Source organism: Bacillus sp. AFS088145 (assembly GCF_002564465.1).
Classification (GTDB): Bacteria; Bacillota; Bacilli; order Bacillales; family Bacillaceae_G; genus Gottfriedia.
Genome location: NZ_NUUX01000028.1, coordinates 1 through 57,671 on the forward strand (window position 1 = coordinate 1; position 57,671 = coordinate 57,671).

60 protein-coding genes and 1 pseudogene are annotated in these 57,671 nt (G+C 31.1%); 44 read left to right on the forward strand and 17 right to left on the reverse strand.

All coding sequences use genetic code 11. The features are described 5' to 3' along the window. Nucleotides 1-298 precede the first annotated feature (298 nt). The 3 genes from COI44_RS17430 (at nt 299) to COI44_RS17435 (ending at nt 1,603) form a co-directional block, all read left to right on the forward strand. A complete protein-coding gene (locus COI44_RS17430; RefSeq protein ID WP_098429061.1) occupies nt 299-748 on the forward strand; it encodes a MarR family winged helix-turn-helix transcriptional regulator in 450 nt (149 codons plus the stop codon). A 107-nt stretch (nt 749-855) separates the two neighbouring features. Continuing rightward, on the forward strand, nt 856-1,107 hold the full coding sequence (locus COI44_RS24880) for an SDR family NAD(P)-dependent oxidoreductase (protein ID WP_353616020.1): 252 nt from the start codon (nt 856-858) through the stop codon (nt 1,105-1,107). Beyond that, nucleotides 1,091-1,603 carry an SDR family NAD(P)-dependent oxidoreductase gene (locus COI44_RS17435; protein WP_353616021.1) on the forward strand — a complete coding sequence of 171 codons (513 nt, stop codon included), beginning with the start codon at nt 1,091-1,093 and terminating at the stop codon, nt 1,601-1,603. The genes COI44_RS24880 and COI44_RS17435 overlap by 17 nt, the downstream gene beginning before the upstream one ends. Nucleotides 1,604-1,637: 34 nt before the next feature. Here the strand turns inward: COI44_RS17435 and COI44_RS17440 are convergent. Then, nucleotides 1,638-2,375 (reverse strand): annotated as a pseudogene (locus COI44_RS17440) (AbrB family transcriptional regulator); the annotation flags it as partial. A gap of 131 nt (nt 2,376-2,506) precedes the next feature. Here COI44_RS17440 and COI44_RS17445 point away from each other — a divergent pair. Next, nucleotides 2,507-3,409 carry a tyrosine-type recombinase/integrase gene (locus COI44_RS17445; RefSeq protein WP_098429063.1) on the forward strand — a complete coding sequence of 301 codons (903 nt, stop codon included), beginning with the start codon at nt 2,507-2,509 and terminating at the stop codon, nt 3,407-3,409. A 182-nt stretch (nt 3,410-3,591) separates the two neighbouring features. Here COI44_RS17445 and COI44_RS17450 read toward each other — a convergent pair whose 3' ends face one another. Beyond that, nucleotides 3,592-4,974 carry an SNIPE associated domain-containing protein gene (locus COI44_RS17450; RefSeq protein ID WP_098429064.1) on the reverse strand — a complete coding sequence of 461 codons (1,383 nt, stop codon included), beginning with the start codon at nt 4,972-4,974 and terminating at the stop codon, nt 3,592-3,594. Between the two features lie 374 nt (nt 4,975-5,348). On the opposite strand from COI44_RS17450, the gene COI44_RS17455 reads away from it, so the two are divergent. The 6 genes from COI44_RS17455 (at nt 5,349) to COI44_RS17485 (ending at nt 10,135) form a co-directional block, all read left to right on the forward strand. Then, nucleotides 5,349-6,602 (forward strand): hypothetical protein, encoded by a 1,254-nt coding sequence (locus COI44_RS17455; RefSeq protein ID WP_098429065.1) that lies wholly within the window; start codon nt 5,349-5,351, stop codon nt 6,600-6,602. Between the two features lie 252 nt (nt 6,603-6,854). Next, the gene (locus tag COI44_RS17460; protein WP_098232399.1) at nt 6,855-8,096 is read left to right on the forward strand and encodes a hypothetical protein; all 1,242 of its coding nucleotides are present in this window, start codon (nt 6,855-6,857) and stop codon (nt 8,094-8,096) included. A gap of 255 nt (nt 8,097-8,351) precedes the next feature. Continuing rightward, nucleotides 8,352-8,651: a hypothetical protein gene (locus COI44_RS17465; protein WP_098429066.1), complete on the forward strand. Its 300-nt coding sequence runs from the start codon at nt 8,352-8,354 to the stop codon at nt 8,649-8,651. A 334-nt stretch (nt 8,652-8,985) separates the two neighbouring features. Further along, nucleotides 8,986-9,237: a hypothetical protein gene (locus tag COI44_RS17475; protein ID WP_142329277.1), complete on the forward strand. Its 252-nt coding sequence runs from the start codon at nt 8,986-8,988 to the stop codon at nt 9,235-9,237. A 350-nt stretch (nt 9,238-9,587) separates the two neighbouring features. After that, nucleotides 9,588-9,857, forward strand: coding sequence for a sunset domain-containing protein (locus COI44_RS24255; RefSeq protein WP_179887168.1), 270 nt, complete (start codon nt 9,588-9,590; stop codon nt 9,855-9,857). After that, a complete protein-coding gene (locus tag COI44_RS17485) occupies nt 9,854-10,135 on the forward strand; it encodes a hypothetical protein (RefSeq protein WP_098429069.1) in 282 nt (93 codons plus the stop codon). The genes COI44_RS24255 and COI44_RS17485 overlap by 4 nt, the downstream gene beginning before the upstream one ends. Nucleotides 10,136-10,487: 352 nt before the next feature. On the opposite strand, the gene COI44_RS17490 is transcribed toward COI44_RS17485, so the two are convergent. The 3 genes from COI44_RS17490 to COI44_RS17500 form a co-directional block, all read right to left on the reverse strand. Beyond that, nucleotides 10,488-10,670: a hypothetical protein gene (locus tag COI44_RS17490; protein ID WP_098429070.1), complete on the reverse strand. Its 183-nt coding sequence runs from the start codon at nt 10,668-10,670 to the stop codon at nt 10,488-10,490. Between the two features lie 80 nt (nt 10,671-10,750). Beyond that, nucleotides 10,751-10,933 carry a hypothetical protein gene (locus COI44_RS17495; protein WP_098429071.1) on the reverse strand — a complete coding sequence of 61 codons (183 nt, stop codon included), beginning with the start codon at nt 10,931-10,933 and terminating at the stop codon, nt 10,751-10,753. A 141-nt stretch (nt 10,934-11,074) separates the two neighbouring features. Continuing rightward, nucleotides 11,075-11,254, reverse strand: coding sequence for a ribbon-helix-helix domain-containing protein (locus COI44_RS17500; RefSeq protein ID WP_098429072.1), 180 nt, complete (start codon nt 11,252-11,254; stop codon nt 11,075-11,077). 199 nt (nt 11,255-11,453) lie between these two features. Here COI44_RS17500 and COI44_RS17505 point away from each other — a divergent pair, with 199 nt between their 5' ends. Beyond that, nucleotides 11,454-12,056 carry a helix-turn-helix domain-containing protein gene (locus tag COI44_RS17505; protein ID WP_098429073.1) on the forward strand — a complete coding sequence of 201 codons (603 nt, stop codon included), beginning with the start codon at nt 11,454-11,456 and terminating at the stop codon, nt 12,054-12,056. A 535-nt stretch (nt 12,057-12,591) separates the two neighbouring features. Here the strand turns inward: COI44_RS17505 and COI44_RS17510 are convergent. The 4 genes from COI44_RS17510 to COI44_RS17520 all read right to left on the reverse strand — a co-directional run bounded on the left by COI44_RS17510 (nt 12,592) and on the right by COI44_RS17520 (nt 16,189). Continuing rightward, on the reverse strand, nt 12,592-12,906 hold the full coding sequence (locus COI44_RS17510) for a hypothetical protein (protein WP_098429074.1): 315 nt from the start codon (nt 12,904-12,906) through the stop codon (nt 12,592-12,594). A 334-nt stretch (nt 12,907-13,240) separates the two neighbouring features. Then, nucleotides 13,241-15,067 carry a phage/plasmid primase, P4 family gene (locus COI44_RS17515; RefSeq protein WP_098429075.1) on the reverse strand — a complete coding sequence of 609 codons (1,827 nt, stop codon included), beginning with the start codon at nt 15,065-15,067 and terminating at the stop codon, nt 13,241-13,243. A gap of 3 nt (nt 15,068-15,070) precedes the next feature. Continuing rightward, nucleotides 15,071-15,226 (reverse strand): hypothetical protein, encoded by a 156-nt coding sequence (locus tag COI44_RS24260; RefSeq protein ID WP_179887169.1) that lies wholly within the window; start codon nt 15,224-15,226, stop codon nt 15,071-15,073. A gap of 81 nt (nt 15,227-15,307) precedes the next feature. Beyond that, complete coding sequence (locus tag COI44_RS17520; protein WP_098429076.1) at nt 15,308-16,189, reverse strand: sigma-70 RNA polymerase sigma factor region 4 domain-containing protein; 882 nt, start codon at nt 16,187-16,189, stop codon at nt 15,308-15,310. Between the two features lie 275 nt (nt 16,190-16,464). Here COI44_RS17520 and COI44_RS17525 point away from each other — a divergent pair, with 275 nt between their 5' ends. From COI44_RS17525 to COI44_RS17535, 3 genes are all read left to right on the forward strand, one after another. Beyond that, on the forward strand, nt 16,465-16,656 hold the full coding sequence (locus tag COI44_RS17525) for a hypothetical protein (protein ID WP_098429077.1): 192 nt from the start codon (nt 16,465-16,467) through the stop codon (nt 16,654-16,656). Nucleotides 16,657-17,031: 375 nt separating this feature from the next. Next, entirely contained in the window at nt 17,032-17,244 is a 213-nt protein-coding gene (locus COI44_RS17530; protein ID WP_098429078.1) for a hypothetical protein, read from the forward strand. A 107-nt stretch (nt 17,245-17,351) separates the two neighbouring features. Next, nucleotides 17,352-17,891, forward strand: a complete 540-nt coding sequence (locus COI44_RS17535) for a hypothetical protein (protein ID WP_098429079.1) — start codon at nt 17,352-17,354, stop codon at nt 17,889-17,891. A gap of 389 nt (nt 17,892-18,280) precedes the next feature. Here COI44_RS17535 and COI44_RS17545 read toward each other — a convergent pair whose 3' ends face one another. Next, the gene (locus COI44_RS17545; protein ID WP_098429081.1) at nt 18,281-18,673 is read right to left on the reverse strand and encodes an AbrB family transcriptional regulator; all 393 of its coding nucleotides are present in this window, start codon (nt 18,671-18,673) and stop codon (nt 18,281-18,283) included. 246 nt (nt 18,674-18,919) lie between these two features. Here COI44_RS17545 and gndA point away from each other — a divergent pair, with 246 nt between their 5' ends. After that, nucleotides 18,920-20,326: an NADP-dependent phosphogluconate dehydrogenase gene (gene gndA, locus COI44_RS17550; RefSeq protein WP_098429082.1), complete on the forward strand. Its 1,407-nt coding sequence runs from the start codon at nt 18,920-18,922 to the stop codon at nt 20,324-20,326. Nucleotides 20,327-20,407: 81 nt separating this feature from the next. Here the strand turns inward: gndA and zwf are convergent, their stop codons facing one another. After that, nucleotides 20,408-21,907 (reverse strand): glucose-6-phosphate dehydrogenase, encoded by a 1,500-nt coding sequence (gene zwf, locus COI44_RS17555; RefSeq protein WP_098429083.1) that lies wholly within the window; start codon nt 21,905-21,907, stop codon nt 20,408-20,410. A 644-nt stretch (nt 21,908-22,551) separates the two neighbouring features. Here zwf and COI44_RS17560 point away from each other — a divergent pair. The 16 genes from COI44_RS17560 to COI44_RS17635 all read left to right on the forward strand — a co-directional run bounded on the left by COI44_RS17560 (nt 22,552) and on the right by COI44_RS17635 (nt 40,427). Beyond that, a complete protein-coding gene (locus COI44_RS17560) occupies nt 22,552-23,808 on the forward strand; it encodes a cation:dicarboxylate symporter family transporter (protein WP_098429084.1) in 1,257 nt (418 codons plus the stop codon). Nucleotides 23,809-24,021: 213 nt separating this feature from the next. Further along, entirely contained in the window at nt 24,022-25,665 is a 1,644-nt protein-coding gene (locus tag COI44_RS17565; protein ID WP_098429085.1) for an AMP-binding protein, read from the forward strand. Between the two features lie 144 nt (nt 25,666-25,809). Continuing rightward, on the forward strand, nt 25,810-26,346 hold the full coding sequence (lepB, locus tag COI44_RS17570) for a signal peptidase I (RefSeq protein ID WP_286163970.1): 537 nt from the start codon (nt 25,810-25,812) through the stop codon (nt 26,344-26,346). Nucleotides 26,347-26,862: 516 nt separating this feature from the next. Beyond that, nucleotides 26,863-27,123 carry a metal-sensitive transcriptional regulator gene (locus tag COI44_RS17575; RefSeq protein ID WP_098234579.1) on the forward strand — a complete coding sequence of 87 codons (261 nt, stop codon included), beginning with the start codon at nt 26,863-26,865 and terminating at the stop codon, nt 27,121-27,123. 66 nt (nt 27,124-27,189) lie between these two features. Continuing rightward, entirely contained in the window at nt 27,190-27,549 is a 360-nt protein-coding gene (locus tag COI44_RS17580; RefSeq protein WP_098429087.1) for a rhodanese-like domain-containing protein, read from the forward strand. 16 nt (nt 27,550-27,565) lie between these two features. Then, nucleotides 27,566-27,862 carry a rhodanese-like domain-containing protein gene (locus tag COI44_RS17585; protein WP_098429088.1) on the forward strand — a complete coding sequence of 99 codons (297 nt, stop codon included), beginning with the start codon at nt 27,566-27,568 and terminating at the stop codon, nt 27,860-27,862. 566 nt (nt 27,863-28,428) lie between these two features. Then, nucleotides 28,429-29,379: a heme-dependent oxidative N-demethylase family protein gene (locus COI44_RS17590; RefSeq protein WP_098429089.1), complete on the forward strand. Its 951-nt coding sequence runs from the start codon at nt 28,429-28,431 to the stop codon at nt 29,377-29,379. A gap of 6 nt (nt 29,380-29,385) precedes the next feature. Beyond that, nucleotides 29,386-29,874 carry a dimethylamine monooxygenase subunit DmmA family protein gene (locus tag COI44_RS17595; RefSeq protein ID WP_098429090.1) on the forward strand — a complete coding sequence of 163 codons (489 nt, stop codon included), beginning with the start codon at nt 29,386-29,388 and terminating at the stop codon, nt 29,872-29,874. A 6-nt stretch (nt 29,875-29,880) separates the two neighbouring features. Continuing rightward, entirely contained in the window at nt 29,881-30,849 is a 969-nt protein-coding gene (locus tag COI44_RS17600; RefSeq protein WP_286163971.1) for a PDR/VanB family oxidoreductase, read from the forward strand. 302 nt (nt 30,850-31,151) lie between these two features. After that, nucleotides 31,152-33,251, forward strand: a complete 2,100-nt coding sequence (locus tag COI44_RS17605; RefSeq protein ID WP_098429092.1) for a methylmalonyl-CoA mutase family protein — start codon at nt 31,152-31,154, stop codon at nt 33,249-33,251. Then, on the forward strand, nt 33,248-35,413 hold the full coding sequence (scpA, locus tag COI44_RS17610) for a methylmalonyl-CoA mutase (protein ID WP_098429093.1): 2,166 nt from the start codon (nt 33,248-33,250) through the stop codon (nt 35,411-35,413). The genes COI44_RS17605 and scpA overlap by 4 nt, the downstream gene beginning before the upstream one ends. Beyond that, nucleotides 35,414-36,433 carry a methylmalonyl Co-A mutase-associated GTPase MeaB gene (meaB, locus tag COI44_RS17615; RefSeq protein WP_098429094.1) on the forward strand — a complete coding sequence of 340 codons (1,020 nt, stop codon included), beginning with the start codon at nt 35,414-35,416 and terminating at the stop codon, nt 36,431-36,433. It begins immediately after the preceding gene. Continuing rightward, complete coding sequence (gene mce / locus COI44_RS17620) at nt 36,433-36,870, forward strand: methylmalonyl-CoA epimerase (protein ID WP_098429095.1); 438 nt, start codon at nt 36,433-36,435, stop codon at nt 36,868-36,870. The genes meaB and mce overlap by 1 nt, the downstream gene beginning before the upstream one ends. 8 nt (nt 36,871-36,878) lie before the next feature. Further along, nucleotides 36,879-38,429 carry an acyl-CoA carboxylase subunit beta gene (locus COI44_RS17625; protein ID WP_098429096.1) on the forward strand — a complete coding sequence of 517 codons (1,551 nt, stop codon included), beginning with the start codon at nt 36,879-36,881 and terminating at the stop codon, nt 38,427-38,429. 789 nt (nt 38,430-39,218) lie between these two features. Next, nucleotides 39,219-39,965: an MBL fold metallo-hydrolase gene (locus COI44_RS17630; RefSeq protein WP_098429097.1), complete on the forward strand. Its 747-nt coding sequence runs from the start codon at nt 39,219-39,221 to the stop codon at nt 39,963-39,965. Nucleotides 39,966-39,998: 33 nt separating this feature from the next. After that, complete coding sequence (locus COI44_RS17635; protein ID WP_098429098.1) at nt 39,999-40,427, forward strand: protein-tyrosine phosphatase family protein; 429 nt, start codon at nt 39,999-40,001, stop codon at nt 40,425-40,427. 58 nt (nt 40,428-40,485) lie between these two features. Here the strand turns inward: COI44_RS17635 and COI44_RS17640 are convergent, their stop codons facing one another. Next, on the reverse strand, nt 40,486-41,382 hold the full coding sequence (locus COI44_RS17640; RefSeq protein ID WP_098429099.1) for a LysR family transcriptional regulator: 897 nt from the start codon (nt 41,380-41,382) through the stop codon (nt 40,486-40,488). A 230-nt stretch (nt 41,383-41,612) separates the two neighbouring features. On the opposite strand from COI44_RS17640, the gene COI44_RS24390 reads away from it, so the two are divergent. Next, entirely contained in the window at nt 41,613-42,290 is a 678-nt protein-coding gene (locus tag COI44_RS24390; protein WP_098429100.1) for a response regulator transcription factor, read from the forward strand. A 357-nt stretch (nt 42,291-42,647) separates the two neighbouring features. Here the strand turns inward: COI44_RS24390 and COI44_RS24685 are convergent, their stop codons facing one another. Beyond that, a complete protein-coding gene (locus COI44_RS24685; protein ID WP_286163972.1) occupies nt 42,648-42,815 on the reverse strand; it encodes a helix-turn-helix transcriptional regulator in 168 nt (55 codons plus the stop codon). A gap of 489 nt (nt 42,816-43,304) precedes the next feature. Between COI44_RS24685 and COI44_RS17655 the strand changes: the two genes are divergently transcribed. Both COI44_RS17655 and COI44_RS17660 read left to right on the forward strand, forming a co-directional pair. Beyond that, a complete protein-coding gene (locus COI44_RS17655) occupies nt 43,305-44,543 on the forward strand; it encodes an MFS transporter (RefSeq protein ID WP_218926929.1) in 1,239 nt (412 codons plus the stop codon). 18 nt (nt 44,544-44,561) lie between these two features. Then, entirely contained in the window at nt 44,562-44,951 is a 390-nt protein-coding gene (locus COI44_RS17660; protein WP_098429102.1) for an iron chaperone, read from the forward strand. 353 nt (nt 44,952-45,304) lie between these two features. Here the strand turns inward: COI44_RS17660 and COI44_RS17665 are convergent, their stop codons facing one another. Then, nucleotides 45,305-45,541 (reverse strand): hypothetical protein, encoded by a 237-nt coding sequence (locus tag COI44_RS17665; protein ID WP_069032177.1) that lies wholly within the window; start codon nt 45,539-45,541, stop codon nt 45,305-45,307. Between the two features lie 284 nt (nt 45,542-45,825). Between COI44_RS17665 and COI44_RS17670 the strand changes: the two genes are divergently transcribed. Next, nucleotides 45,826-46,524: a Dph6-related ATP pyrophosphatase gene (locus tag COI44_RS17670; RefSeq protein ID WP_098429103.1), complete on the forward strand. Its 699-nt coding sequence runs from the start codon at nt 45,826-45,828 to the stop codon at nt 46,522-46,524. A 120-nt stretch (nt 46,525-46,644) separates the two neighbouring features. Here the strand turns inward: COI44_RS17670 and COI44_RS17675 are convergent, their stop codons facing one another. Then, the gene (locus COI44_RS17675) at nt 46,645-47,214 is read right to left on the reverse strand and encodes a hypothetical protein (RefSeq protein WP_098429104.1); all 570 of its coding nucleotides are present in this window, start codon (nt 47,212-47,214) and stop codon (nt 46,645-46,647) included. A gap of 117 nt (nt 47,215-47,331) precedes the next feature. Between COI44_RS17675 and COI44_RS17680 the strand changes: the two genes are divergently transcribed. The 9 genes from COI44_RS17680 to COI44_RS17720 all read left to right on the forward strand — a co-directional run bounded on the left by COI44_RS17680 (nt 47,332) and on the right by COI44_RS17720 (nt 54,880). Further along, entirely contained in the window at nt 47,332-47,886 is a 555-nt protein-coding gene (locus tag COI44_RS17680; protein ID WP_098429105.1) for a histidine phosphatase family protein, read from the forward strand. Between the two features lie 254 nt (nt 47,887-48,140). After that, nucleotides 48,141-49,259: an RtcB family protein gene (locus COI44_RS17685; RefSeq protein ID WP_098429106.1), complete on the forward strand. Its 1,119-nt coding sequence runs from the start codon at nt 48,141-48,143 to the stop codon at nt 49,257-49,259. 430 nt (nt 49,260-49,689) lie between these two features. Further along, entirely contained in the window at nt 49,690-49,899 is a 210-nt protein-coding gene (locus tag COI44_RS17690; protein WP_098429107.1) for a hypothetical protein, read from the forward strand. Nucleotides 49,900-50,081: 182 nt separating this feature from the next. Beyond that, the gene (locus COI44_RS17695; protein ID WP_098429108.1) at nt 50,082-50,492 is read left to right on the forward strand and encodes a hypothetical protein; all 411 of its coding nucleotides are present in this window, start codon (nt 50,082-50,084) and stop codon (nt 50,490-50,492) included. Between the two features lie 188 nt (nt 50,493-50,680). Further along, a complete protein-coding gene (locus COI44_RS17700; RefSeq protein WP_098429109.1) occupies nt 50,681-51,469 on the forward strand; it encodes a DeoR/GlpR family DNA-binding transcription regulator in 789 nt (262 codons plus the stop codon). After that, nucleotides 51,456-52,496 carry an oxidoreductase gene (locus COI44_RS17705; RefSeq protein ID WP_098429110.1) on the forward strand — a complete coding sequence of 347 codons (1,041 nt, stop codon included), beginning with the start codon at nt 51,456-51,458 and terminating at the stop codon, nt 52,494-52,496. The genes COI44_RS17700 and COI44_RS17705 overlap by 14 nt, the downstream gene beginning before the upstream one ends. 11 nt (nt 52,497-52,507) lie before the next feature. Next, a complete protein-coding gene (locus tag COI44_RS17710; protein WP_098429111.1) occupies nt 52,508-52,990 on the forward strand; it encodes a heme-degrading domain-containing protein in 483 nt (160 codons plus the stop codon). Nucleotides 52,991-53,275: 285 nt separating this feature from the next. Next, on the forward strand, nt 53,276-53,776 hold the full coding sequence (locus COI44_RS17715; protein WP_098429112.1) for a GNAT family N-acetyltransferase: 501 nt from the start codon (nt 53,276-53,278) through the stop codon (nt 53,774-53,776). Between the two features lie 240 nt (nt 53,777-54,016). Then, nucleotides 54,017-54,880 (forward strand): COG4705 family protein, encoded by an 864-nt coding sequence (locus tag COI44_RS17720; RefSeq protein ID WP_098429113.1) that lies wholly within the window; start codon nt 54,017-54,019, stop codon nt 54,878-54,880. A gap of 123 nt (nt 54,881-55,003) precedes the next feature. On the opposite strand, the gene COI44_RS17725 is transcribed toward COI44_RS17720, so the two are convergent. Further along, nucleotides 55,004-55,858 (reverse strand): polysaccharide deacetylase family protein, encoded by an 855-nt coding sequence (locus COI44_RS17725; RefSeq protein WP_098429114.1) that lies wholly within the window; start codon nt 55,856-55,858, stop codon nt 55,004-55,006. Continuing rightward, nucleotides 55,851-57,221 (reverse strand): glycosyltransferase family 2 protein, encoded by a 1,371-nt coding sequence (locus COI44_RS17730; protein WP_098429115.1) that lies wholly within the window; start codon nt 57,219-57,221, stop codon nt 55,851-55,853. The genes COI44_RS17725 and COI44_RS17730 overlap by 8 nt, the downstream gene beginning before the upstream one ends. Nucleotides 57,222-57,671: the final 450 nt, after the last annotated feature.

A 57,671-nucleotide genomic window follows, 5' to 3' on the forward strand; every position in this document is an offset into this window, starting at 1 on the left:
CGAGAATCTGGAATATAGTTTCTCATAAGAGGCTCAAGAGTAAGTAAAAAAGCTAGAAAAATTTTTATTTGCTTCTTCATATCCTTTAAATACTATTTTTGAACAGTATGGTACTTAGTGCATGTTATTAAACTTGTAGCATCGTATGTCTAAAAGAGCTTCATAATATTATTATGTAAACTAAATAGATTTAAAGTACATCATATAATAAATGAATCCATACTCGGACATTGACTACTTTCAAAAAATACATTAAAATTATCTTTAATTCAAGATAGTTGAAAGGGGTTGATATGAATTGAAACAAAATGAAATTTCAACTAATTCGCTCCAATTATATTCTGAAATTTGTAAAGCAAATCGAGTTTTGACTGATGCTTCTATTAATAATATTAAATGTTTTGGTTTAAATTTGACTGAGTTTGCAGTCTTAGAATTGCTTTATCATAAAGGAGATCAGCCAATTCAACAAATTGGAAAAAGGATATTAATCTCAAGCGGAAATATGACGTATGTATTAGATAAATTAGAGGCTAGGCGATATATTAAACGCATTCATTGTCCAAAAGATCGACGAGTTATTTATGCAGTTTTGACTGAAGAGGGTAGAAGAGTAATTAGCTGCATTTTTCCAGGTCATAGCGAAATGATTCATAACTTATTTTCTGAACTAAATTCAGCTGAAAAAGATATGTTGATCTATTTATTAAAAAAGATTGGATTAAGCAAAAATGAACCTCAATGTTGAGATAACTTAATTCGAACTAAAACGAATTAAAAGCTGTCAATTGGCGGCTTTTTTTGTTAAGGCTGGAAATAATAATAATAGACTAATTGTAAGAAGAGGTTAAAAAGATGGAAGAAAAGTTTAAAGGGAAATCAATTATTATTACAGGTGGTGCGAATGGAATTGGAGAGGGTATTGCACTTGCATTTGGAAAATTAGGTTCAATTGTTTTCATAGCTGATGTCAATGAACAAAAGGGTAATAGAGTTGTCAAGAGAATTGAGGATAATGGTGGGAGAGCAATATTCTTTAAGACTGATGTTAGTAAAGAAGAAGACATCATAAATCTTATTCGCACCGTCATTGATAAAAATTGGTAAACTTGATATTTTAATTAATAATGCAGGAATTTCAGCTTTTAAGCCATTTTTAAGTTTATCAACAGATGAATGGGATCAAGTAATTAATACTAATTTGAGAAGCGTTTTTATTTCATCAAGAGAAGCTGCTAAAGTGATGAATAATGGTGGAAGAATTATAAATATGGCATCAACTAGAGCGATCATGTCGGAGCCAAATTCGGAAGCTTATGCTGCATCAAAGGGTGGAATTGTATCAATTACCCATTCATTAGCTGCTTCGCTTCAGCCAAATGGTATAACAGTAAACTGTATTAGCCCGGGATGGATTCATGTTGATCAGAATGAAGAATTAAAAGAAACTGATCATCTTCAACATTGGTCGAATCGAGTAGGTAAGCCCGAAGATATCGCTAAAGCTTGTATTTATTTAGCTGATCCAGAAAATAACTTTATAAATGGTCAAAATATCATAATTGATGGTGGCATGACTAGAAAAATGATTTATGAAGAGTAGAAAAGCAAGGAAAGTTAATTTTCCTTGCTTTTTTTTATTCGTTACTTATTCGTTTTACTTTACTTTCTTGTATCCTTGCCCTAAAAATATATCTTAGTAAATATGGTACAACAATAAATATAAATAGTGTTCTAAATAGTTGATAACACATAATGACAGTTATATCTGCGTCTACTTCTTTAGCAATTAAAGCCATTTGATCCATTCCACCAGGGGCTAAACTTAGTAAGGCACTGATATGATCAATGGTGTGAGTATGTGTTAGAAATATACTTGATAAAAGTGAAAAAGTTAATAAAACGACTCCACTTAAGACTGAAACTAAAACTATTTTTAATTTGTTATTTAAGTTTTCTGGTTTCAATAATAAGCCAATATAACTTCCCATCATTAGCTGAGAGCAATCTAAAATTACAGATGGTAATGCAGGTCCATGTAGTCCAGATAAATTAAGGATAATGGTAGCGATCATTGGACCTAAAAGTAATGCTGTTGGAAAATTTATTTTCTTCCCTAAAATTCCAAGTAGTGTACAGGAAATAGCAAAAATAATGATGTTTGGAAATAAGTCATGCCAGCTAGCTGAAGAGTGGTGTATGGCTTCTGAGATCGAACTTTTATGTACATTAAAAAATGGACTGAAAATTAATAATGGGACCATAAAAATAATCATCATAAGCCTGGAAATTTGTAAGAACGTGACAATAGTAAAGTCAATATCTTTAATCTCTTCTGCAAGAGCAATCATTTGACTTAACCCACCTGGAATACTACCTAATGACGAACCCTTTAAAAGTCAATAAATTTGACCTATGAGGGGTCTTAAGAGCAGTCTACGTAAGGATTTGCAGTAGTAGTTAAAATTATTTGAAGGATACTATCAATTTTATATGGAGGTATTCTATGTCATTTGAAATCATTGACGTTTATTTATCCGATTGTGAGGTAAAAGGATTTGCTACAACAACGATTAGAACAAAACGTATGATACTACAATCCTTTTCAGATTGGCTCAAATTGAATGGGAACAATGTAGAGAGGGTAAATGTATTGACCATGCAAAAGTATATCCTATTCAAGCGTAATGAAGGTTTAAAGAACGTCACAATTAACAATATTATAAAGGTTCTGAAAGTGTTTTTTAAGTGGTGTATTGAGATGGAAATATATAAGATAAATCCAATGGACAAAATTTCAAAACTTCATGAACCTAAGACCATGATTAAAACGTTCACAGATAAGGACATTAAACGTATGGTAGGTTTTTATAGTGGTGGTGGGTACTATCCTACTAGAAATAAAACAATGATTGTATTGTTGGTAGAAACAGGAATTAGAAGTAATGAATTGATTAATATAAAACTAGATGATATTATGTCCAATGCTATTAAAATTCATGGTAAAGGGAACAAGGATAGAGTAGTCCCAATCTCAAACCATTTGAAAAAGCAACTATTTAAATATCTTAGAGTTCGTGAAAAATATGCCCATGCACGTACAACAAAAGCAACATCCTACAAGGTACAAAATAATCCGTATTTGTTTGTTAATAAATTGGGCAATAAGTTAGGATCAAAAATACCTTTAAGAGTTTTGCAGAAATGCGGGGAGGATATTGAGGTAGATTTATTGGTTCATAGCTTGAGAAGGTATTACATACAGAAAATGAACGAACATACTGATTTATTTACAATCATGAAACTTGTTGGTCATGACTCAATAGAAACTACACAAATATACCTAAACAGTACGGTAGATGAAAAGATACTTGCAAAAGGATTAAACAGTCCATTAAATAACATTTAAGGGTGTCCTTTTGGATACTCTTTTTTATTATTCCAATAGCTTAGGGAGATGAAAGTTGTCCTGTTAGACTAAAAGTTTCTGTTAAAACAAAAAAAGACTGCCGAAACAGTCCATTGAAATTACTTGCGTGTTGGAAAACACAAATTCTTTACCATTTTAATCTAAAAAGTAGCGTACTCAGTTTAAACTTCTTGAGTAACCTTTTGATTAATTTCAAGAGTTTTCCTGTACTCAGATGCAACAGGTATTCTTGTAAACTCAACAGTATTGTTGTGATTGTTCTTTACTATTTCCTCAATTTCATCAAGTGTAACTTTAAAAAATTCTTTTCTTTCATTGATTTTATTTACTCTATTCGAATTTAGCGATTTGTGAAGTTCACTTTCAAGCGTTGGGGCATTATCACTAAATATCATAGCGTGGACATCAAACAGAAACGGAACAGATGCACTTCCAAGTTCTTTTACACGATCCATAGGTTCTAATCGTCTTGTCATACCAATTTTATAGACATTTTCTCCAAATGATCCTATGTTTGAGATAATATAAACAAAACCAGCTCTTGTATTTTGTTCACGGTTTAGAACATCTTCTTTATCTTTGTTTAGTATTTCCAATTTATCTTCATATTCACGAATCTTATCTATATAAAGCATTTTCTCAACTTCAATAGAAGTATTTTGCATATAAGTCATCAATTTTTTTATTTCATTTTTAAATTGTATTTCATCTTTTTCGATTTTACGTTTTTTAATTTCAATTTCTTTTCGAACTTTTTCTTCTTCTAACATTTGCTCTTTAATCGCTTTTTGAATCTCTTTTTCTTCTTCACGTTTTAATTCAAATGTATAAATTAAATTTAATTGCTCTAATTTTATCTCTAGGAGTTCCATTGAAAGTTGAACACCATCTGTGGAAAAAATCTTATTTATTGAATCAAAGGAACGTTGAATTTTTCCTCGAAGAGTATCAATGTTTTTAACAGTTGTTGAAAGTGTAATATTATCACACTCAGAGTTGAAACATCTAAGAGCCTGTTTAATGTTATTGTTAATTTCCTTTTGTGAAGAAGTAGAAGAAACTGAATAAGCATTATTTTCTTTTATTAAATTTTGTTCTTTTGCCTTTAAAACACTTAATTTATTCTTACATTCTTCAGAAGTAATACTATCGTAATCAGAGTAATCATATGATTTTAAAATCGCTTCTACTTTCGCACCTTCAATTTCTAAAATAAGATCTTCTTTATCTTTCTTTAGAGATGAAATAGTTTCTTCCAATTTTCTTATATTAGATTCACTTTTATCTTTTAATTCACGTAGCTGATCACGATATCTGTCTCTTTCATCAGAAATTGTATCTCTAAAGTCATCTAAATCTTGTTGAGCTTCTTTTATATGTGTTTCATAGTCCTGAATTTTCTTTAGTTTCTCTCTTAATGACTTATTATCTTGCCATTTTAGAACTAGTAAAACTATACCTGCAATTAAAGGAATAATTAAAAACCAAAGCGAAAATAAAAGACAGATAAAAATAGTGGATAAATACCATTTCTGTTTGTGCATAATGACCTCCAGTATTAGACAATTATTAAATTTCACATCTTTTTAATTATATAGGCACATTTTATTATGAACAACCATCATTACAATCTTATTTATTCAAATATTCTTTAAAAAGAACATAAACTCGAACTAAAATTCTAATATATAAGGAAACAATACTATGAACCTTACAGAAAATCGATAATGGAGAGTTTTCAAATTGAAATAAAGCATCTAGAAAAGTAGTAGACAAGGATCAGAAGGCAATACAAAAGCTAGACATCTTATTTGAAGAAGATGAGAGTTACTTTTTCTACGATCTTTTGAAATGAAGTTCTAGAATTTCAAAAAAAATACAAGATAAACTAAATAATGGTGAATATTTAATTAATGGGGTGGTAATTATTAATTTTTATATCGGAACAACAAATGAAGCTGATTCAAATGAATTTTTAAAATGCTTATGGTCAGAAATTGCTAAGGAATTTGGAAAATGTTCATGGATATATATACCGTCTAAACAGTATAAAAAAAATAGAATTTTCTTTGGTTTCATGAGTATTGGAGTTGGTGAGTTTGAAGTAAGTATCACATATAAGGTTAGAGGATCTATTGAAAATATATATTTTGAAATAAAAGAAGATACTAAAGTTACTAATCTTAAAGAAGTTAATAGGAGATTGAAAAAAACAATAAATTCTACAAGAGATAACATAGGGAAATATAAATTTTTCCAGTTTACTACTAGTATAAAATCTACACTGATGCCTTTAGCACCATATGAAGGAGAAAAATATTATAATAGAATTGATGCTACAAGTAATTATTCACATATTAGTGTAATAGTTGAAGCGTATGACGGTAATCAAGGTGAGGGAATAGCTCACAGAAAAATAAATCAGATTTTGGATTTTTTAGCAGTAGAAACTAATGCACCATTTTGGGAGTGTGATGGTTTTGAGGAAAAGTTAGAACTAGCATATTCAGAAATTTATCAAGAGGATGAAGGTTTCATAGATGGTTTCTCATCCGAAAACGGGTTTTTGGTTATTTCTAGAGAAGGAAAGAACTTTATTCAAAAAATAGTTAATTTATGTAACGAAGAAGATGAATCTATAGATTTATTTATTAAAGCGTGTAATCATTTTCACACAGCAAGAAAGTTTCAAGCACAAATTGAAAATGTATACTTTGGAAATGTACAGAATGATGAAAACGGTGCTACCGTAGAATTGAAAACTCATGATGATTTAAAACTAGCTGCGAATTTGGGTGGCTCACATAAAGAAATCTCAACAACTTTATATTTATCTGCATTAGAAGTAATTACTTTAATAGGATTTGAGGATGATAGATGTAAATCTTGTGGACAACCCAAATTTAAAATAAAACAAAGAGTAAAAGAAATTGTAACCAAGTATATAAATGAAAATATTGCTAAACAAATGAGTGATTTCTATGATGAAAGATCTTTTTATTTACATAAAGGTAAAATGTTAACAAATCATATTCCGACTAAAAACTCTATTCCGTTGTTAGATAAAAATGATAGTCGGGGTTGTATTCATCCTGTTGGAGTTCCACTTACAAATATAATGGAACTTACAAGTTTTTGCTTAAGAAAGTTTTACAAAGAAAATTTATTATAGAAGGATTGGAGGATTTTGATAGTCCTCTTTTTTTTCCAAAAGAGATTTTAAATTTAGGCTCTGTTAAAATAGATTGTTAATTTTCTTATTCAACTAATTGGCAGTTTAGTTTAAGTGAAAAGATTCACAAGTTGAATTGAGTAGCCTTATTCACACGGCACGTAATAAGGATGTTACCTTGCAGTAAGACTTCTCTAATTGTATTATGAAATCAAGAATTATAGTAGATAAACTGTGGAATGAGGTATAAATTTGAGAATTGATATTTATTTTCATGATTATAAAGATAAAAGTGAATCAAACAGAACTTTGGAAGTTCTTCAGTTATACCTTAACAAACACACAATTATGAAAAACTATAGTAGTGTTTATAATAGCATATCATTCAAATTTTTGAATAACCCACCAAAGAAAAGGGAAGCTAAAGTACTAATGCCCTATGGTGTTCATCCCGAGGTAGAGATTCTATCACATTTTGAAGATAATCGAAAATTATCTGTAGAGGTATTTCATCTTGCACTAGGATTATTAAAAGAGGCAATTCCTCGTATACCATATGCACCTACTAAAAAAGAATTTGATTTTGATGTTGAAGAACTTTTGAAAGATATTATTATTTCTATTAAAGATGCACCTAATTCTAAACAAGAACTCAAATTTTTGGATGATAATAAGAAACAATTTACATTGCAAAATCGTTTAAATCATAAATTAAGAATCATTCAAAATTTTAGAGAGAATCCCAGACCTTTAGATACAAGAATTATAGGAGTACGTATCTTTAGTAACATTCAATTTGATGATGGTGATGATGACGTATATTTCTATCAAAATATGTATTCAATCATTTTTTCTGATGTTCTCTATTGGTACGATATCCGATTACCAGGCTATAAAGAAATTTACATTGAATTAGTAGAATCTGTAGAAGAAGCTATTGATATTAGTACAAGTAAGGATGATTGGTTTCAATATACTCATGCAATTTTAGATTACACTACTTTTAAGCAAGCTTCCCAAGAAATAAAGGAACAATTGTTGTTAAAAAGTTTAATTGAGGGATTAAGATACATTACTGATTTTGACCACCTAGAAGTAAACAAAATTGAAGGTGCAATTGAATATATCCAAAAGCATAAACTTAAAACTCCTTTGACGTATAGCATTAAAGAAAATGATGAATACAAGGTAACTATTCATTATAAGGTGACAAGAGAAACGATCATAAGAAACTATGTAAAAGCTATATATAATATACATATTTTCCAAAAGGCAACTGGAAAAGAAAGTGTGAATCATCTTGGGATATTCGAAACATTCAATGTTCCGTATATTTTGGGAAATATTACTCTTACAAAGAAGCAAGTCACAATAAAGGGGAGAAAAGGTTTAAGAGCGGAGGTTTATCGTTCAAGTGAAAAAGCTCCGATTGAGTTCAAATTTGAATTTCAAAAAATGTTTTTGACCAATGAAGAAGGTGATACCGTTGGTTAAAACATATATCAGCATTTGTTACATAAAAATTGAAGTCAAGATGTTTTAATTATAATTTCCTTATTCAACTAACGCATGCGTATGTTGAACAACACGATCGGCTGAAAAGTCGATTTTTTTTATTGAGCTAAATGGCAGTTTAGTTGAATAAGATTAATTTAATTTTTGCAAAAAAAAGTGATAATCTCCAAATCAAAATAAATTTTCTTTTGATATAATTTAATTTATAAACCACTTCATTACGGAGGAATCAAATTGGAAATCTTTATTACTGTAATTATCCTAGCATTGCTTTTTTCATTTTTAAATGAAAGAAAATTTAAGCTAAAAGAATTTATCAAAAATGTTGTTATCTATTCTGTACTTTATTTTTTAGTCCGTTTTGTTGGGAATTATTTACACAAACATGTCCACTTTTCTATACCTTTTGTCGAACGAATTCCTGAAGTGTTTAAAGTTTGGTTCGGGGGATTATTATTTTTTATTTTGTGTTGTGGTTTTTCAATTAAGAGTTGGAGGGAATTAAATAAACAAAAAAAGAATGAAATAAAATAACATCCTCAATCTACAACTAATGCATGCATTAATTGAACAAGAACAAGGAGATACTTATGACTTTTGAATTTGCACAACTTGCTGTTTCACCTACGTTTATAATAGTAGTTTCATTTGCTCTTTTTTACTTTATATATAATAGAAAAGAAAAGGGGTTTTTTACTAAATTCTTTTTAATATGTTCTTTGATTTATATTTGTATATATCTATTAGCATTTTATTTCTATTTTTTTGCAAATTGATTTTATCACTTCTGGTATAGATTCTTATACAACTAACGCATGCTTTTGTTGTATAGACCCAAAATGAAAGATTTAAGGATAAGAGGGAACAAATGATGAAAAGCATTAAAACTATGAAAATTTTAGGTGTGTTCTTAATTGTATGTGGGATAATCCTAACATGCATTGTTTCTTATTACTTTAGACATCAATCTTCTAGTATTGGATTGATAACAACTTTTTTAGGCGTATATTTTTTAAGAAGATATAAACAAGCCAAAGAAATAGCTAAAAAAGAAATATTCTTAGTTATTTTAGTGTACATTTTAGTAATATTAATCGAAGTATTCTTACTTTATTTTTGAGATGTTTTTTTAGAAAGTTGGAATTTAAACATTCTTCCTTATCCAACTAACGCATGCTTTAGTTCAATAAAACTTCCTAAAGGTTGTCTAATTAGATAGCCTTTTTTTAGTTCAAAAATCAACATTTAAATTTAATTGTTTTGGAATTAAATTGGTTATTGTACTTGTTTTCAGAAATTTCCGAAAAAATTAATAATATAAATAGGAATTTTGATATAAAATAAAAAATGTGTAGGAGAATGAATGTTAAGAAAATTACAATTAGTATGCAATGTTGGAAAATTGAAGGTTGTTTTATGTAAGAAAAATCGAGAAATAGAGTTAGATATGAAAGGGGGAAGAGTTATTTAATGAAGAGGTACTTATTATCATTTTCAATATTTTTATCTATCGGAGTATCAGCATGTAGTAGTGAGGAAGGTAGTACAGATGTGAATTCAGAAAGTCGAAGTGACTGTGATATAAAAGGAAACATCAGTTACAACACAGGGGAAAAGATATATCATCTACCGGAAGATCAATTTTATGATGTAACAGAAATTGATGAAAGTAATGGAGAAGCATGGTTCTGTTCGGAAGAAGAAGCTGAGGCAGAAGGATTTAGGAGATCATTAAGATGAAAAATAAAATAATAATTTCTTTATTATCATTGAATTTATGTTTAGTTGGTTATATTTTATACTCAAATATAAAGACTCAAGAAAGAATAAAGACTTTAGAAACAAATATTGATGATTTAGATACAACCGATTCTGATGCACTTATTGAATTAGAATCAAATTACGAGGAAGTACAAAGTGAAGTTGAAGATTTATCAAATCAAGTAGAAGAAATTAACAGTAATATTGGTGATATTCAACTTGATTTAGATGAAGTATATGGGGAATTGTTTTATTAATTGTCTACTATTAACTTGAAGGAAGAATTTAAATTAGATTTATTGAATCTCTTATGAGGTTCTTTTTTAATTGTCTAATTTAATTATCTTTCAAATTGCATGGGGGTTTACATATTCTTTTTCACATTCAGTTACATTCGATATTGCACACTAAAAAAGAATATTTAAAAGTTATTGATTTAAAAAGAGTTATTAAAATTAATTGTTTATAATATGGATCACTAAATGAATCTGATTTTATACTTTTTCATAAAGTGTCAGATCGATATTTGGAATAAAAAAAAGACTGTCTAATTAGACAACCTTTCTACAATGTTATGTAACTATCGCATGCGTTAGTTGAATAAGATTTTTACCATTTCCATTCTTTAAAATATTGCCATCCTTCATCAGTTGAAGCAAAAATAGATTTACATTGTTTGCATCTAAGAATTACACCAGAAGGATATTTGGGATTATCTATAACTAACTTCGTAGTGCACTTTTTGTACCCACATTTTGGACATTCTTGAAGCATATCTTTTCTAACTTTCATTTGATTCTCCTAAATTTATAAGCTTTATTGATAAATTGTACAACTAACGCATCAGTTAGTTGTATAAAAAGGTTTTTTTACTATTTTTTCTTCTCGTTTAAAGTTCTATTAATTGAAAGCAGGATTCCAATAATTACTCCCATAAAAATACTTATTAATCCAAAGCCATTAACACCCGAATTTGGCATAAAAACCCAAGAATATAAAAAGAAAAAAATAAAACAACTTATACTACTTATTAAAATATATTTACTTAAATCCATCTTGAAGATTCCCCTTTATGCATTTTTTTTATCCCAATTTATATTAAAATTCGTCAGAAATGTACGAAATCCTTGTACAACTAATCTGCTATTTAGTTGAATAAGAAATTTTTAAAATCCTTACTAAAAAAGAACAATCAATTACTGATCATTCTTCTTTGAGTGTTTATTTATTAAATCTTCTATTGCCTCATCTAACAATTTTGATTTTGGAATTCTTGTTTCAGTAGCAAGTTTATCAAATTGTTCAAACAGATTATTTTCAAGTGTACTAGCAAAGTTCTTTCTACTTTTTAGCCCTCTGTTATTTAGAGTGGTCATTGATTTCACCTCATTCTAAATGGAATTATCAATTAAATATAATGCAATTATAAAACGTCAAGAAACTTCTTGCAACTTCATGAAGTTTAATGTAGTATATGGATATAGCAAGATAAACAACTAGTAAAGCGTTCCGACTTGGACAAAATTTGAACGGTGTGGATCAGAATAATCGGTATTATAGAAAGGTGGTGAAACAATGGATAGATCAGTTGTAACAAATATATCTGATATTTTTGAACAGGGTAATTTACATATGCAATTCAAATTACGTCATTTCGGTGGACAAGGGCAACAAGTAGTTAAATACATCATGTCAAAGTTACGTAAGTATAGAGGTATATTTTTTGAATCAAATTCAACAATTGCCGAAAATGTAGGTTGTTCTATTCGTACAGTTCAAAATACTATCAAACGTTGTGAACAGCTTGAAATATTCATTGTATCATCACGAAAAGAAAGTACATTTAACGGTAAAATGCGTCAAACTACAAACAAGATTCAATTATTAACATACAAGGCAGTAGAAGTGGTGAGGGAAGTAGTAGAAGAAGTAAGAAAAGTCGTGAATGCAGTAAAAGAAGTAGTAAAGCATGTTTCACAGAACGTTTCTAATGCATCGAAAAATCTTGCGTCAAGTAAATCATATTATAACAATACTAAACCTTATAATAAAAAACCAATAAGAAAGGAAATATGTCCAAATTGGTTAAACATAGAATACGAAAAGCCAATTGAAACAGATTATATTCAAGTTGAACGTGATCGTTTAATGAAGGAATTAGAGGTGTTTAAGCGATAACATAATGTTAAATTGAATTAAATTGAATGTTTATTTTAAGATTCATTTTTTTTGTTAGATACAACAAAGAGGTATAGATATAATTAAAATAGAATATTTTGAGTAAACAAATTAGTCCATGTGATATATTTGGGAGATTAATTGATTGGTTGAATAAAAATAATAAATAGGTCTATTTAACTATGTGTTAGTTCATAACATCTGTCATTATTGATATTGCCTTATGATTAATTGTATACGCATTCATTATAAAGATTTTTCTTCAGTTTGAACATTTACAATTCCCCCCGGGGTCTTTAACTAATTTTTTTCCAAATCCCGGACACCACGCATCCATATCAAGACAAAATTTTTTCCCTTTACTCACTATTTTTACCTACTCTTAGTACCTACTGCAAATTATCAAATGGGCATAAAAAGAGGGTAAATCCATATAGGACTACCCTTTAGTATATAACTATCAATCCATTGAGCAGAGAAACCTTGTATAGCTAACTTTTGACGTAACTCAATTTCCTTTTGGTCATTTATATATTTATTGAATTGGGATGTTTCCTTCATTATCAAATACCTCTGTATTTTGTAGATATTTTTGTTTTTCTTTCAAGTACATTGGATAGAAATATTTCTTCATACTACGAGAAATTAATACTAATTTATATATCCTGCAATGTTCCATAATATCTTCAAAATCGTGAGGCAATGTATCATAGTTATCTACGAATACCTTAGCGAATTTAGACAAACTATCATATTCCTTTGCATTACAATTATTAATATAAACTACATTTACATATACAAAATGCTTTAAACTCATACCTTTAGAAAAGCGTTTTTGACGTTCATACATATATCATTTCTCCTTTTACTTTTGCTTTTTATTTTACAAGTAAAATCAAAGCTAATTATTAGCGTTCAATTAGCAATTACATGATCAACATCCATTAATCAATATGTTACTTTTTTCGTTACTTTTTAAAATACCCTCAATCCCTTATAGCAGTAGGGAAGAGCCAATTGTTACAAAATACTTTTCAAATCTTCTACGTTTAATACTATATACATAAGTAAATAAATAATTTTTTAGAAAAAAATAAAAAGTAAAAAGTAACAATCACTCAATCCCTTGAGGCTCTAAGGATGAACCCAATTTGAAAAGGTAGCAGAAAAAGTAACATTTTTTGTTATACTGCTTTTTGCATATATACCTTAGCTGTTTTGCCATTTACACGTTTTACACCGACTTCAAGTGATAGTTCATTTTGAATAGTTTCTTGTAGTAGCTTTTTGGATTGAACATCGACACCATTTTCCTCCGCCCAAACCTTGTATTCATCAAAAATAACAGGAGGACGTTTACCAATAAAATCCTCTGAATCGTAGTCACCAATAAACTCTATACATGAGTTATTGTCAAAATGGTATTTATCTGTAAAATCTTGTACGACTTTTGAGATTGTAAATTTACGATTTTTGTAGAGTGTAAAGTATGCCTCTACGATTAATTTAGTCCAATACTGCATTGCCTCATCAGATGTAACATTTTCTGCAAAATTAGGATCATACTTTTTAGGTTTGTTATACATTGGGCACCATAATACCCTACGTTTCCATGATTCGCCTTTTTCGTTTGTTTTAAGAATATGGTTTGAAGTATAGATATGGGATGCAGTAAGCGTTACTTTAATAGGTTGCTCATACAATCTACGCATTTCAATTTCATCATATCCTGTTGCATTTTTCAGAGCAGACATTGTTGCACCCTTGATAGGTTTTTTCTCAATATCATCACCGAAATTAGCTAATTTACCTTTTGTGGAATATTGATATTTTTCATCATGGATTTGTTCTAATTTAACAGTTGAATAGTTATTACCACCTAAAAACTTACGTCCAATAGAGAATAATTGACCTTTACCGTTGCCCCCATCACCTACATAAAGGATAACTTTTTGAAATTCCCTACCACGTTTAACGTTCATATTAGTGATTAATGAATGACCAATACTTTCAAGAATCATTTGACGATAATCCTGATCCCCACCCGTTAAAGTATTTAAAAATTCTTCAACGATTGGAACAACTTCTGCATAAGGGGCATATTCCCAATCAACGTAATGTGGTGTGAACTCTTGCGAATCGATATTCCAAAATTGTCCGTTACGTAAGATACCATTTTTAAACTTTACATCGAAACCATCTTTAGGTTCTGCCACATTGAATAAAATTAATTTCATTTGTGCGATTACTTCCTCAATATAGCGAACCTTTTGACCCTTTAAATGTGATGCTACAATATTTTTAAACTCTGAATCTGCTTTAAATTGTGTACCATCATATGAATACAATAAATCACCATATTTGACGATTTTTAACTTTTTGATTAACGACAGGGCAACCTCGTATTCACCATCTTTTTCTGCACGAATTTGTTCATCACGAATAACTGTATTGAACTCATCAATTTCCAAAGGTTCTGCGAATACATGATTATTGACGAACGCTAGAATCTTCTTATAGTTATCTACGGACATAATTTTAAATTTCAATGCGTGTAATTTGTTATTCCTACCATCACCTTCATCCAAACCATTCATATCTTCAATACCCGGTATATGCTTGAAAAATCCCGGTAATGGTTCACGTTTACCAATATTATTAATATCACGTAACTTTCCATCACGTTTAATTGTTACACCGTTTGGACGTTGCTTAACTGTAAATGATTCAATTTCAAACCCTAAAGGACATACAAAGCGTGACTTATTTTTATAATGTTTTGGCTTTTCAAAGTACATATGACATCCCTTTGTAGTCCATACGATTTGAGTAGAGATAATAAAGTTTTGGATCAGCTTTTCAATAATTGATTTTGGTAGATTGTCAATATCAATTACGATTTCATTATCTTCTAATAAGTAGCCACAATCTGTAAATGTTTCATGCATTGGAGAAATATCTGCTCCTTTAATTGCGTGTTTTTCACCTGGTTGAAATTCAATGTATGCCATGTTTTATTCTCCTTTTGCCTTTTTCATTTCTTCATATGCTTCATTGACCATCTTTTCTAATTGTCCTGTCATTGAACGATAACCACCCTTTGACATTTCTTTCAGTTTTTCCTTAGCATTTTTACTAATACGAACATGGGTTGTATCTTCGTTTTTCATTTTCCCATTTCCCCTTTGTTATGTTTTGTTAACGCTGCTATAAAAAAAGTTTATCTACCATTAACTTTTTTACATCCACTTTTAAGCATCAATACGAATAATATTTTTAATAATTTCAACTTTTTCTAATGGTTCGTAGAATGTTTTACCATTAGGGTTGATCCCACGATATGAAATATCCGTTTGTTTAAAGTTTTGTGGTGTGGGTAATTCATTAAATGATTTCAATGGTAACAATGTCGCTTCATAAGTTGGGTGGATCTCATTTAACCATTCATACGATTCCGTACCATCCCCAAATGCAAAGTCCCAGGAACACATTGAAAGATATTTACGCTCACCGTTTTTAATAAAACTAATACCTAGTTGTACATTTCCAGGCTTACGTTTTAACTTATTATGACGTTTCCATCGTGCAAGTTTTTCATCGCTATTTGCAGTAGTTGGAGAAATGAATGATGCGTGATTGAATAACCACTGTATAGAAGTCCATTCTCTACTTGTCAAATACTTCTGAATACGAGCCAATCCACGATTAATAGACTTATTTACATTTTGTTGTTTCATGTCCATACGTTTAGCAATCTCTGATTCAACTAACTTATCGAAATAGTACATTTGTAATACTTTCCATTGGGTAGGAAACTTATTAAATAGCTTCTCTACTTTTGCCATAATTAATGGATTGATAGTTTGAATTGAACGTTGTTGATCAGTGTATAACGTATGAATTTCTTGACCATATAACGTATCTTGATAGTTGTGTTGTGCATTATTCCATTGTTTAAATTGGATCTTATCTAATGCGGTTTCAAAGCCACTAATGACATCCGCATCCTCAGTTTCAAACATAGATCCTTGTAACGGAACATGTAGCCTATCAAACGCATCACAATAATTGTTTAGTTCTTTTAATTTTTGCTTTCCACTTTTGTTTCGATTATGCTTTAACGATTTTTCCACTTTCCCCCATCTCCTTCACTCAGTAAGTCGTAAATTTTCATTGAAATTCACAATCCCTGTGCTTTAAAAACAAATCTGTATCGAAATTCACAATGAGTATCGAAAGAATTTCACCAAATGCACAACGTTCACTTATGTAAGGAAAAAAAAGGTAATTTGCACAACAAAAAATCCCAATCCAGGCGGAAAGGGAAAATATTATTATTATTTTTTATAAATTTGGCTCAAAACTGGATGTAATAAATTAAGAGGTAAGTAGAAAGGAGTTCATAGTTATGGATCAGCATCAAAGAAAAGTAGACAATATTAAATTAAAGTTAGAATATTATGAACGCTTATTACAAGATAGGATCGAATACAGTAATCAATATTCGTTTGTAAATGAAGATGTAAACACTTTACGTACCCTCATTAGAATGTATCAATCGATGCTTAAAGAACTAAAGAGGGATAATTCGATCTGCTAGTAAGTATCAATACATTAAAATCATGTTGGTACTTATTATGGACGTTGTGAAATGTCTATGGTGCGGAAACACCTTTTTAAGTTTTTTTCAAGTGATGTAATTGAGTTGTTACAATGCTATTTATGACCTTTCTACTTGGTTCAAATTTTTCTATGGATATTGCGAAGTCCATAACATTTTTCCTCTTTCCACTTTCTTAAAGCCTATGACCTTTATTGGTTGTAGGTTTGATAGAGATGTGAAAAGCATAACGGAAAATGCTCATATCTCAAATATTCAATACTCTCCTTTTGCGTTTGTTAGAAATCTATTAGCAGTTTGATTCCACTTTCGGCTAGTAGAGTTCTATAGAAACATGAAAGCGAGGTGAAACACATGAAAGAATATCGAATTGTAAATGGTAAAACGGTAGAAATTGAAACACGTATTTATGAAGGTGAAGTAGGCACTAAAGAGAATGCTTGGAATGGATGTAACATTAATTTGTTAAATAAAATTCATGCTGAAAAACTTAAAGCAAAACAACCTTTTCAAATGAATCATTACGAGTTAGAACGTTATATGCAATTGAAGGAATTGGGATTGTAGTTTTTAATGGGTAACCGATATTGGATTAGGCTTTCAAGAGGCGAGAGTCCTTATTGGGTACTCACTAAAGGTTATAAGCCTTTAAAACAAACAAAAGGGGATCAAAAATGAAAAATTATCAAGTAGTAGAAAATTGTAAGGAATATTCAGTACAAAAGCAAAAAGTACAAAATGCAGTAGAAGTAACTAATCAACGTATTGTAGAAATCAATGCAGAAGTTTCACATTTGAAAGAAGACTATTTGAAATCAATGGATGATGCAGTATTAGTCAAGATTAATAAATTGAAAGCAGAAGAAATCACATTAGCAGAAACATTACCATTAAAACGTCAATTATCTATTCGTAATCGTGATTCAAAGTATGAATTAACTGCACAAGACCATCAAGATATTAATGATATGAATAAAGAATTTACAAAGTATTTACGTAAGGATGCAGATAAATTATTAAAGTTACTTGATGAGGTTGATAAGTTAGTAGATAAGCTACAAAATGACTTGTACGATAAACGTAGTGAAGTATCTCAATATGCTATTGCGATTTCATCTGCTACAGGATTACCTTACTATGATAGTATTACAGGCTTTGGACAGGGTGATATTAATCGTAAAATTATGGATTTAAACTATAAACATATACGTTAATCAATAGGGGTGGGCATTAATTTGTCCATCTTTTTTGTAGTTGTTTGAGATAGCCTGTTAGACGCATCGAAATATAAATAGTAGGGGGATTGCATATGGATACTGTTATGGAGATTGAAAAGTTGGTTAATGAATATTATATTCGTGTTTACAAAACTTGAAGATATAGAGGAATTATTTTATGACGATTGTGGGGATGAAGTAGTAGGGGGTAGAGAAAAATGGGATTCTTATTATTTGTTTTAACTTTAGGATCAGCATTCTTATTGGATGGATAAGGTAGTATAATTGGTAGTATCCTTTCAAATATATTTAACACTATTGCAAATGAAACTGCAGTTGTATCAAGGCATCGTTGTATTTCTTTCGTAGGAGCGTGTAGTTGACGTTCATAGTCCACCTGGAATACTACCTAATAAAACAGTTGGATAATGTATTTTAAATACTTTAGAAATGATGATTGAAATTGTAATTGTAAAAAGGATGAGTAGAAAGGTCATCAAAATCATAGAAGTTAATTGATGTCCGATTTGAATAAACGTAGAAGATGTAAATGATAGTCCAATTGTGTAGCCGATTATGATCATGGCTGTATCTCGAATTTTACTTGGCCAATACAATTTTATCCCTTTAATTTTAGAAAATATAAGTACAAAAAACATTGGTCCAAGGAGCCATGGTATTGGCAGTTTAATCATTTGAAATATAAATCCACCAATAATTGCAATAATTAAAGTAAATAAAAGCTGAGTCCATTTATTATCGTTGTAATTTATTACCATCGTGTCACTTCTTTTCAAATTATAAAATTTTAATGTTTAGATCATGTTTACATTTATTCGTCGCGCTTGTTATGTTAATATCATTATTGACCTTAAGTTTATGGTATGCAAGGATTTTGCTCGGTTAGTCGTTAGAATATTTAACAGGATAGCAAAACTAATCGGAGGATATATTAAGGATAGTAATATTTTACAATTTTTAATTTGAAAACCCTTGCAAATTTTAATTAGAAAGGACTAATTGAATTGGCTAAACAACAAATAGGCGTAATTGGTTTAGCAGTAATGGGAAAAAACCTAGCTTTAAATATTGAAAGTAGAGGTTTCTCAATTTCTGTATATAACCGATCAGTTGAAAAAACAGAAGAATTTTTAAAAGAAGCAGAAGGTAAAAATGTAGTTGGAACATTTTCAATTGAAGAATTTGTAAATTCTCTTGAAACACCTAGAAAAATTTTAATAATGGTAAAAGCAGGTGCCCCAACTGATTCAACAATTGAAATGTTATTACCTCATCTTGATCAGGGTGATATTTTAATTGATGGTGGAAATACATACTATAAAGACACTCAAAGACGAAACAAAATGCTATCTGATAGCGGAATCCATTTTATTGGAACAGGTGTTTCAGGTGGAGAAGAGGGAGCTTTAAAAGGACCTTCAATTATGCCTGGTGGACAAAAAGAAGCATTTGAACTAGTAAAACCTATTTTTGAAGCGATTGCTGCAAAAGTAAATAATGAGCCTTGTACAACATATATTGGCCCAAATGGTGCTGGTCATTACGTAAAAATGGTTCATAATGGAATAGAATATGGGGATATGCAATTAATCTCAGAAGCTTACTTTTTATTAAAAAATGTACTTGGCTTAACTGCTGACGAATTACACCATGTATTTAGTGATTGGAATAAGGGTGAGCTTGATAGCTATTTAATTGAAATTACAGCCGATATCTTTACTAAAACAGACGAAGAAACAGGTAAACCACTTGTAGATGTTATTTTAGATAAAGCAGGACAAAAAGGTACAGGAAAATGGACTAGTCAAAGCACGCTAGATTTAGGTGTACCTACTTCTATTATTACTGAGTCTGTATTTGCACGTTTTATTTCTGCAATGAAGGATGAAAGAGTAAAAGCAAGTAAATTATTATCTGGTCCATCAACTAGTACATATCATGGTGATAAAGAGCAACTTATTGAAGATGTGCGTAAAGCTCTTTATATGAGTAAAATTTGTTCATATGCTCAAGGTTTTGCTCAATTAAGAGCTGCATCTGATGAGTATAACTGGGATTTACAATATGGTGATATTGCAATGATTTTTAGAGGTGGATGTATTATTCGAGCGGCTTTCTTACAAAAAATTAAAGAAGCTTACGACCTAGATGCTAATCTTTCTAACTTATTACTTGATCCATATTTCAAAGAAATCGTTGAAAGTTATCAAGGTGCTTTACGAAAAATTAGCGTAGTAGCAATTGAAGCTGGTGTACCAATTCCATGTTTCTCTGCTGCATTAGCTTATTTTGATAGCTATCGTACTGAAACACTGCCTGCAAATTTAATTCAAGCACAAAGAGATTATTTTGGTGCACATACTTATGAACGAATTGATAAAGAAGGTAAGTTCCATACTCAGTGGACATAATTTTAAATTTGTTTTTGAAACATAAAAAAGTTACCCCCTCGAAATGATGAGGGGGTAACTTTTTAATTAGATAAATCGTTTTTAATTTTCATTTAATCGATCAGTAACAGGCCACCATTTATGACCATCAACTGTCAATAAAGTATCAGCTTCGTTTGGACCCATTGAACCAGAACTATAATTTGTAAGTGGTGCTAAATTATTGCCCCAAGCTTTTGAGATGACATCAACAAAGCTCCAAGAATATTTTACTTCATCCCAATGTGTAAAGTTTGTTCCATCACCTAACATACAATCATAAATTAATCGCTCGTATGCTTCTGGTGTATTAATACAATCAACACAATTATTATTAAATGTTAATTGAATTGGCTTTGTGTAGCCTTCATCTGAGCCAGATCTTTTTGCATTTAATTGCAATGTAATTCCTTCATCTGGTTGAATATGTATAATTAATAAATTTGGAGACATTGTCTCTTTTGTATTGTAATAAAGATTCATTGGTATATCTGAGAACTGAACAATAATTTTAGTAGATTTCGTCGCCATTCTTTTTCCAGTTCGAATATAGAATGGTACACCAGCCCATCTAAAATTATCGATAAAAAGTTTGCCCGCTACAAATGTTTCAGTTTGAGACTCAGGTGCTACATTGTTCTCATTTCTATACGCTGGAACTTCTTCACCATTAATTACACCAGCATCATATTGTCCGCGAACAAAGTAATCTTTTACTTCGTTTTCATCTATTTTACGAAGAGCTTTAAATACTTTTACTTTTTCACTACGAATTTCTTCAGTTGTTAATTTAATCGGAGGCTCCATAGCAAGTAGTGCCGCCATTTGAAGCATATGATTCTGAACCATATCTTTTAAAGCTCCCGAATTCTCATAGTATTTTCCACGGTCTTCAACACCAAGAATTTCACTAGAAGTAATTTGGATATTTGAAATAAATCGATTATTCCAAAGTGGTTCAAACATAGCATTCGCAAAACGGATTACTTCAATATTTTGAACCATTTCTTTACCTAAGTAATGATCGATACGGTAGATTTGATCTTCAGAAAATGCTTCACGAATTTCATCATTCAATTCAATTGCACTCGGTAAATCATGTCCAAATGGTTTTTCGATTACAATGCGACTCCAACCTTCTGTATCAGCCAATCCATTTTGTTTTAATTGTTTAGCAATTGTTCCAAAAAATTCTGGTGCCATTGCTAGGAAGAATACACGGTTACCAGGAATGACATAATGATTATCCAAGTTTGTTAATAAATTTCCTAATTCTATATATGAAGACGGTTCTAATACTTCAAATTGATGGTAATAAAAATGAGATAAAAAGCTTTCAATCTCAGTCTCAGATGAAGCAATAGATTGAATTGATTTTTTTACAGTTTCACGAAACTCATCATTTGACCAAGGTCTTCTACCTACACCTACAACCGCAAAGCCTTCATCAATTTTTTGACTTAAAAATAATCTATATATTGAAATAAAAAGCTTTCTTTTTGCTAGGTCTCCTGTTGCTCCAAAAATGACTATAACTGCTTTTGGGTTTACTTTAGTTTTCAATTAATTTACCTCACTTCTTAAACATAAATTACTAACTTATTTTAGTAATAATCAAGGCTGATTATACAAAATATGTAAAATCCCTTTCAAAAAAAATATTTTGAAAGCATTTTAATTAATTATTAAAAAATAAATTAAATTTCCAAATTATTCATCTTATATCATAAACAAAACGAACAGATTCGTAAATAAGAGTCTTGATAATATTTAACTTTTTTCTTCTTATTCCTTGTAAACAAAGGGGTTTTAAATGAAATGGATTTTGCAACTTTTTTCTTATTAAAAATAGAAACATGTTATTATTTGGTTAAAAATTAAAAAACAATTAAAAAAAAGTAAAGGGAATTTGTCAAAATCTCAGTTTTTTAGTAGAATTGTAATGTACCTTAATCGGAATTTGGAAAATATAGTAGAATTGAAATCGTAATGATTTCTGTTATACTGTTTTTATAACTTTTTTTGATTGTAAATTCTGAATATAATCAAAAAGTAAATTATGGAAATGATGGGTAATTTATGAGAGTTCCATCGATATCTTAATAAGCCAAGTAGTGCTTAAACCATTTAAAAAAATTTAAATGGTTTTGTTATTTTTAGTAAATTAAAAAACTTGGCAAAATTCTACTACAAGGGGGACTTTTATTATGAAAAAAATTGGCTTAGCTTGGCAAATATTAATTGGTCTTGTTATCGGGATTATTGTAGGCGCAATTTTTTATGGAAATCCAAAGGTTGCTGACTATTTACAACCAATTGGAGACATCTTTTTACGTCTGATTAAAATGATTGTAATACCAATCGTTGTTTCAAGTATCATTGTAGGTGTTGCTAGTGTTGGTGACACAAAAAAACTTGGCCGTTTAGGCGGAAAAACGATTCTGTACTTTGAGATTATTACAACAGTTGCCATTTTAATCGGATTACTAGTAGCGAATATCGTTAAACCAGGCGCTGGTGTAGATATGAGTATTCTTCACAAAACTGATATCAATACTTATGTTGAAACAGCAAAAGAAGTAAAGAGTCATGGGTTTGCAGATACATTTGTAAATATCGTACCGCCAAATATTTTTTCAGCTTTTGTTGAAGGAAATATGTTAGCAATTATCTTTTTCTCAGTACTGTTTGGTCTTGGGATTACAGCGGTAGGAGAAAGAGGAAAGCCTGTATTAGCATTTTTCCAAGGAACAGCTGATACAATGTTTTACATTACAAATCAAATTATGAAATTTGCTCCATTTGGTGTTTTCGCATTAATCGGTGTAACAGTTTCAAAGTTTGGATTAGAATCTTTAATTCCATTAGGAAAATTAGTCATAACTGTTTATCTAACGATGGCATTCTTTATCGTTGTAGTATTAGGCTTAGTAGCTAAAATGGTAGGAGTTAATATATTTAAGTTCATTAAATTAATTAAAGATGAACTGATCTTAGCATTTTCTACTGCGAGTTCTGAAACAGTTTTACCTAAAATTATGGAAAAAGTAGAAAAATTCGGAGTACCAAAATCAATTTCTTCATTCGTTATTCCGACTGGTTATTCATTCAATCTTGATGGATCAACTTTATATCAAGCATTAGCAGCAATTTTTATCGCTCAAATGTATGGTATTCATTTATCAATCACTGATCAAATTTCACTAATGTTAGTTCTAATGGTCACATCAAAAGGTATTGCAGGTGTACCAGGCGTATCGTTTGTTGTATTATTAGCAACATTAGGTACAGCAGGAATTCCAGTTGAAGGTTTAGCATTTATTGCAGGGATTGACCGTATTCTAGATATGGCTAGAACTGCAGTAAACGTAGTAGGTAACTCTTTAGCAGCAGTTGTAATTGCTAAGTGGGAACGCGCATTTAAACCAGAAGTGGTGGAGAATGATAATAACGTTGCTATGTAACGTATAATATAGGAAAGATATTTTAATTTTAACTCTCAAATGAATTAACTAAAAACAGTAGCCACAAGGAAAAAGAAATTCCTTGTGGCTTTTCTATTTTTACAGTAGTTTTTTTAAAGGAAAAAGTCTAAAAACATAGAATATTCTTAATTGTGTTTAATTTAAGTTCTAATAACGCGTCCTTTTGGAAGGGAACCAATTAAGGGGGATAAGATGACAAATTTACTAGATATTACGATAGGGAAACTATTAGAAGAAAAAGCGAAATTACATCCTACTCATGAGGCTGTTGTCTATGCGGATAGAGGTTTAAGGATGAATTACGAACAATTTGAAAACCACTGTAGAGAAGTAGCAAAAGGTTTGATGAGTCTTAGAATTCAAAAAGGTGATCATATTGCAATATGGTCTTCAAATACACCTGAATGGCTTACTTCACAATTTGCAACTGGCAAAATGGGTGGAGTTCTTGTTACAGTAAACACAAATTATCGTACAGCAGAGCTAGAATATTTGTTAAAGCAATCTGATTCAACAACTATTATTTTAATGGATCAGTATAAAGATTCTTCATATATTGAAATGCTTTATGAAATTATACCTGAATTAAAGGATGCTGTTCCTGGAGAACTTCATAGCAGTCGACTGCCGTTTTTACGGAATGTAATCGTTCTTGGTGAGAAGAAATACCCTGGAACATTCTCCTGGAATGAGCTTATTTCCATGGCTAAAAATACATCAGACATAGAGTTGGATAAGCGAATTGCAACAATGAGTCCATATGATGTTATAAACATGCAATATACATCTGGAACGACTGGTTTCCCAAAAGGTGTAATGCTTACACACTCAAATATCGTCAATAATGGGTTTAATATTGCGAATTGTATGGAATTAACAAAGGCAGATCGTTTATGCATACCCGTTCCATTTTTCCATTGCTTTGGATGTGTTTTAGGCACCATGGCTTGTGTTACTGTTGGAGCAACGATGGTACCTGTACAAGACTTCAGTCCAAAAAGAGTACTTCAAACTGTACAAGATGAAAAATGTACTGGATTACATGGAGTTCCTACAATGTTTATCGCAGAATTAAATGAACCTGATTTTTCTAAATATGATTTATCAACATTACGAACTGGAATTATGGCGGGTTCAAACTGTCCAATTGAAGTTATGAAGGCAGTTATCGAAAAAATGGGAATAACAGAGATTACAATTGCATATGGCCAAACGGAGTCTTCTCCAGTTATCACACAAACTAGAACGAATGATCCAGTTGAGGTACGAGTTGAAACGGTTGGTAAGGCATTACCAAATGTTGAAGTGAAAATAGTTGAACCAGGCACTTCTAATGAAGTACCACGTGGAGTACAAGGTGAACTTTGTACTAGAGGCTATCATGTAATGAAAGGTTACTACAAAAATGAAGAAGCTACTCATACTGCAATTGATGAAGATGGATGGTTACATACTGGAGATTTAGCAATCATGGATGAGAATGGCTATTGCAAAGTTACAGGTAGGCTGAAAGACATGATTATCCGTGGTGGGGAAAATATTTACCCTCGTGAAATTGAAGAATTTTTATATACTCACCCAGATGTATTAGATGTTCAAGTTGTTGGAGTACCTGATGATGTTTTTGGGGAAGAAGTAATGGCTTGCATTATTCTTAAAGAAGGAATAAATATTACACCAGCGGATATTCGATTGTACTGTAAAGGAAAAATCTCAAAACATAAAATTCCTCGATATATAGAATTTGTAGAAGCGTACCCAATGACTGCCTCGGGAAAAATACAGAAATTCCGACTTAGAGAGCAAGCAGTAGAAACTGCTTCAAAACAAGTTTAATTCATCTGATTTAATCATTGATGAAATAGCAAAGTGAAATAGAAAGCTTTGCTATTTTTTCATTAAATATTTGAAAGGAATATCCAAACATTTAATCGTATTATGGTAAAATGTGGACACAAAAAACTTAAAGGGGATAAAAAGTTGAAAATACGAAAAAAGGAATCTACAAGGCAAACTTTTAAAATAATAGTCTATTCTTTTACAATCGCATTAATTGTTAAGATTTTTATTTTTTCACCCTTTATTGTTCAAGGTGCTTCGATGCAACCAACCCTACATAATCATGATTATTTGTTTGTTAACAAAGCCTCATTTCATATTTCATCAATAAATAGAGGTGAAGTAGTCATTATAAAAAAACAAAATGACCCCAAGTATTATGTCAAAAGAATCATTGGTTTGCCTGGTGACAACGTTAATTTAACGAATGGGCTCCTATATATTAATGGAAAACATATAACTGAAAACTATTTAAATGATCAGTTAAAAAATGTCTATAAAGAATATCTTCAATATAATCAAGTTAAAGTACCTAACGGGTCATATTTAGTAATGGGTGATAATCGACTAAATAGTAAAGATAGCAGAAATGGTTTAGGGTATATTAAGCAGTCTGATATAGTAGGCAAAGTTGAAGGAGTTTTTTTCCCTTTTGATCGAGTAAGAATAATACACTAAAAGGAAAAGTAAAATGGATTAAATAGGGATAATAGAAATTAGAAAAAGGTTTTTCATTAAAATTTCATTTTCATTATATAAAGTAAAAAAGTAACAAAATTGATACTTACAGGTATTTTAAGCTTTATTTAAGGAAATAAATCTTAAATATAAGAATAAATTAATCAAAACTGAAAGTAGGAATATATAATGAAAAAAAGTGAAGAGCTTATATTGGAGGAAGAAATTACTCAAATTAAGAAGAATCATTGGTTATTAATGATCATAGCGATCATCACGATACCTTTTTTAGTAATAAATATGTAATGAAGTAAAGCCTGGACTAGTTAGATACCAGGCTTTTATGCTGTTCAAAAAGAAATTGACTATTAAATAAGTAATTTCGTGTTGGTTATGCCACTAATCTTCTTTTTCTAGTAATCTAAAATGGACGCAATTTAATTGACTTCATACCTATCTGGGTATATAGTTCAATTTAACTAATGTAAAAATTTTACTTAGAAAGGAAAGATTTCTATGTCTTATGATGATCAAATAAAAAATAGAGTAAAACGAATTGAAGGGCAGCTTAGAGGCATTTTAAAAATGATGGATGAGGATAAAGGATGTAAAGATGTTATCACTCAATTATCAGCAGTAAGAGCGGCAATGGATCGTACAATTGGAGTGATTGTAAGTACAAATCTAATTGAATGTGTAAGACTAGCTGATGAAAATGGAGAAAGTGCAGAAGAACTTGTAAAAGAAGCAGTTAACTTATTAGTAAAAAGTAGATAAAAAACATTTAAAACATATTACTGGCCAAAATATTTCTGAACATCACCTCTTGAAAGTAGGACTTAAATGGAAATGTTAAATATTCTAATCATCTTATTAATTGCTTATTTTTTAGTACAAACTTTTCTTCCAATCAGAGGGGTTAAGCAAATTTCAACAAATGAATTAAAAAATGAATTGAAAAGGAAGGAAAAACAATTCATTGATGTTCGAACACCTGCAGAATATAAAGGAAGACATATTAAAGAATTCAAAAATATTCCATTGCATTTGTTAAAGCAAAATTTAAATCATCTTTCAAAAGATCAAGAAACAATTATTATTTGCCAGAGTGGAATGAGAAGTAAAAAAGCATGTAAAGTGCTTAAAAAAATGGGTTATACCAATATTACAAATGTTAAAGGCGGAATGAGTACCTGGTCTTAATAAAGGAGAATAATGAATGAGAGAAATTACAGCAGAAAAACTTGAAGATCTATTAAAGAGTGAAAATTCACTTAATATAATTGATGTTCGCGAGGCGGATGAAGTAGCAAACGGAATGATCCCTGGTGCGACGCATATTCCACTTGGTTTAATCGAATTTCGAATGGCTGATTTAGATAAAACTAATGAATACATCGTTGTATGTCATGCTGGTGGCAGAAGTAGTCGAGCAGTACAGTTTTTAGAAAGTCATGGATTTAATGTTGTAAATATGACTGGCGGTATGCTTGCTTGGACAGGAGAAATTGAATAAACGATTTGATCAAAATTGCTTATAGAAGAATATAGGCAATTTTTTTTATTTGTATTGAAAGTTTAGAACATACTCAGGTTTATTAGTAGATGAAAATGAAAAATGGTGTAAATACATATGCATAAATAGTTCATGAGTAAGTAAGAGTCGAGATATAGAACCACATAAAGGGTTTATGAGTAAGCAAAAAGGCAAAAAGCTGAAATATAGTACCTCATAAAGGGTTCATGAGTAAGTATAAAGACAATAAGCCGAGATATAGTACCTCATAAAGGGTTCATGAGTAAACATAAAGACTAAAAGCTGAGAAATAGTACCTCATAAACGATTCATGAGGAAGTAAAAAGACAAAAAGCCGAGATATAGTACCTCATAAACGATTCTTTCGTAAACTTTCTATTAAAATGAACAATTAATCGGACTAGCTATTGACATAAAAAACAGAATATTCTTATACTTAATTAAAATCTAATCTAATAAAAAACAGAAATTAATAGAATGTTTATCTTTGTCTAGTTTAACTTATTTGAACGATTTACTTTTAATCTACTAAAAAGGGTGTTCAGATGAATCAAGTTAATGAATTAGAAAGCTTTCCGTATCCGTTTAAAGAGGAGATTTATCGTTACTCTAATAATTCTATTTTATTAGATCCACCAGTAAGCATCGAGATTACTCCTAAATATGAGAAGGAAATAAAATTAAAAAGAAGCTTGTTACACAATTCACCTAGCCATTGTTATCAGGCACTTCCTACTAGTTTTGAAGGGCAATGGGAAATTGTAGAATTAGTTTTAGATCATTTAAAAAGGTATTATCCAAACTATTTTGAAGTTCATAAGGGTCATGAATATTGGACTATTTATAATAAGCTTCTGATGGAGGAGGAACAATTTAGATTTGGGGACCTATCTTCAGTATTAGGAAAGCCATTGAATTTCATTGGTAGACATGTTCAAGAGGATTTAATTTATATGAGTCAACGAGATGGAGATCTATTTTTAGATGCTGGACATCTCTGCTTTCCTTCTAATTGGTCACTTACTTTTAAACTAGGAATGAGATTTAAAGAGATTCATCAGCCAATCCCTATGTTTAGTGAAAAATCATTGGATGAACGAATTCTTCGTTTCTTAAAAAATATTGAACAAGGAGCACCTTGGGCTCGTAAAAATTGGTCACTAATGGCAGGAAAAAAAATAGATACTTCATTAGAAACATTCGACCAATGGGGTAAAGATAGAAAAAAAGTTACAGTTGATAATGTTGGGAATTTTGTTCACTTACGTGTTGAAGCTCAAAAGTTATTTAGGTTGGCTGCTAGTAATGGACTCCTATTTACGATTCATACTCACTTATTACCACTAGAGCAATTAACCTTAAATAAGGAATGGTTAGAACAATTTTATAAAATTCTATGTGAATTGCCGGATTTCATTTTAGATTATAAAGGAATCTCTTCATATAAAAAAGAAGTAATAACATATTTAAAAAATAAACTTGATGAAGTTGGGTAGAATGCGATGAATAATTTAATAGTTGAAGAAGCTAGTTTTATAGATGGAAAAAGAAAATATTTAATCTGTTCGAATCATAGAGGAAGGTCGTTAATCCAGCCAATTTTAGAAAAGTTACTTGAGAAAAATTATTCTTTTGATTTTGTCTTCATCGGATTTGATTCAAGTCCAGAACAAATGCAAACTAATCTTAAAACTTGGTTGCAAAGTCAGAAAATGGGTAGCTATTTATATTTAGCACTAAGTAAAGAAGAGCTTAAAAATTTACGACCAATTATAGAAGATGTTGGATTTTTTGAAGATGAAGTACAATATGTTGGTTATGGTGAATTGAACTCGAAGGTTTTTTGTTGTCGTTGTCATAGTTTAACTGAATTAAAAAATTTAGAAATTGGAAAAGAAGTTCAGTGTCAAAACTGTCATTTATTACTTTCAGTTTCTGACCATTATTCGGTCCATTATGACGCATATTTAGGAAATATCGCTAAATTGTAGATGGGAGTGAATGGATTGATTGAGAATACGATACTAGTTCGTGTTAATGAAATAAAGCAAATAACACAACAGGTTAAAGAGTTTAGTTTTATTCCAATTGATGAATTTAATCTTCCAACTTTTAGTGGAGGTTCTCATATTAATACATATGTAGCTGCAGAAAATGAGATTATTTGCAGACCCTATTCCTTAGTTCATCATTCACTTATTGATAACACTTATAAAATTGCCATTTATTTAAGTTCGGAATCAAAGGGTGGTTCAAAATATTGGCATGAACGAATTAAAGTAGGTGATCGACTACGCATTAGCTACCCAAAAAATCATTTTCCAATAAGTTTAAGAGCGAAACATCATGTGTTTTATGCAGCGGGTATTGGCATAACGCCATTTTTATCGATGATGAAGGAATTAAAAAGTAAAAATAAATCTTTTGAACTTCACTATACTTCGGCAACAAAATCAAGTAGTGCATTTTATAACTTTTTAAATGAATATTATAAAGAAGAGACTACTTTTTACTTTACGAAAGAGCTTAATTCTAGTCGAATTAAAGTTGAAACGCTTTTAGACCATTCAATCGGTACTCATGTATATTTTTGTGGTCCTAATCGGTTTATTTCTCAATTTAATGAGTCAGCTTATGCATTTGGCTACCCGAAATCAAGTGTCCATATTGAGGTTTTTACACCACAATTATTGGCTAACTCAAGACCCTTTGAGGTAAGACTGGCGAATGGAACGACAAAACTAGTTCCCGTTGATAAAACTTTATTAGATGTTTTACTGGATGAGGGCATAAAAGTACCCTATTCCTGTAGAGTTGGTAGATGTGGGACATGCGAAGTAAATGTAATCGATGGTCAAATTGAGCATCACGATTTTTTATTAGATGAGGATCAAAGAAAAAGTAATAAGATGATTTTAACCTGTGTTTCTAGGGCGAAATCCAGTCAAATAATCCTTGAAATTTAGAGTTCAATTTTAGTAAAACAGCAAGACTACCCATTTATTTGGTAGACTTGCTGTTTTATTTTTATGTTTTTTTAGAAAAAAACTAATGTCGAAATATATTTATAAATGAGATGATTTAAAAAATACCTAATTTTCATAATTTTAGAGGATTTTTGAAAGCGTTTGTCGAAATTTTAATTATTCTTTGCATTTATATTCTTAATGAAAAGAAAAATCGACTTTATTACATCGATAAATTCGATGATCTAATTTATTTTTACATCTTATTAAATTAAGTGTTAAAGAAAGGAGTGGCTTTATACATGTCAGAAAATACGAAAACTTCGAACCATAACTTGGAAGAGAATTTATTTGCTGAATTTCCAAAGCCTACTGTACAAGAGTGGAGAGATGTTGTTGAAAAATCCTTAAAAGGAGCCACTATTGAGGAAAAGCTTGTAACAAAAACGTATGAAGAAATAAGCTTGAAGCCGATGTATGGGGAAGAAGATATCGCTAACTATCCTTATTTGAACGCACAACCAGGAGAATTTCCTTTTGTTAGAGGAACAAGTGAACAAGGCTTTCTAGAAAAACCATGGGAAATTAGTCAGGAATTAGATTGTTCATCGCCAGTAGAGTTCAACCGTGTTGCAAAACATGATTTAGACAAAGGTCAAACGATGTTAAAGATTCAACTGAACGAATCTTTCGAAACAAATAGTAAAAATAATAATTCAAATAAAGGGTTAATCTTAACATCTATTAATGATTTTAGAATAGCCTTTCAAAATATAAATTTAGAGGACGTTCCTTTATATATTGAAACAGTTAACAGCGGGCAAGCATTTTTTGGTTCATTTATCGCCTATTTACAACAACAAAATTACGATTTTAATAAAATAAATGGCTTTATTGGAATGGATCCGATCAGTAATTTAGTGAAGGAAGGGACAATTCCGTATTCTCTTGAAAATGCTTACAAAATGATGGCTGAGATCACAAAATGGTCTGTTAGACATACAGCAAATTTAAGAAATATTTTAGTGCAGTCACATCCTTATCACGATGCTGGAGGAAATGCAGTGCAAGAATTAGCATTTGCGATTTCAACTGGATTAGAGTATCTACGTGAAATGGATAACCAAGAAATTCCGCTTGATGATGCAGCGACGAAGATACTTTTCTCGTTTTCTGTCGGGTCGAACTTCTTTATGGAAATCGCAAAATTAAGAGCAGCTAGAATGATTTGGGCAAGAATGTTGAAAGAATTAGGTGGTAATGAGGCTTCACAAAAAATGAATATTCATTCTCGTACATCTGCATGGACGAAAACGATTTATGATCCTTATGTAAATATACTTAGAGGAACTGTTGAAGCTTTTGCAGGAGTAATTGGAGGATCTGACTCACTTCATGTTTCACCATTCGATGAATCGATTAAATCATCTGATGAGTTTTCTAGACGTATTGCGAGAAATACACATTTAATTCTTGAAAAAGAATCAAATTTATCAAAAGTAGCTGATCCAGCTGGTGGTTCTTGGTATATTGAATCACTTACTTACTCTTTGGCTGAAAAGGCTTGGGAACTATTCCAAAAGATTGAAGAAAAAGGTGGAATGGTTAAGGCAATACAAGAAGGCTTCCCTCAAGCATTAGTAAGACAGGTTGCAGAAAAGAAATCGGGCAACATAAAAAATAGAAAAGATAAATTTATTGGGACTAATATTTATCCAAATCTGAATGAAACAGGGTTAGAGAAAAAAGAATTGGATCGTAAAGAAGTTGAGGGGAATAAAGAAAACTTCGAGGGCAGTTCCGAACATTTCGTATTACAAAGTGGTAGTTCAATTGAAGATATTATTGATGCAGCAACTAATGGAGCAACAATATCGAACATTTTAACTGCAATGAATTTAGTAGATTCAGATCTACCTAGCGTTAATCCATTAAACATACATCGTGGTGCTCAACCTTATGAATCATTACGCCAAAATTCTCAAAGCTATAAAAATAGTACAGGTGAATTTCCAACTGTATTTGTAGCAAATTTTGGGCAAGTTGCAGCATATAAACCTCGCACCGACTTTGTTACTGATTTCTTTGAAGTTGGAGGATTTAAGGTGCTTCAAAATAAAGGCTTTGCATCAATTGATGAAATAATTGATGAATTTAAAAAATCAGAATCGACAATTGCTGTTGTTTGTTCAACTGATGATCAATATTCAGAAGTTGTACCTTCTTTAACAAATCAGATTAAAACAATTAATCCGAATGCAAAAGTACTTTTAGCAGGAAAGCCGTCAATAGATGATATGAATTTATATAAAGAAGTTGGAATTGATGATTTCATTCATATCAATGTAAATAATTTCGAGAAGTTGCAAAATCTTCAAAAGGATGGAGGGATTATGAAATGAACAAACTAACAGACTTTACAAAGATGCCATTTAATACAACATTTTCAGCACCGAATATAGTACCTCCTAAACAGATGCAAGTTAATTATGATGATTGGAAAACTTTAGAACAAATAGATGTAAAACCATTATATGATTCAAATGATCTTAATCAGATTGAACATTTAGGTTACGTTTCTGGAATTGCTCCATTTTTACGTGGACCTTACCCTGCGATGTATATAAACAAGCCTTGGACAATACGTCAATACGCTGGTTTTTCAACTGCAGAAGAAAGTAATGCATTTTATCGAAGAAATTTAGCTGCTGGTCAAAAAGGTTTATCGATTGCGTTTGATTTAGCTACTCACCGTGGATATGATTCAGATCATCCTCGTGTTGAAGGGGATGTTGGAAAAGCAGGGGTTGCAATTGATTCAATCCTTGATATGAAAATTTTATTTGATGGTATTCCTTTAGATAAAATGTCAGTTTCAATGACAATGAATGGTGCAGTACTTCCTGTTTTAGCATTTTATATTGTTGCTGCAGAAGAACAAGGGGTACATCAATCACAACTTACAGGAACGATTCAAAACGATATTTTGAAAGAATATATGGTGAGAAATACTTATATTTACCCACCAGAAGCATCAATGCGTATTATCGCTGATATTTTTTCTTATACTTCACAACATATGCCAAAATTCAACAGCATCAGTATATCTGGTTACCATATGCAAGAAGCAGGAGCAACTGCAGATATCGAATTAGGCTATACTTTGGCAAATGGATTGGAATATGTTCGAACAGGTTTAAAAGCGGGTATCGATATTGATTCGTTTGCTCCTCGTTTATCATTTTTCTGGGGAATTGGGATGAACTATTTCATGGAAATCGCAAAAATGAGAGCAGGGCGCATGCTTTGGGCTAAATTGATCAAATCATTTGATCCAAAGAAAGAAAAATCTATGGCGCTAAGAACGCATTCACAAACATCTGGTTGGAGTTTAACTGAACAAGATCCATTTAATAATGTGACTCGTACTTGTATTGAAGCGATGGCTGCTGTTTTAGGACATACTCAATCACTTCATACGAATGCTTTAGATGAAGCAATTGCATTACCAACTGATTTCTCTGCTCGTATAGCCCGTAATACGCAGCTTTATCTACAAGAAGAAACTGGAATTTGTAATGTAGTGGACCCTTGGGGAGGCTCATATTACGTTGAATCGTTAACAAATGAATTAGTTCAAAAAGCTTGGGCACATATTCAAGAGGTTGAATCATTAGGTGGAATGGCAAAAGCGATTGAAACTGGTTTACCAAAGATGAGAATCGAAGAAGCCGCAGCAAGACGTCAAGCTCACATCGATTCAGGTAAAGAGACAATTATTGGCGTTAATAAATATCGCCTTGAAAAAGAAGATCCATTAGATGTTTTAGAAGTTGACAATACTGCAGTTCGTGAAGCGCAAATTATGCGATTACAAGAGCTTCGAGCAACTAGAGATGAAGGAAAAGTTCAGGCAGCATTAGCTGCAATTACTGAGGCTACGGAGTCTGGGGAAGGTAATTTGTTAGCGCTTGCAATTGAGGCTGCTAGAGCTCGTGCAACATTAGGTGAAATTTCGGATGCTTATGAAAAAGTAGTAGGTAGACATAAAGCCGTTATTCGTTCAATTATGGGAGTTTATAGTGCGGAATACGGTGAAAAAGATGAAATAGAAATTGTGCGTAAAATGGCTGATGATTTTGAAGAGAAGGAAGGTCGTCGTCCTCGTATTATGATTGCTAAACTTGGACAAGACGGTCATGACCGTGGAGCGAAAGTAATCGCAACAGCATTTGCTGATTTAGGCTTTGATGTAGATATCGGTCCTTTATTCCAAACACCAGCGGAAACGGCGCTTCAAGCAGTTGAAAATGATGTTCATGTGATCGGAATGAGCTCTTTAGCAGGAGGCCATAAAACGCTACTTCCACAATTGATGGAAGAGTTAAAAAAACTAGGTCGACAGGACATAGTTCTTGTTGCTGGAGGAGTAATACCAGCAGGGGATTATGAGTTTTTATTGAAGAACGGAGCGGCAGCAATCTTCGGACCAGGTACTGTTATCCCAGTTGCGGCACAAAAGGTTATTGAAGAAATTAATCGCCGACTTGAGGATACGATTTAAATGGATCACGAAAACAAAAGAAAGAAAAAGCTATCAGAAGACGACTATGTAAATGGAGTACTTGAAGGCAATCGAACTATTTTAGCCCAAACAATTACCCTTATAGAAAGTAATTCGTCAGCACATATGAATTCTGCACAAAATGTGTTGACGAGGTTACTTCCTCATTCAGGTCGTTCGATCCGGATTGGAATAACTGGGGTTCCAGGAGCCGGTAAAAGTAGTTTAATAGAAAGCTTTGGAACATATTTGTGTGAACAAGGACATAAAGTAGCCGTTTTAACAATCGATCCAAGTAGCACAATTACAAAAGGTAGTATTTTAGGAGACAAAACAAGAATGGATTCACTTTCAAAGAATCCTAATGCATTTATTAGACCTTCTGCATCAGGTGGTTCTCTTGGTGGGATTGCACGTAAAACAAGAGAATCAATGCTAGTTTGCGAAGCAGCAGGATATGACGTGATTTTAATCGAAACTGTCGGTGTTGGTCAAAGTGAAGTGCAGGTTCGTTCAATGGTAGATTTTTTTCTTTTAGTCATGCTAACTGGAGCAGGAGATGAGCTACAAGGAATTAAAAAAGGCATCATGGAACTTGCAGATTCAATTGTCATCAATAAAGCCGATGGACAAAATAAATTAAAGGCCAAAGCGGCTAAGGCTGAATTTAACCGAATACTTCACTTATTACAGCCTTCAACTCCAGGTTGGTCTAGTAAAGCATACACAGCTTCAGCGTTACTTGGTGAAGGTATTGAAGAAATATGGAATGAAATTAATGCTTTTAAAGATTTAACAACTGAGTCTGGCTATTTTTCTTTGCGACGTCAAAATCAAATGATTGATTGGATGTACAACATGGTTTTTGAACAGTTAAAACTAAGTTTTATGAATCATGAAAGTGTAAAACTAAATTTAAAAACGATTGAAAGCTCAATTGTAAATGGAGAATTAACAGCAACTTCAGCTGCAAACTATTTATTATCCATTTTTGAAGGCAATCGGAAGGAGACATTGTAATGCATGAGACTAGTCCTAAAAAAATTAATCATATTGGAATTGCAGTAAGAGATTTAGAAACTTCTATTCAATTGTATACGAATGTACTTGGCTTAAAACTTAAAGGAATTGAAACAGTTGAAAGTGAAAAAGTACGAGTAGCATTTATCGAAATCGGAGAAGTGAAAATAGAGCTTTTAGAAGCAACTAGTCCAGAGAGCGCAATTGCAAAGTTTATTGAGAAAAAAGGCGAAGGAATTCACCATATTGCATTAGAAACAGAAAACTGTGAGAAACAGCTTGAGATTGTGAAAGAACACGGAATTAAACTAATAAATGAAGTTCCAAAAAAGGGTGCGCACGATAGCCTAGTTGCATTCCTTCATCCAAATTCAACGAATAAAGTATTGTTTGAGCTATGCCAACCATCATCTAGTGTTACTAAGAAAGGAAGTTGAATAAAGTTATGACGACAGCGTATGAGAAAATTAATGAATTAATGGATCGAAAGAGAGTCATTGAACTAGGCGGTGGAGACGAACGAATAGATTCACAGCATAATAGAGGGAAATTAACTGCTAGAGAACGTGTTAATCTATTATTAGATGAAGATACTTTTGTCGAATTAAATCCCTTTATTAAACATCGTGCTACGAATTTTGGAATGGATAAAATGGATAGTCCAGGTGAAGGTGTTGTCACAGGTTACGGTAAAGTACATGGACGTTTAATTTATGTTTTTGCACAAGATTTTACAGTATTTGGTGGAGCATTAGGTGAAATGCACGCTTTAAAAATTGCGAAAGTTATGGACTTAGCAGCAAAAGTGGGTGCTCCGATTATAGGGTTAAATGATTCTGGTGGTGCAAGAATACAAGAAGGAGTAGTTTCTTTAGACGGTTACGGTCATGTATTTTATCGCAATTCGATTTATTCTGGTGTTATACCACAAATTTCTGTCATAATGGGACCGTGTGCAGGAGGGGCAGTCTATTCACCAGCAATTACTGATTTTGTATTTATGGTTGAAAAGACGAGCCAAATGTTTATTACTGGTCCAAAAGTAATCGAGACTATAACTGGGGAAAAAATTACATCTGAAAATCTAGGAGGAGCAAAAGTTCATTCTTCGATTAGCGGTGTAGCACATTTCACTGAAGAATCAGAACCAGAAATATTAGAACAGGTACGCAGATTAATCAGCTTCTTACCTCAAAATAATAACGAAAAACCAGAAGGTGTTCCTTTCTTTGAAAAAGATGATTGGAGAGAAGATCTAATTGACTTAGTTCCGATCGAATCTACGAAAGTTTATGATGTAAGAAAAGTGATTGAGCAAATTCTTGATAATGGAGATTTCATGGAAGTACAACCAAACTTTGCAAAGAACATCGTTATAGGGTTTGGTCGCATTGATGGACAAAGTGTAGGAATCATAGCAAATCAACCAAAAGTAATGGCTGGTGGTCTTGACATTAATTCTTCTGATAAACTTTCAAGATTTATCCGTTTCTGTGATTCATTTAATATTCCTTTAATTACATTTGAAGATGTTACCGGTTTCTTCCCAGGTGTAAACCAGGAGCATGGTGGAATTATTCGTCACGGAGCTAAAATTTTATATGCATATTCAGAAGCGACAGTTCCAAAAATTACAGTAATCTTAAGAAAAGCATATGGCGGGGCATACGTAGCAATGAATTCGAAAGCAATTGGTGCAGATGTAGTATACGCTTGGCCAAATGCAGAAATCGCCGTAATGGGACCAGAAGGAGCAGCAAATATTATCTTCGCAAAAGAAATTAATCAAAGTATCGATCCAATAGCAACTAGAGCTGAAAAAATTTCAGAATACAGAGAAATGTTTGCAAACCCATATGTTGCAGCTTCTCACGGCATGGTCGATGATGTTATTGATCCAAGAGAAACACGTAAAGTCTTAAAACAATCCTTAGAAATGTTAAGAACAAAAAGTGAAACACGACCTAAGAAAAAACATGGAAATATCCCGCTTTAAAAATTAAGTAATTGAGGAATAGTTTAGTAATGGAAATCAACCTCACTAAACTTGAGAATGGCTAGATAAATTAAAAGATTAGTATATCTAATCAGGTTATAATGTCAATCGTATATTAGGTGAATCTTATTGATAATATAATTCGGTTTTTATAATCTAATAATAATTTTAAATGGTAATATATTGGAGCGGTTTTATAAAATCAACAAACTCTAGTAATTGCTTATTCTTAAGAAGTTAAAAATATTTAAGAGCTAATTTTTAGAAAAACAAGTTCAAACGATCATTATACTAAATTGATGTTTGACTTAATTTAAATATAAACTGATTAACAACTGTTATGCTACTCTAAGTAAAGGATATTAAATTAGGTTTTTAGTGTAACCATTTTTTGGTTGTATAAGTTGATTGGAATGGAGGGGTGCTCGACTCCTATGGGATAAGCGGGAAGGCTGAGACCCCGCAGGCTTGCCGAGGAGGCTCAGATCTCGCCCCATGGAAAGCGAGCACACCGTAGTGGAAATCAACATCACTCTATTTCCTTTACGAAAATTTGGTAATGTAATTGGCAAGGTGTTTTTCAACAGAATGACTAGATATACTTTAAGATTAGTATATCTAGTTTTTTTGTGAGAAAATGTTAAAAATTACAATTTAACAAATTAACCAGTCTATTGACAAATAAAAATATTTATGTTATAATAATATATTTTAGTGTTGACTCGGTGAGCTGTAATCAGTACGATAGTACTTGGAAATGATTATACAATATAGTTCGGGAGTGATTTTATGATTGGTAAAAGTAAGATCCAAATGTTAAGCGTTACGATGAATACAAATGGTATGACGAATACAATTCATCCAACACTAATTTGGGATGAAGAAGAAGTGGTATTAATTGATACAGGTTATCCAGGACAATTAAACGAATTTCAAAATTGCTTTGAAACTCTTGGAGTACCTTTTGAAAAACTGAATAAAATACTGATTACTCATCAAGATATTGATCATATTGGAAGTCTTTCTGTGATCGTAGAAGAGTCTACTAACAAAATTGAAGTCTATGCGAGTGTAATAGAAAAACCTTATATTCAAGGCGAGAAGTTACTGATTAAAATCACCTCAGAAAAAATTGCAAAAGCTGTAGCGTCCTTACCAGCGGATGCAACAGATGAATTTCGAAAAGCATTTAAAAACAGATTAGAAAACCCACCAAAAGGTAAAGTTAACCATATTGTTACCCCTGGAAATGATTTGGCAATTTGTGGTGGTATAACTGTTATTGACACTGCTGGACATACACCAGGTCATATAAGTTTTTATCATCAGGAGTCAAAAACATTAGTTGCAGGAGATGCATTAATGATTGAAAACGGCCAATTAAACCCTTCAAATCCACAATACACATATGATATTGAACAATCGATCAAATCACTTGAGGCTTTATTGTCATTTGATATTGAAAAAGTGATTTGTTATCATGGTGGATTATTTGAGGGGAATGTAAAAGAAAGATTAAGTGAAATCATTCGATAAAAATAGTAAAAAATCGTTTTTGGAGGCAAAAAAATGAGCAACAAGAATTATCAAGAATTAATAAAAGATCGTGTATTTTTCGGTGGGGCAGATGACGTTAAAGACATGATGGAAAACGAAAATGCCGATATTGTTTTTGATCTAAGAGTAAAAAATTATGAGGTTGACCCTCAAATTAACCGTGTACATAGTCCGATTGTTGATGATAAAAAAGAACAAGCAGAAACACTTAAAAGTGCGATTGACCATGTAGTAGAAGCTTATCAAAATGATCAAAAAGTGTATTTCCATTGTGGTGGTGGTAATACTCGCGCAGGTATAGTGGCAATTGGAGCATTAATTGCACTAAACAAAGCTGAAACAATTGAAGAAGCTGAAGAAATAGCTAGATCAATACGTCCAACAATTAAATCGAATCCTGATATGAAGGAATCGTTAAAAAAGATATTTCCTAATGCTTAAATAAAAATAAAAAAACGCTAATTATACAAATTCGTTTTGTATCATTTAGCGTTTTTTATTAAGAAATACCATTTAAATGATCTTTTACACACTTTATGAATTCATTTTTGTCACTTGTATTTTCTTTCGAAATGGGAGATATTACCCAAAAGTCTTGATAAATATAATCTGTTTCTTTAATTGGGATTATTTTTAATTCGCCACTTAATATTTCAGGTAAATATCTTAAAGTTGTATTATGGACAAAAGTAAATACACGTCCTTCCTTAATAATTTCAATAAGTGTCATCGTACGATTTGATTTAAGAACGACCTCATTTTTAAATTTCTTAGCTAATTGTAGAAAATTTTTATTAGAAAATGTATACATGACAACTTTTTGATAAAGTAAATCTTCAGCTGTAACATAATCTAATTCATATAAAGGAGAATTTTTGCCTACTATAATGCACACATTTCCTTTACTTAAGAATTCGAAATTAATATTATTTTCTTTTTCTAATTCGGCTTTTGAAGATACTACTAACGCTAAGTCATAGTCCTCTTTTGCTAAATTATTAAGAATCTGAGGTGTACCTTGCTCAATTAATTCAATCGTAGCGACATTGTTATTTTCAGAGTATTTTTTTAACACTTCGTGAATTGTATAAGTAAAAGTAGGTGCACATGCAATTTTCATATGTTTGACTCTAGATTCCTTAAAATCCGAAAGCTGTTCTTTCAATTCTTTTAAATTATTTAAAATTTCAATTGACCTAGTTAATACTAACTCTCCCTCAAATGTTAAGGTAATTCCGCCTCTAGAACGATTAAATATATTTATTTCTAATTCTCTTTCAAGTTGACTAATGGCTTGACTAACCCCAGAAGGAGAAATATGCAATTTTTTCGCTGCCCTTGAAATCGACTTCTCATTTGCGATACTTACAACATACTCTAGTTGTTCAAAGTTCATATTAACCTCCTAATATAAAAACTAACTTATCATACCAATAGTTTAATATATTTAAGTGCTTTACATTGTTAAGTATTACTTAACAATAGCTTAACATATCTGAAATATAATTTCTTCCTTAAACGATGTAAAATACTACTTAATTCCATATAATTTTATAGGATTAATAAGGATTAGGAAATGAAATATCAGTAACTGAATCTAGTTATTGTTGAAAGTTGGGAATAAAAATGTATACTAACAATGAGTTTAATCACCACGAAAATAAAACATTTATTTTTGTTGAAAATACTCTTTTCGTATCTGGAATATGTACTATTTTAATACATCATAATCTAGATGCTAGAAAAATAGATTTCCATGAAATAAATTCAAGCAATTTAAATGAATCATTTTTTATTTCTCATGTGAAAAATGAAGAGATGGAAGCAAAATCTCAGCTTTTAAAGTTAATTAATCAGAACATTAATATAGTCATCATTAAAAATAATATAGATTATAATGAAATTGCGAGTTTGATGAAAATTGGGGTAAATGGAATTTGCTTAACTGACATTGATGAACAATATTTACTTCATATTGTAAGACAAATTCAAAATGGTCAATTCTTCTTAGATTCCCGATTAACAAATTTAATCATCAAAGAAAATACACGATTGCTTGAGAATGGAAAGAAAAAGAAAGAACTAGATTATGAAGCTATGAATAATCTTTTAACAAAAAGAGAAATTGAAATTTTACAACTTTTAGCTCAAGGATATTCCAATATTCAAATCGGAGCTGAATTATTTATTTCGAGTAAAACTGTTAAAAATCATGTTTCAAATATAATCCAAAAATTACAGGTATCTGATCGATTAAATGCTGTGATTTTTGCATTAAAAAATAATTGGATTTCGTTTGATTAAAAAAAATTACAATAATCTTATACATTAAAAGATCAGTGTCACGCTGTTGAAAAACACTCTAGTCAATTATAATTATCAAATTTTTGTAAAAGGAGTAGAGTGATGTTGATTTCCATTACAATATGCTCGCTCTAAAATTTAAAAAACAATTACGATCGTTTGTAGGTAAAATTAAAATTATTGAAACACTTTAACCTTTAAATCGTTAATAAATATAAAAAAATGAATTTTAACATCAATTCTATTCCATTAAATTTTGTTTTCCCTATAGACTGTTTAATTATTCAAAACTCTGACACTAATCTTTTACATAAAAGGATTAGTGTTTTTTTAGTTTAAAGTGCTTCAATAATGTCTTTAGGAAATAATTCCTTTTCGAATTAATTCACCAACAGCATAAGAGCGATTATTGGCACCGAGTTTTTTTATTGCAGAATATATATATTGCTTTACTGTAAGTTCACTAATATTCATGGAATCTGCCATTTCATTTGTGCTTTCACCCCAAGCAATTATTCGTTTCATTACCTCTAATTCTCTTTGCTTAAAATGATTAAATCATACTCTCCAGTTGTATTTTCTAAAAATTTACAAATTAATTTACCATAGTATGTAAATGAAGAGAGTAGTGTATCATCTATTTTCAGATTTTCTTTAAATTCAGTTGAACAAATATAACCAACTTCCTCATGAGGTGTTCATGAGGAAGTAAGAGAGGAAAAAGAAGAAATATGATTCCTCATGAGGTGTTCATGAGGAAGTAAGAAAGGAAAAAGATGAGAAATGCTTACTCATGAGAAAGTAGAAACGCAAAAAGATGTAAATAGCTTACAAATAAATGGTTAGAGTGGAAATATAATAGAGCCCTCCAATTATTGAAAATCATTTAATGTAAGTTGAATTAATCCACAAATTCAGAGTAAAAATAGTATAATGATATGTATTTAAATTTCATTAATAGTATAAATATTCAATTTGCTATTTGTTAGAGTTAAAAAAGGGGAGAGTTTGAATTTGTCTGCATCAAAAAAATCGATCTTTAAAGGGACCTCATTTACAAATTTTTGGGTCTCTCGAATGTTTACTTCGACTTCATTTCAGATGCTATCGGTAGCAATTGGATGGCAAATGTATGATTTGACACATGACGCGTTTAGTCTAGGTCTAGTAGGTTTAGCACAATTTATTCCAATGGTCTTACTTACTTTAGTAGTTGGTCAAGTTGCTGACAGAGTGGATCGTCGGAAAATTGTTTTCATATGCCAAATGGTAGAAGCTTTAATAGCAGGTCTACTTTTATATGGTAATTTTGCAAATTGGCTTAGTAGAGAGGAAATATTAATTGCTGCTTTTATACTCGGTGCATGCCGATCATTTGAAGGACCTGCTTCTTCGGCGTTATTACCTCAAGTTGTGCCAAAGTCTATTTTACAACAAGCTATTTCTTGGAGTACATCGGCAGGTCAAACAGCACAAATACTTGGGCCGTCTCTTGGTGGTGTATTATTTTCAGTAGGACCAGCATACGTGTATGCAACGTCAGCAATTGCTTTATTACTTTCATCAATCTTAACAATTTTTATAAAATTAGATAGTGAATTTATCCGTAATCAAGAGCCAGTATCTTTACGTACAATGCTTATGGGGTTAGAATTTGTCTATAAACACCCAATCATTTTAGGAACTATATCACTTGATCTATTTGCCGTTTTACTTGGAGGAGCTACAGCACTTTTACCAATTTATGCGCAAGATATTTTACATACAGAAGCTTGGGGCTTAGGTCTGATGCGTACTGCACCAGCTGTTGGAGCATTAATAATGTCTCTAATTTTAGCTTATTTCCCACTTAAAAGATCTTTTGGTCCGATACTATTTGCAGCGTTAGGTATTTTTGGATTGGCAACAATGCTATTTGCAATTTCAACAAACTTAGTCATCTCGTTAATTGCATTATTTATAATCGGAGCTTCAGATGTGGTCAGCGTAGTAATACGTTCTTCGCTTGTTCAGCTTCAGACACCGGATGATATGAGAGGCAGAGTAAATGCTGTAAATTCGTTATTTATTGGAACTTCGAATCAGCTTGGAGAATTTGAATCTGGAACAATGGCTGGATTAATTGGTGCCGTACCAGCTGTATTTGTAGGAGGACTTGGAACGATACTAGTTGCAGGACTTTGGATGTATTTATTCCCTTCACTTAGAAGAATTAATTCTCTTTCTGGAGATAAAACAGAAAAAGCAGGATAATTTGTTAAAGGAGGATTTATGGAAAATACTAAAAAATCATTTGAAACGATTGATGAATATATTTCACAATTTCAGCCAGATGTTCAGGAAAAATTACAAGCTTTGAGGAAGAGTGTAAAAGAAGTTGTACCAAATGCGGTTGAAAGAATTAGTTACCAGATGCCTACATTTGCACTAAATAAAAATTTAGTACATTTTGCTGCATTTAAAAATCATATTGGATTTTACCCTGGGGCAAGTGGGATTGCAGCATTTAAAGAAGAATTATCCGTTTATAAAGGCGCTAAAGGATCTGTACAATTTCCAATAAACGACCCACTTCCATTTGAATTGATAAAAAAGATTGTAAAGTATAGGGAACTTGAGGATATTAAAAAAGCTGAAGAAAAATTAAAAAAGAAAAAATAAATTCATAACCTCTGAAGCTAATTTTAGCTTTGGAGGTTTTTTAGTAAAAAGGCCGAAATCATTTTGTTCAAATTTTTTCCAGTAATAACTAACTTTATCCGTTATACTAAACATCCGGTAAGGGTGTTTAGTTGTGAGTAGTTCAATGATGACAATTCGATAATCTATTTATCAATTTTAGCGCTGATCGCAAAATTGTATAGACTATATTCAATTTTTATTATTGAAAGACATTTAGAGAAGTAGAAGGATCGATTGAAGGTGAAAAGGCTAAGGGAGCTATTTGGTGGGAAGTTTTAAACAATAAATAGTGAAATAAAGGAAAAAACTCTGATAGACAGAGTTTTTTCTTTTTATTTACCAAAATTTCCAGCGAATTGCATTACAACTGCTTTAACTTCTTCAAGTTTATCAGGCTTTAATAAAGTAATCATCTTAGGAACAAATTGTTGAACTTCTTCTAATGAAAAAGTACCTTCATCTTGTTTTCTGAAGTTTTCTAAAAGAATTTCCCTTGCTTCATCTTCTTTACCTTCTTGAACTCTTTGTAAAATGAAATTTAAAAACATTTCTTGACCTTGCTTGTCCATTCTTGTTGCCTCCTATAAATAATTTATACAACCATAAGGTGTTATTTAAATTATAACACCTTATGGTTGTATGTCAATTTTATTTTTCAGTGAATCATTCTTCGTTATTTATTAGCCATTTTATAAAAATTTATTATCTATTTTTGAAGATTAATCCTATTAAGGGCTTTATGTTATTTAAAAGAATATTAATTAATTGAAAAATGCTATAATTTTTATGGAAGATGATGGAACCTATGTCAAATAGGAGTCTTTTAAAATTATAGAAAAGTTTATAAAAAAAGGTGGTAATCGCAATTAATAAGAAAAAAATAGCCGTATCTTTTAGTGGGAAAGATTCAACTTTGGCACTGCATGATCTTTTGCATTCTGATGAATTTGAAGTAGTCGTACTTATTGCATCAGTTACTGAAGGATACAATCGTACGAGCATTCATGGAGTTAGAGTTGAATTATTGGAGGCACAAGCAAATTCAATCGGTCTACCATTAAAGAAAATTTGGATTCCGGAAAATTGTTCTAATCAAAAATATCAAGAAATTATGACGAAGGTTAATTTAGAGCTAAAGGAACAAGGGATTGAAAATATTGCATTTGGAGATTTATTTCTTGAAGACATACGAAAGTATCGAGAGGAAATGCTTAAACCATTAGGTATTAATCCAATTTTTCCTTTATGGGGTGAAGGTACGACAAATGTGATTGAACGCTTTATTTCCTTAGGGTATAAAACAATTATTACATGTGTTGATTTAACTAGATTAGCAGAAGAATTTTCTGGTAAAGAAATAGATTATCATTTAATCAAAGAACTTCCAAAAGAGGTTGATCCTTGTGGTGAGAATGGAGAATACCACTCATTTGTATTTGATGGTCCTATTTTTAATCATCCTATTCGGTTTGGCATCGGAGAAAAGAAGCTTACTGCTGATTTTTATACAGGAGAAACTAGATTTTGTTATACAGATTTAGTTCTTGTTTAAGTTTGTTTTAACATCGAGAATGTTGATAAAATATAAGTTTTAAAATAGCCTGTTTTTTTGAAACAGTCTATTTTTGGGGTTTTAATAACGAACTAAAAATAACATTGAAATTGTTCAGACTTACTGTTTTTTTATATTTGCTCCCCAAGGCGGTGCTGCTCCTGCATCCATCATAATATTTTGTTTCGTTAATCCGACTTTCTTAGCATAATCATCTAACATTTCATAAACGGTTAACCGATGAAAAGAACCATTGGTAAAACGTGGTTCATTTCTTCTTTTTGGATCCACAATCGATAGTGACACCGAGTCTTTAGCCATATGATCATTGAATTCATTTATTGGTACACTAAAGTCGATCTGTTCATTATATCCGTTTGCTACAGTGATTACAGTAACCTCTCCCATTTGCTTCTTCGGAAAAAGAGGATCCTTTTCCACTGTTACATTTATTTTTGCAATGCCATTTGAATCTGTTAATACAGTACCTAAAACTTTACCTAATGAATTGATGACAATAATTCTTGCGCCTTTAATAGGTTGACCAGCTTCTCCTGATTGGTCGGCTGTTGGGCCTACTTGAACTGTAAGTGTTGCAGAAACTTCATCAAACTTTTCTGCCAGTGTTAACTGCGAAGAACATAAAAAAATGAATGTGCTCAAAATAGTAGTAATACATATTTTTTTCATCTATTCACACCTTGTGTTAATTTTTACTGTTTAGTTTAAGTTAAAATATTTAAAAGTATACTTTTAATAAATCGAAGTTATATAACTATGAAGTTGATATATAAGGAGTGGTGCCAAATGATAACGAACTTATACTTAGTAAGACATGCGCATTCAACTTATACTCCTGATGAATTGGGCCGACCATTATCCAAAAAAGGATTTTCTGATGCAAATATGGTTACTAAACTACTATTAAAAGAAAAGATTGACTACGTAATTTCAAGTCCATATAAACGTGCAATTCAAACAGTTGAAGAGATAGCCAAATCATTAAAATTAGACATTATTATAGAAGGGAATTTTAAAGAGCGACTCCTATCAATTGAGCCTGTTGAGGATTTTGAAAAAGTAATAAGAGAAGTTTGGATGGACTTTAAGCGTTCGCTAAATGGGGGAGAGTCAAATTATATCGCCCAAAAAAGAGGAATAGAAGCAATAAACAAATTATTAGTAAATTATTCTGGTAAAAACATTGTTATTGGTACACATGGCAATTTAATGGTCCTAATTATGAATTATTTTGATCAAAAATATGATTTCAATTTTTGGGATGAACTTGCTATGCCGGATATTTATAAATTATCCTTTGAAGGTGAATCATTAGTTGAAGTGAAAAGAATATGGAATTAATTTTAGTACACTTCTAATATTTTTATTAGTGATACTGAATGTAAATAAGGTGAGAAAGAGTTTAATAATCGATATTTCTATTTGGTATTCTACTAAAAAATGCATTATTTGAATAAGGTGAATGAAGTTGACGATTCTTTATTTTTCAGGAAATTAACGAATCGTATAATAAGAGATGATATAATATTTCTAAGTTTGTTCCATTGTTAAGTGGATGGGAATTTATGAAAGAAAAACACAAGTGAGGATCACGCATGTTAGAATTTAATGGAAAACACAATAATGGAAAAATACTACTTGATTATGTTGATACAAATGTTATTACTCGATTAAAAACAATCTTGGATACTGAATGCTTTGCAAATTCAAACATTGTTGTCATGCCAGACTGCCATATATCTAGTGGAGGCGTCATGGTAGGTTTTACGATGACGTTGAATGATTTTATTATTCCTTCGATCGTCGGTGTAGATATTGGATGTGGAGTTAGTGCATACCATCTAGGGCGTATGAAATCAATTAAGAGTGAAAAGCTTGATAAGTTCATCCGAAAAAATATCCCGATTGGTTCAAATATTCATGAGGAACCAGTAATTGAACCGGTAGAGATTGCAGAAGCGATTGAGAGACTTAATCTGAACTATATGTATGTAATGAACAGTATTGCAACGCTAGGTTCCGGAAATCATTTTATAGAAATTGATAAAGATGAAAATAATCATTTTTGGCTTGTAATCCACACAGGTTCAAGAAATTTTGGATTTGAAATTGCAAAACATCATATGAATGTCGCTAAAGAAAATATGAAACAATTATTCGGAGAAAATTATAAAGGATTCGAATATTTATCTAAACAGGAAGACAAAGATGCATATTTAAGAGATCTATCAATTGCACAACATTTCGCCTCGTTAAATAGAGAAACGATTGCTAAAATCATCATTGAAAAATATTTTAAACTCGATTATGATTCGATTAAAAAAATAGAATCGGTACATAATTATATCGACCTTCAAAACAATATTCTAAGAAAAGGCGCAATTTCAGCCAGTGAGGGTGAAGAAATAATCATCCCATTTAATATGGCATATGGATGTGTTGTAGGAAAAGGCAAAAGCTCAAGTGACTACAATTATTCAGCACCACACGGAGCAGGTCGAATAATGAGCCGAACAGACGCAGTCTATAAAGTCGACTTAGATGTTTATCAAAAAGCAATGAAGGGCGTATATACAACCTCTGTTAACAAACATACAGTCGATGAATCACCAATGGTATATAAAAAGCCTAAATTAATATTAGAAAATATTACTGAACAGATTGAAATCGATTTCTTCATGAAACCGGTGTATAATCTTAAAGCTGATAAATAACCTCTCTATTTAAGAGGTTATTTTAATTTTTATTATTCCAATCTATATAACTTATATTTTAGTAATTAAAAATGAAAAATGGATTTAAAATTGGTTATAATAAGTATTTTTAATTAATCGTCATAATTTAATCCAATTTTAAAATGAAAATATTCTCCAAATAAGTTCTTTCTCCCTATTAACAGTATAAAATTATATAAATTTACTTATTTTGACACTAAATTTACATAATGGGGGATTACTATGCTGAATAAGATTAAAAGGTTCTTAGTAGTACTTCTCATTTTTGTTCTATATCTTGGATTGTCGTTGTTAATAGGAAATTTTCTTTGGAGATTAGTAGTTGATTCGATTAGATAAGTGGATAAAATAATAAAGGGTTTTGGTACTCCTCCTTTGAATATAATTCATAAAGGAGAGTGGATTAAATTTGGTGAAAATTTGTTTTATTATTGGTGCAGTATTTATACTTATTTCTGGAATACTCATAGGTGCGTTTCAAGCACCAGAACAACAAAGAGTAGTGAAGGATGATTTTTTTAAGTTAGGGCATTTAAATAAAGATCAATTCTCCATCTGGTCAGGAGTTATAGGCATTTTTTTTATTTGTATTGGAGGACTAGTTTACTATATTAGATAATTTTTTACTATCTAAATTCAAGCATAACTCAAATAGTTTAATAGCTTTGAACACAATCTACATTTTTGTCGATTTTTTTTATTGTGATTATTTCAAAGTAGGTCAATATGATTATTAGTAAGGGCATAAATTAAATGAAGTAGAAATGTTATTTGTTGTGGCTATTATTAGGAGGTGCAAAATTGAAGATCGTTTTTTTTAGAAATCTCAATAAAGTTGAAACATATGCTGCAAATAGAAAACAAATAAAGTTGAATCTTCCTAGTAAAGAAGAGGCTAGTGTTATATTTGGCCTAACAAGAAAGTTTGAATTTGATAATCGTTGTGCAAGACCACCCCAAATCAGCGGTACTGTTGTAGCTTCTGTTACTTGTAATAGAGACAAGGATATTAGAATTTATTTCTATCCAGTCTCCCAAACTATTTATCCAGAGAAGGCGAAATCTCAATTTCATAATGATGTATTACCTAAACTTAAGAAATGGATTGATCATCAAGTGTCAAAACCAGAAACTGCAGTTTTAGGGATTGAAGAATTTATTATCGAATGGAATGGGAAAAATCATCTTTTCCACCAAATTAAATTTTTATAAACTGTTTTTAAAGACGGTAAAGTTTAATACCGTCTTTTTTTATTTTTTGTTACATATAATCCTTTAGTTTGCTTAAAAAACGTAATTAAATTAAGTTTTTTAAGTTTTTTTGTAGAAATACTTAAATTAATTATATATAATAGCTTTAGAATTCAATCTTAAGGGAATAGATAAAGGGGCTCTAAACGATGTATCAAGAACATAGATTATCTTTGATCATAAATTATTTGGCTTCAAATAATGAGATTACTTTAGAAGAAATATGTACAATGCTAAGCGTTTCAAAGGATACAGCAAGAAGAGATCTCGTCAAACTTGAAGAACGCGGGGAAATTATCCGAATAAAGGGTGGAGCAACACTTCCAACATCTAATCGAAATTTAACCGATTATAAAGAACGAAATGCAACTGAAGGCAAGGAGAAAATTGCGCAAAGAGCATCATTACTTATTCGTGAAACTAGTGACATATTAATGGATACATCTTCAACTTGTGCACTCATGTCAAAATTTATGTCAGGTAAACAAGTTAATGTGATTACAAATTCAATTGATATAGTTGATTTATTAGGTGAGTATGAAGAAATTCAAACCTTTATGCTACCAGGAAAATTTAATCGGAAAAATAGAAATTTAGTTGGACCTAGGACAATTGAAACACTTAATGATTACAAAGTTGATCAGCTATTTCTAGGTGCTTGTGGAATTAGCGCAGAAGGAATAACTTCACCTGATGAAGAGGAAGCGTTTTTAAAGAAAAAAATGATCAGTTGTGCAAAACAAGTAGTTTTATTGGCAGATCATACAAAGTTTGAAAAAGTTTTTCTGCACAAAGTATGTGATATTAAGGGAATAGACATCATTATTACAGACAAAGATCCAGATGAAGAATTTAAAAGAAAAATCATCGAATTTAATATTCATTTAATTAGTTTAGAAGATGAAGAAAGTGAGAGGATTTCGGGTGAAAAAAATTAAGGTTGGTTTAATTGGATATGGTTTTTCAGGAGCTACGTTCCATGCACCTTTTATAAGTGTTCTAGAAGAATTTGAATTAACAAAAGTTGTTAGTTCAAAAAAGGAAGATATCCAAAGAGATTTAGGAGATATAGACGTAGTAAGTAGTTTAGATGAAGTTCTAAAAGATGAATTGATTGACTTAGTGGTCATTACTACGCCAAGTGGTATGCATTATGAAATGGCAAAACAAAGTTTAGAAGCAGGTAAACATGTCATTTTAGAAAAACCGATGGTCGTGGAAACATGGGAAGCGGAAGAGCTAATTAAGATTGCTGAAGAAAAGAATCGAGTACTAAGTGTATATCATAATAGAAGATGGGATAATGACTTTTTAACAGTTAAAAAGTTAATAAATGAAGGTGTACTAGGAGAAATCAATACATATCAAGTTCATTTTGACCGATATAGACCAGAAGTAAGGAATCGATGGAGAGAAAAACAAGGTCCTGGTTCTGGCATGTTATATGATTTAGGTTCACATTTAATTGATCAAGCTTTAAGCCTTTTTGGGCAGCCTCAATTCATCTCAGCGGATGTATTTGCACAAAGAGAAAATGCAGAAACAGATGATTATTTTCATATCATTTTGGGATTTGACAAACTACGTGTAATTTTACATTCTGGCTCCATCATCCCAAGTAACGGACCACGTTTTCAAGTACATGGAAACAAAGGGAGCTTTATTAAGTATGGAATAGATGAACAAGAAGCCGCACTAAAAGAAGGTAAAAAACCTACTGAACAAGCATGGGGTATAGATGAACCGCAATTCTATGGAAAGCTCTATACTCTTGACGGCGAAAAAGAAATGGAAGAAACCATTGAAACAATACCAGGTTCGTATACAACATATTACAAGAAAATTGCTGAGAGTATTATCAATGGTTCCAATGTTCCCGTTACAGGTATAGAAGGCTGGTCTGTTATTAAGATCATTGAAGCAGCATTTAAAAGTAGTGATGAAAAGAAAGTGATTTATCTATAATTGGAGGTTGTATGGAAGAGAAAACTATTCAACAAAAACTTGAAGAGGTAGTAAAACAAGAAGAAAATCTAGTCTTTAATAGTTTTTCAAATAAAGATGCTTTAGAAATTGGTTTATTAATTATTGAAGCTGCTAAAGAGTTTGATAAACCAGTTGCTATAAATATTTTAAAAAACGGTCAAAGTATTTTCCATTTTGCAATGGATCATACATCACCAGACCAAGATTTATGGATCAAGCGAAAATCTAATATTGTTCTCCGTCATCATTGCAGCTCTTATTATATGAGGATTTACAATGAGATGAAAAATAGATCATATAATGAATTTTACTCAGCTAGTCCTTATGAGTTTGCAGCACATGGTGGGGCATTTCCTATTAAAATTGAAGGATCGGGCGTAATTGGCGTCATTACTGTTTCAGGCTTAGCACAAGAGGAAGATCATAATTTGATTGTGGAGGCATTAGCAAAATTCCTAAATAAAACGATTTAATTTTAATCTATATAAATAATAGATTTTTTTAAAAAAATTATTATGGAATTTCAAAGGAGTCGGATTATCGGCTCCTTTTTTACATGGGTTGCGACCAAAATATCGAACATTTTTTTAGTATGGTTTCAGTTCAATGAAATAAAGGGATTCAATACCACCACACACATCGAATATAAAAGAGCTATTCGTTCGAACAAATCTTTACGCGAATCATTAAACAAACAAAGCTATTCGTCTGTCAAAAATGATTAGAATCTAAAAATCATAAAATAGGGTGTGTAAACAGTGAACATTAGAGAAATCAAACTAGAGGATGCAGAAAATTTTGCAAAACTAATTATAGAAGTTGAAAACCAGGCAGATTTCATGCTGTATGGAGCAGGGGAAAGGAAGACCACAACTGAAAAACAACGAAAACAGTTAGAAGTGATTGAAAAATCCCCAAATTCGACCATATTTGTTGCGGAAGAAACTACTGGCAGGTTAGTCGGTTATGCGTTTGCAATTGGGAGTACCGCAAAAAGGAAAAAACATTCGGTGTATCTTGCAATTGGTATTTTAGAGGAATTTACAGGGAAGGGACTTGGGACAAAATTATTTCAAGCATTAGAAGAATGGGCAATTAATCATAGTATATTCAGATTAGAATTAACTGTTGTAAAACAGAATGAAGTAGCAGTAGGTTTATATAAAAAGATGGGTTATCAAATCGAAGGAACAAAAATAAATTCCTTAATAATAGATGGTAAAAGATTTGATGAGTATTATATGGCTAAGATATTATAATGTCTAATAGATTGGCCTAAAGTAATGGGATTTGTTGGTGGAATTGCTGGATGGGCTTTGAATTATTTTCTTTTGAAAAATCGTTAAAAATCTATTCATAATTTTAAGTTGCGTTAAGTTGATAATTTTTAAAAAAATTGGGAGGAATTTTTCAAAAAATTACCATTTTCATTTTCCTTTCATAATTGTATGGGATTATAAATTGTATTTAAATTACATATGAAAGGGAATGATATTTTAATGTCAACTGCCAAAAAAGTTTTAAAGTCGTCAGTTAGTAAAATACCACAATTGACACTGTTATTTTGGATCATGAAGATTGCTGCAACAACACTAGGAGAAACGGGTAGTGATTTAGTGACTGTACCTGGAACAGAAGATAATTATTTAACACCTTTTCTGTTTTTCGTTGGTGTATTTGCTGTCTTTTTAACGATTCAATTGTTTGTAAAGAGATATGTATCAACTGTCTATTGGACTGTTATTCTATCTACTAGTCTTGCAGGTACAGCGTTTTCAGATTATATGGATCGTTCATTAGGGTTAGGCTATATGAAAGGCTCACTAATTCTAATAAGTTTACTTGCTATCATTTTTATTTTTTGGTATTTTACAGAGCCAACGTTAAACGTAAAAAATATTTCGACGAAAAGGGTAGAGGTTTTATATTGGGTTGCTATTCTTGTTTCTAATACATTAGGGACTGCAGCAGGTGATTTTTTATCTCATAAATCTGAAGGAGTAGGTACGTTAGCAGGTGGAAGGAGTTACCTAGAACAAGGATTAGGACTAACTATTGCACAAGGGGCAATGCTAACAGGTGGTTTAATATTATTAATACTTTTAGCATACAGGTTTACAAATTTAAATAGAGTATTTTTATTTTGGGTAGCGTTCGTACTGACACGGCCGTTTGGAGCAACATTTGGAGATTTCCTAATTAAACCACAAGAAAAAGGCGGATTAGGATTAGAGAATGGTACACAAATCGCATCTGCAATTTTATTAGGTGTTCTTATCGTCTGTATAATCATCCAGTTTGTAACAGATAAATCAAAACTAAATAAATTGAAAATGAATGAATCTGATATTCAAGTAAGTTAATTTCATTTAAGGTTTATATAATAGGAGAGTGGGAGGTAAGTAATATAACTAACCTCTCACTCTCTTTATTATTATTTTAGAAGAAAAAAAGCTGCCAAAGCAGCTTAAATTAAAATATATAAGTTATTTAATCTCTTTTAAATCTAGCCATTCAGAATATGTCAAAATGTTTAGTTCATCTTTTTTACTTACGACATAATTAACAATCGTTTTAAACTTTTCTGGATCAAAATTCATTTGAGCTTTATCAGCTTTTTTTTCAAATCGATGATTAGTAAATACAATTGATTGTTGCGTCTTAATTGCCAAGTCAATTTGTTCTTTAACCCATGAAATGTCTGTACTAGGAAGTAAATTAATCGTACGAACTTCATATTTTTTGATATTGTTTGTTTGTATTCCATCCTTAATGGTACGAGCACTTCGATAATGTTCTTCCTGTAAGGTTTTTAAAGTATCTTGATTAAAAGAACCATATGGATAAACAGCGATATTACTTGCTCTTGTAAAACAGTGTTGATCAAGCCATTCACGTGCAACGTTTAATTCACTTTTTTGCTCTTGTTTTTTTAAACTTGCTAAATGTCGATGTGTATTTGTATGATTCATCAAATCCCAACCAGAACGATATAAAGTATTTAATTGACGTAATGACATATATCCTTTAGTTCCTATTTTCGAAGGAATGACAGCAATACTTCCTTTTAGATCATTATCCTTTAAGATTTTAAAACCTTTCGTAAATTGCGTTTCCCATCCATCATCCATTGTAAAAATAATGTTAGCTTTATTTTTGTTTTTTTCAATTTCTTGTGGTGTTTGTACTTTACTTTGCAAATTTTTACAATTAGTAGTTTGCGGCAAATTATTTTGTTGTTTAGGTTCTGACAAATAAGATGCACTACTTTTCATAAACGGATATGCTATCAAAAATGATGAAATTAGAACAGCATATACGATAATTAGTTTTTTATCCAACGTTCTTCATTCCTTTATCCTTTTCTAACTCATAAATTCTCCCAGATCGTGAAACTTTGTTCCAATCATTACGGTTTATAAAATAGGAAATAGTACCAAATAGTACAAAAAATAATGTTACAAAACGATAGACAAATAAGTCTAAAATAATTGTAACTGTCAATCTGATCTTTTCTTTGCCTTTAAATTTAACGCCATAATAATTAGCCAAATACATAGCAAATATACTATAAATAAAATTTAAAGATACAACTCCGAGCAGATAGAATAATAGTAGATTTTGAGCATGTCCTATATTTGTAAATAACAAATAGCCAAAATTAAAAAGCGTAAAATAGATAGCAACTGTACCTAAAATAAAAGAATCGATTAGCATAAAGAAAGAAACTGTGCGAAATAAAAAGGTCTTTATAAGCATCGGAAAATAATAAATGACACAGTCAATAAATGCCTTTTGCCAACGAATTCTTTGTTTAAATAAATCCTTCCAGGTTTCTGGACACTCTGTATAACATACAGCATTAGGGACAAAAACCATTTTCTTGCCAGGATTTTTTAAAATGTATTGTTGGAATTTTAATGTAATGTCGATATCTTCTCCTAAAGTCTTTCTATATCCACCAACTTTAAATAAAATATCTCTATTAAAAACCCCGAATGCCCCAGAAATAACGGAGAGTGCATCGAATTTCGCAAGAGAAACTCTATTAATATAGAATCCTTTTATGAATTCAAAAATTTGAAATCGAATGACATGATTAACTGATAAAGTACGCTCGATATTTTTTTGATTAAATTGAACACCTTGAAGGGGGTGCACCATTCCTCCTGCGGCTAATACATCAGGATCTTGGAAAACTTCATTCAGAATATGCAATGCATCGTTTGCAAGAATACTATCTGCATCTAAAGTTACGACTAATTCATTTTTAGAGTATTCGATTCCAGCGTTTAAGGCGTCATGTTTTCCACCATTTACTTTATCTATTACGTATACATTTGGGTATATAGTCGATTTATAAAAGTTTTTGATTTTAGTACTCTTTAACTGATTTGATATTTTTCGATCTTCCGGTGTTAGACGAAGCAGTTTATGTAAAATTTTCATGGTTCCATCTTGAGATCCATCGTTAATATAAATAACTTCTTTTGTTGAATAATCTAATCTATTAATCCCTTTAATAGCTGTTTCGATAATGCTTTCTTCGTTAAAGCATGGTATAAGTATGCTGATGCTTTTATTAGTTTGTATTATGTTTTGTTTTCGTTTCTTACGATTATAAAAGATTGGAAGAGCATTGATCATATGTAAGATTGGGAAAAAGGTACATAAGAATAGGGTGAGTATTGTAACAAATTGCATAATTAAATCTCCTTAAAACTTGTATTGTTACGTATTTTCAATATCTGAATATGAAAGAAAAATAATCACTCAGTCATAACAATATTAGATTTCTACTTTGATTATTTTAACGAGATTTTGGCTTTTTTAATATGTTATTATTTGAACAATTTATTTCAAAATGAATACTAACAATACAAATATTAAAATGTTTTCTAAATTCATGGTAATTTCACGTACCGTATTTAATTTTATCTAAATAGTTTTGATTAGTAAGAAACAGAAAGGCAATGTCTCTATTTTTGAAATGGCCCAAAAATGCACTATTCTTAAAGAGGGGACATAATTATACTTGCAGCTGGCGGAGTATCTAAAATGTGATTTAGTTGAAGTGAAGAGGCAATGATTAAGCTTGGATATTGAAGTCACTATATGAATGCTCATCAAATTTGCACAGTACCGTTTTAACCT

Bases quoted from the DNA above. Each gene is read 5' to 3' on its own strand.
- COI44_RS24880 (WP_353616020.1), top strand. From the start codon at position 856: ATGGAAGAAAAGTTTAAAGGGAAATCAATTATTATTACAGGTGGTGCG.
- COI44_RS17445 (WP_098429063.1), top strand. From the start codon at position 2,507: ATGTCATTTGAAATCATTGACGTTTATTTATCCGATTGTGAGGTAAAA.
- COI44_RS17450 (WP_098429064.1), bottom strand. From the start codon at position 4,974: ATGCACAAACAGAAATGGTATTTATCCACTATTTTTATCTGTCTTTTA.
- COI44_RS17475 (WP_142329277.1), top strand. From the start codon at position 8,986: ATGATGAAAAGCATTAAAACTATGAAAATTTTAGGTGTGTTCTTAATT.
- COI44_RS24255 (WP_179887168.1), top strand. From the start codon at position 9,588: ATGAAGAGGTACTTATTATCATTTTCAATATTTTTATCTATCGGAGTA.
- COI44_RS17485 (WP_098429069.1), top strand. From the start codon at position 9,854: ATGAAAAATAAAATAATAATTTCTTTATTATCATTGAATTTATGTTTA.
- COI44_RS17490 (WP_098429070.1), bottom strand. From the start codon at position 10,670: ATGAAAGTTAGAAAAGATATGCTTCAAGAATGTCCAAAATGTGGGTAC.
- COI44_RS17495 (WP_098429071.1), bottom strand. From the start codon at position 10,933: ATGGATTTAAGTAAATATATTTTAATAAGTAGTATAAGTTGTTTTATT.
- COI44_RS17500 (WP_098429072.1), bottom strand. From the start codon at position 11,254: ATGACCACTCTAAATAACAGAGGGCTAAAAAGTAGAAAGAACTTTGCT.
- COI44_RS17505 (WP_098429073.1), top strand. From the start codon at position 11,454: ATGGATAGATCAGTTGTAACAAATATATCTGATATTTTTGAACAGGGT.
- COI44_RS17510 (WP_098429074.1), bottom strand. From the start codon at position 12,906: ATGTATGAACGTCAAAAACGCTTTTCTAAAGGTATGAGTTTAAAGCAT.
- COI44_RS17515 (WP_098429075.1), bottom strand. From the start codon at position 15,067: ATGGCATACATTGAATTTCAACCAGGTGAAAAACACGCAATTAAAGGA.
- COI44_RS24260 (WP_179887169.1), bottom strand. From the start codon at position 15,226: ATGAAAAACGAAGATACAACCCATGTTCGTATTAGTAAAAATGCTAAG.
- COI44_RS17525 (WP_098429077.1), top strand. From the start codon at position 16,465: ATGGATCAGCATCAAAGAAAAGTAGACAATATTAAATTAAAGTTAGAA.
- COI44_RS17530 (WP_098429078.1), top strand. From the start codon at position 17,032: ATGAAAGAATATCGAATTGTAAATGGTAAAACGGTAGAAATTGAAACA.
- COI44_RS17535 (WP_098429079.1), top strand. From the start codon at position 17,352: ATGAAAAATTATCAAGTAGTAGAAAATTGTAAGGAATATTCAGTACAA.
- COI44_RS17545 (WP_098429081.1), bottom strand. From the start codon at position 18,673: ATGGTAATAAATTACAACGATAATAAATGGACTCAGCTTTTATTTACT.
- COI44_RS17560 (WP_098429084.1), top strand. From the start codon at position 22,552: ATGAAAAAAATTGGCTTAGCTTGGCAAATATTAATTGGTCTTGTTATC.
- COI44_RS17565 (WP_098429085.1), top strand. From the start codon at position 24,022: ATGACAAATTTACTAGATATTACGATAGGGAAACTATTAGAAGAAAAA.
- COI44_RS17575 (WP_098234579.1), top strand. From the start codon at position 26,863: ATGTCTTATGATGATCAAATAAAAAATAGAGTAAAACGAATTGAAGGG.
- COI44_RS17580 (WP_098429087.1), top strand. From the start codon at position 27,190: ATGGAAATGTTAAATATTCTAATCATCTTATTAATTGCTTATTTTTTA.
- COI44_RS17585 (WP_098429088.1), top strand. From the start codon at position 27,566: ATGAGAGAAATTACAGCAGAAAAACTTGAAGATCTATTAAAGAGTGAA.
- COI44_RS17590 (WP_098429089.1), top strand. From the start codon at position 28,429: ATGAATCAAGTTAATGAATTAGAAAGCTTTCCGTATCCGTTTAAAGAG.
- COI44_RS17595 (WP_098429090.1), top strand. From the start codon at position 29,386: ATGAATAATTTAATAGTTGAAGAAGCTAGTTTTATAGATGGAAAAAGA.
- COI44_RS17605 (WP_098429092.1), top strand. From the start codon at position 31,152: ATGTCAGAAAATACGAAAACTTCGAACCATAACTTGGAAGAGAATTTA.
- scpA (WP_098429093.1), top strand. From the start codon at position 33,248: ATGAACAAACTAACAGACTTTACAAAGATGCCATTTAATACAACATTT.
- meaB (WP_098429094.1), top strand. From the start codon at position 35,414: ATGGATCACGAAAACAAAAGAAAGAAAAAGCTATCAGAAGACGACTAT.
- mce (WP_098429095.1), top strand. From the start codon at position 36,433: ATGCATGAGACTAGTCCTAAAAAAATTAATCATATTGGAATTGCAGTA.
- COI44_RS17625 (WP_098429096.1), top strand. From the start codon at position 36,879: ATGACGACAGCGTATGAGAAAATTAATGAATTAATGGATCGAAAGAGA.
- COI44_RS17630 (WP_098429097.1), top strand. From the start codon at position 39,219: ATGATTGGTAAAAGTAAGATCCAAATGTTAAGCGTTACGATGAATACA.
- COI44_RS17635 (WP_098429098.1), top strand. From the start codon at position 39,999: ATGAGCAACAAGAATTATCAAGAATTAATAAAAGATCGTGTATTTTTC.
- COI44_RS17640 (WP_098429099.1), bottom strand. From the start codon at position 41,382: ATGAACTTTGAACAACTAGAGTATGTTGTAAGTATCGCAAATGAGAAG.
- COI44_RS24390 (WP_098429100.1), top strand. From the start codon at position 41,613: ATGTATACTAACAATGAGTTTAATCACCACGAAAATAAAACATTTATT.
- COI44_RS24685 (WP_286163972.1), bottom strand. From the start codon at position 42,815: ATGAAACGAATAATTGCTTGGGGTGAAAGCACAAATGAAATGGCAGAT.
- COI44_RS17660 (WP_098429102.1), top strand. From the start codon at position 44,562: ATGGAAAATACTAAAAAATCATTTGAAACGATTGATGAATATATTTCA.
- COI44_RS17665 (WP_069032177.1), bottom strand. From the start codon at position 45,541: ATGGACAAGCAAGGTCAAGAAATGTTTTTAAATTTCATTTTACAAAGA.
- COI44_RS17675 (WP_098429104.1), bottom strand. From the start codon at position 47,214: ATGAAAAAAATATGTATTACTACTATTTTGAGCACATTCATTTTTTTA.
- COI44_RS17680 (WP_098429105.1), top strand. From the start codon at position 47,332: ATGATAACGAACTTATACTTAGTAAGACATGCGCATTCAACTTATACT.
- COI44_RS17685 (WP_098429106.1), top strand. From the start codon at position 48,141: ATGTTAGAATTTAATGGAAAACACAATAATGGAAAAATACTACTTGAT.
- COI44_RS17700 (WP_098429109.1), top strand. From the start codon at position 50,681: ATGTATCAAGAACATAGATTATCTTTGATCATAAATTATTTGGCTTCA.
- COI44_RS17710 (WP_098429111.1), top strand. From the start codon at position 52,508: ATGGAAGAGAAAACTATTCAACAAAAACTTGAAGAGGTAGTAAAACAA.
- COI44_RS17720 (WP_098429113.1), top strand. From the start codon at position 54,017: ATGTCAACTGCCAAAAAAGTTTTAAAGTCGTCAGTTAGTAAAATACCA.
- COI44_RS17730 (WP_098429115.1), bottom strand. From the start codon at position 57,221: ATGCAATTTGTTACAATACTCACCCTATTCTTATGTACCTTTTTCCCA.